Source organism: Anaerovirgula multivorans (assembly GCF_900188145.1).
In the GTDB taxonomy this organism is placed as follows: domain Bacteria; phylum Bacillota; class Clostridia; order Peptostreptococcales; family Natronincolaceae; genus Anaerovirgula; species Anaerovirgula multivorans.
Map to the genome: position 1 here is coordinate 57,672 of NZ_FZOJ01000009.1, position 57,671 is coordinate 115,342.

The window sequence follows — 57,671 nt, forward strand, 5'->3', positions numbered from 1 at the left end:
TTGTTGACATAAGACGTGTTACCAAGGTTGTAAAGGGTGGTAGAAACTTCAGATTTGCTGCTTTGGTAGTAGTTGGAGACGAAAACGGACATGTTGGAGTAGGTAGTGGTAAAGCAATGGAGATTCCAGATGCTATCAGAAAAGGCATCCAAGATGCTAAGAAAAACCTAATCAAAGTTCCGATTGTGAAGACAACAATTCCTCATGAAGTAATTGGACATTTTGGCGCTGGTAATGTATTAATTATGCCTGCAAGAGAAGGTACAGGTATTATTGCTGGCGGACCAGTTCGTGCGGTATTAGAGTTAGCAGGTGTGAAGGATGTAAGAGCGAAATCTTTAGGAACAAATAACTCTAGAAATATGGTAAATGCTACAATGGATGGCTTAAGAAATTTAAAAAGAGCAGAGGATGTAGCTAGACTAAGAGGCAAATCCATAGAAGAACTCTTAGGTTAGGAGGAAAAACACTATGGCAAACTTAAATATTAAATTAGCAAAAAGTGTAATTGGTTCTTTACCAAAACAAAGAAAAACAGTAGAAGCTTTAGGCTTAACAAAGGTTGGGCAAACTGTTGAAAAACCAGACAATGCACAAGTACGAGGTATGATTGAAAAAGTTAAACACTTAGTAGAAGTTGTAGAAGCATAATTAAGGAGGTGTAAAGATGAAGTTACATGAACTTAGACCTGCTGAAGGTGCTGTGAGAAAGACAAAGAGAAAAGGTAGAGGTACTGGTAGCGGCCTTGGCAAAACTGCAGGAAGAGGTAGTAATGGTCAAAATTCCCGTAGCGGCGGGGGTGTTAGAATAGGTTTTGAAGGGGGCCAAATGCCTCTTGTAAGACGTATTCCAAAGCGTGGATTTACAAATATCTTCAAAAAACAATTTGCAGTTGTAAACATTGAAGATTTAAATAAATTTGATAATGGAACAGAGATTACTGCACAATTTCTTAAAGAAGTAGGCATGATTAAAAAAATAGAAAAAGACGGCTTAAAGATTCTAGGCAATGGCAATTTAGAAAAAAGCTTAAATGTGAAAGCTCAAAAATTCACACAATCAGCTGTTGAAAAAATTGAAGCCGCTGGTGGAAAAGTAGAGGTGATCTAAGGTGATATCTACTCTGAAAAATGCTTGGAAAATCCCTGATTTGAGAAGTAGAATACTGTACACCTTTATGATGCTGCTTGTATTTAGACTAGGTTCTGTTATACCAGTACCAGGTATAAATATTGATTATGTTCGAAATATCGTTGAAAATGCCGGATTACTAGCAATGTTTGATATGTTTTCCGGTGGTGCTTTTGGAAATATGACAATTTTTGCATTGAGTATTACACCTTACATTACTGCTTCTATTATTATGCAGCTTTTAACAATAGCTATACCTAGCTTAGAAGAGTTAGCAAAAGAAGGAGAAGAAGGCAGAAAGAAAATTGCTCAATATACAAGATATGGAACAGTAATTCTTGCTTTAATCCAAGCAACGGGAATTAGTGTTGGTTTGTTTAGAGGAGCATTGATTTCAAGGGATGCTTTCAGTATCGTTGTTGTTGTATTAACACTAACTGCAGGTACAGCCTTTTTAATGTGGTTAGGAGAGCAAATTACAGAAAAAGGAATCGGAAACGGTATTTCCTTAATCATCTTTGCTGGTATTGTATCTAGAATCCCTGACGGTGTATATAGAACCTATGCATTAACAAGACAAGGAGAAGTTTCTATTTTTGCTATCATTGCATTTGTTGTTATTGCAATTGCAATTATTGCAGGAGTAGTAGCCATTCAAGAGGGTACAAGAAAAATACCGGTACAATACGCAAAAAGAGTTGTAGGTAGAAAAATGTATGGCGGGCAAAGCTCTCATATTCCATTAAAAGTAAATCAATCAGGAGTTATTCCTGTAATCTTTGCTATGTCACTATTGGCTTTCCCACAAACAATTGCTTATTTCTTTGGCGAAACGAGTGGCTTTGCATTATTTGTGGCTAGATGGTTATCCCCAGGTGGAAGACCAGGCATATTTATCTATAATATACTTGCTGCACTGCTAATTATTTTCTTCACATACTTCTATACAGCGGTTACTTTTAATCCTGTTGAAGTAGCTACAAATATGAAGAAAAATGGGGGCTTTATTCCAGGAATTCGTCCTGGCAAACCAACTTCTGACTATTTAACAAAGGTATTAAATAGAATAACATTAGCTGGAGCAATTTTCTTAGCATTTATTGCTGTATTACCAACAATATTTCTTAATTTATTAGGCATGCCTATTGCTTTCGGTGGTACTGCCATACTAATTGTTGTTGGGGTAGCATTAGAAACTATGAAACAAGTAGAAGCACAGATGTTAATGAGACATTATCAAGGATTTTTAAAATAGCTAGTAAATAGGTATTTGTCATGGGGATTTTTCCCCATGATATCATCAAATACTATGCCGGGAGATGGTAAAATGAGAACAATTTTACTAGGACCACCAGGTGCTGGTAAAGGCACACAGGCTGCAGTTATTATAAATGAGTTTCATGTGCCGCACATTTCAACTGGGGACATATTCAGATATAATATCAAGCAGGGCACTGAGCTAGGCAAACAAGCGAAAAGCTATATGGACCAAGGACTTTTGGTGCCGGATGAGCTAGTAGTAGCTATAGTAGAAGATCGATTAAAGCAAGAAGATTGTAAAAACGGGTTTTTATTAGATGGATTTCCTCGAACCGTTCCTCAGGCTGAAGCTTTAGACCATGTATTGGAGACTATGGGAGTTTCTTTAGATAAGGTTGTAAATATTGAAGTAGATAAAGATAAACTTGTAAAAAGAGTAGTGGGAAGACGAATCTGTAAAGAATGCGGTGCTACCTTTCATGTAGAATTTAATCCCTCCTCAAAGGGAGAGATTTGTGATCAATGTGGCGGCAAGTTATATCAAAGAGAAGATGATACTGAAGCAACCGTTTCAAAAAGAATAGAAGTATATTTAACAGAAACTCAACCATTAATTCAATACTATCAAGGAAGAGGCATATTAGTTGTGATTGATGGAGAGCAGGATATAGAGGAAGTTTCTAAAAGGATTGTAAAGGTATTAAGGAGAGAATCCTAATGATCTACATTAAATCTCGTCAAGAAATTGAAATTATGCGTAAAGCTGGAAAAATTGTAGGGGAAACTCACGAACTGTTGAGGGAAGCAGTTAAGCCAGGAATAACAACCAAGGAATTAGATGAGCTAGCAGAAGCTTATATAATAAAAAGAGGTGGTATTCCAGCGTTTAAAGGATATGGTGGTTTTCCAGCCAGCATATGTACGTCAATTAATCATGAAGTGGTTCATGGAATTCCTGGATTAAAAAGACTTGAAGATGGCGATATTATTAGTATAGATATTGGTGTTTTCTTCGAAGGATATTGCGGAGATGCTGCCAAAACCCATGGTGTAGGCAAAATTAGTGAGCAGGCTCAGAAGTTAATTGATGTTACCAAACAGAGCTTTTATGAAGGAATAAAGTATGCCTATGAAGGGTATCGACTATCTGACATTTCTCATGCTATTCAAACTTACGTAGAAAAAGAAGAGTTTTCTGTAATAAGAAACTATGTTGGTCATGGTATTGGTACAAAAATGCATGAAGAACCACAAGTGCCGAATTACGGTACCCCAGGAAAGGGACCAAGATTGCAGGCGGGTATGGTTTTAGCTATTGAACCAATGATTAACGTTGGAACCTACGAAGTGAAGGTGTTATCCGATGGTTGGACTGTGATTACACTAGATGGGAAATACTCTGCTCATTATGAACACACCGTCGCCATTACACAAGGAGAACCTGAAATATTAACAATATAGTAATCCAGGTAAATGAGGTGACATTTTGTGGAACAAAGCGATATAAGTATAGGTCAAGTAGTAAAATCTACTCAAGGTAGAGATAAGGAAAAATTCTTTATTGCAGTAGAAATTCTTGATAACGAATATGTCCTAATTGTAGACGGCGACATCAGAAAAATAGATAAACCTAAAAAAAAGAAAATGAAACATCTGGTTAAGCTCAATATTCTATCTGAAGAGGTTAGAGAACGGGTTTTAAGCAGTAAGAAAATGAACAATGCCTTTATAAGAAGAGAGCTTGAAAGGTTAGGTATAAATGCCTAGGTTCAGAATGGAGGTTTGATTGCCGCATGTCCAAACAAGATGTGATTGAAGTAGAAGGTACAGTGAAGGAAGCTTTACCAAATGCTATGTTTATCGTTCAACTTGAAAACGGTCATGAGATTTTAGCGCATATATCAGGTAAGTTAAGGATGCATTTTATTAGAATTTTACCAGGAGATACAGTTACAGTAGAATTATCACCCTATGACTTAACCCGTGGCAGAATAACATGGCGTAAAAAATAGTTTAATATATAGATAAAGTAAATTTTTAGGTGTATTGCTTAAGGAGGAATAACAATGAAGGTTAGACCATCAGTTAAACCAATTTGTGAAAAATGTAAGATTATCAAAAGAAAAGGTAAAGTAATGGTAATCTGCGAAAATCCTAAACACAAACAAAAACAAGGCTAATAATACTAGTATTTTTGCAAGATTTATAGTATAATATAACATTGTGATAATTTATTCTGTAGGGCGGCTGCATCAGTCTTAGATTGATCCCTAAAGAAGAAATTATAATATACTTTGCATACAACAAACTTGACTATAAGTAAAAAGATTGGTTAGTAATAACCATGTAACAAGAGAATTAGGAGGTGTAAATCACTATGGCCAGAATTGCTGGTGTTGACTTACCAAGAGATAAAAGAGTAGAAATTGGCTTAACTTATATATTTGGTATAGGTAGAAAAACATCCAATGACATACTAGCTACTGCTGGTGTTAACCCTGACACTAGAATTAAAGATTTAACCGAGGAAGAAATCAATTCTTTAAGAAAAGCTATTGACGAATCCTATCAGGTTGAAGGGGATTTAAGAAGAGAAATTTCTTTAAATATTAAAAGATTAAAAGAAATTAGATGCTATAGAGGTATTCGTCATATCAAAGGTTTACCTGTTAGAGGACAAAAAACAAAAACAAACGCTCGTACTCGAAAAGGTCCTAAGAAAACCGTTGGTCGTAAGAAGAAAAAAGCGTAGGTAAGGAGGGACGAAAAGAATGGCAAAAATAGCAAAAAGAAAAACTACTCGTACTAAAAGAAGAGAACGTAAAAATATAGAACGTGGTCAAGCCCACATTCAATCAACTTTTAACAACTCTATTATTACTTTAACCGATACACAAGGTAATACAATCTCATGGGCTAGTGCAGGACAGTTAGGCTTTAAAGGTTCAAGAAAATCAACACCTTTTGCTGCACAAATGGCTGCTGAAACTGCAGCAAAAACTGCTATGGAACATGGACTAAAAACAGTAGAAGTATTTGTTAAAGGACCAGGAGCAGGTAGAGAAGCTGCGATCCGTTCATTACAGGCAACAGGTCTTGAAGTTACTATGATTAAAGATGTAACTCCAGTACCTCATAATGGATGCAGACCACCAAAACGTAGAAGAGTATAATATAGAATCAAAGGATTAGGAGGTGCAAAAATGGCAAGATATACAGAGGCCGTATGTAGATTATGTCGTCGTGAAGGTATGAAACTATACCTAAAAGGCGAGAGATGCTATACAGATAAATGTGGTGTTGCAAAAAGAAACTTTGCTCCAGGACAACACGGGCAAAGTAGGAAAAAATTATCCAACTATGGAATGCAATTAAGAGAAAAACAAAAAGCAAAAAGATTTTATGGCGTATTAGAAGCTCAATTTAGAAAATATTTTGAGATAGCAGAAAAGCAATCAGGTATTACAGGCGACAATCTTTTAAGATTGTTGGAAACGAGATTAGATAATGTAATCTATAGATTAGGTTTTGCTACTTCAAGACCAGAAGCAAGACAATTAGTAGTACACGGTCACTTCACCATTAATGGTAGAAAGGTAGATGTTCCTTCTTATATTGTAAAAGTGGGAGATGTTATTGGAGTTGTGGAAACTTCTCAAAATTCTCCTAAATTTAAAGAAGTGAAAGAAACCTTCAAAGGAACTGTACCACAATGGGTAAGTGTTGATGTAGAAAAATTAGAGGGAAAAATTGTTTCACTGCCTTCAAGAGAAGATATAGACCTACCAATAGCAGAAAATCTAATAATTGAGTTATACTCTAGATAATAAATGATTAGAATCAGTTACCCTCAATATAGTAGAGAAGATATTAAAAGGAGGGTTTAATAATGATAGAAATGGAAAAACCTAAAGTAGAAGTTGTTGAATTAAGTGAAGACTTTTCCTACGGCAAGTTTGTAGTAGAACCTCTTGAGAGGGGCTATGGTACAACATTAGGCAATTCCCTAAGAAGAATTATGCTATCTTCCCTGCCAGGAGCAGCGGTAACTTCCATCAAGATTGATGGAGTATTACATGAATTTTCAACTGTTCCTGGAGTAAAGGAAGATGTAACAGAAATTATTTTGAATTTAAAAAGCTTATCTATAAGATTACACGGTGATGACCCTAAAACCATCAGAATTGAGGCGGAGGGTGAAGGGGTTGTTACTGCTGGAGATATTATAGCGGATGCAGATGTAGAAATACTTAACCCAGATCTTCACATTGCAACATTAGATACAGATGGAAAGTTTATGATGGAAATTTATGTATCTAAGGGAAGAGGGTATATTTCTTCAGAAAACAATAAGACTGCTGGAATGCCAATAGGAGTTATTCCTGTTGATTCTATCTTTACACCTGTAAAGAAAGTAAGCTATTCCGTTGGTAATACAAGAGTAGGTCAGATGACAGACTACGACAAGTTGATTATAGAAGTATTTACTGATGGCAGCATTAAGCCAGATGAAGCTATTTCATTAGCTGCTAAAATAATGAATGAACACCTTAACCTATTCATCACATTGACAGAACATGTAAATGACGTTGAAATCATGGTTCATAAAGAAGAAGATAAAAAAGAAAAAATGCTAGAAATGACAATTGAAGAATTAGATCTTTCTGTTAGATCCTATAATTGTCTAAAAAGAGCAGGAATCAATACAGTGCAGGAACTTACCATGAAATCAGAAGAAGATATGATGAAGGTTAGAAATCTAGGGAAGAAATCTCTTGAAGAAGTGCAAAAGAAGCTGGCTGAATTAGGCTTAGGCTTAAAACCTAGTGATGAGTAACTAGTAGTAAGGAGGGATAGTTATGGCTGGATATAGAAAATTAGGACGTGTAAGTGGTCATAGAGATTTGATGCTAAGAAACTTAGTAACAAGCTTAATTAAAAGTGGTCGTATTCAAACCACTGATACAAGAGCTAAAGAGACTAAACGATTAGCAGAAAAGATGATTACCCTAGCTAAAAGAGGAGACTTACACGCTAGACGTCAAGCATTGGCATTTATAACAGATGAAACAGTTGTTACAAATCTATTCACTGATATAGCTGCAAAATACCAAGACAGAGATGGTGGTTATACAAGAATTATCAGAGTGGGACCTAGAAGAGGGGACGCTGCTGAAATGGTGGTTCTTGAATTAGTGTAATATAGGGAAAGGGATTAAGTCTATAAGCTTGATCCCTGTTTTTTATAGTCTAGGAAAGCAACCTTCCCTAGACTATAAAAAACAGGGGTTATAGAGGTTGAAATCTTCTGATGAATTATAATTTTATATATAAAATCATGGCTAATAGCAGTAAAATAAGTTATAATATATTTTGTAATTTAGCAAAATAGAAATATATAGATCTATTTATTTAATATTTATTTCTAAGGGTATCTATATAGATACGTGATTCTGTACTTAAATTTTAATACACACGGGTTACGGCTTCGCCCTTGGCACAAGACTGTAGCCAAGGACTGCAAATATAGTCCTTGGTGTATTAAAATTTATAAACACATATCTATATGATCATAAATTTAATGAGATAAATAATAGTCTATCATAAGAGAATACTGTTGTAAGAAGGAGATTTCTATGAAACCAATGATAGAAGTGGAGCAAGTTGTATTTTTATATAAAAATAATGAAGAGGAAATAACTGCTTTAAATAATGTTAACATACAGGTGAAAAAAGGAGAATTTGTGGTGATTATAGGCCACAACGGTTCAGGTAAATCCACTCTTGCTAAACATATCAATGCTTTATTGCTGCCTACCGAAGGAAGGGTAAAAGTAAAGGGAATGGATACAAAGGATGAAGAACATATTTGGAGCATAAGACAAACAGCTGGTATGGTATTTCAAAACCCTGACAACCAAATAGTGGCTACGATTGTTGAAGAAGACGTAGCCTTTGGCCCCGAAAATCTGGGGGTTGAACCAAAGGAAATTCGTAACAGGGTGGGGGAAGCACTACGGATTGTCGATATGGTAGAATACAGTGAAAAAGCACCTCATTTACTTTCGGGAGGGCAAAAACAGAGAATTGCTATCGCCGGGGTGATTGCAATGCGTCCAGATTGTATTATTTTTGATGAACCGACTGCTATGTTAGATCCTTCAGGAAGAAGAGAAGTAATTAATACGATAAAAAAGCTAAATCGAGAAGAAAAAATCACAATCGTCCATATCACTCACTTTATGGAAGAAGCAGTTGAAGCAGATCGAGTTATTGTTATGGAGGATGGCAAAATTGTTTTAGAGGGTACTCCAAGAGAAGTTTTTTCTCAAGTGGAGCAACTAAAGGGGCTGGGGCTAGATGTTCCTCAAGTTACAGATTTAGCTCACGAGTTACTGAAGGATGGGGTTGAATTACCCAAAGATATACTTACTGTAGATGAGATGGTGATGGAATTATGTCGATTAAAATAGAAAATTTAACCTATATTTATAATCCTAAAAGCCCATTTGAAACCAAGGCATTAGACGATGTTAGTTTAGAGATCAAAGATGGTGAATTTATCGGACTAATAGGTCATACAGGATCGGGAAAATCAACTCTTACTCAGCATCTAAATGGACTAATTAAGCCTACTAGCGGGAAAATAGTCGTTAACAACTTTACTATTACTGATGCTTCTGTAAAACTGGTAGAAGTAAGAAAAAAGGTGGGATTGGTTTTTCAGTATCCAGAACATCAATTATTTGAGGAAACTGTATATAAGGATATAGCTTTTGGCCCCATTAATTTAGGATTGCAGGAGGCAGAAGTCCAAGCAAGAATAAAAGAGGCTATGGATTTAGTCAAGCTTCCCTATGAAACCCTAAAGGACAGGTCTCCTTTTGAGCTTAGTGGAGGTCAACGAAGAAGAGTTGCTATTGCAGGAGTTTTAGCTATGAAACCAGAAGTGTTAGTTTTAGATGAGCCAACAGCAGGATTAGATCCTAGGGCAAGAGATGAAATATTAGAACAGATTAAGTATTTGCATGAAAAATACAAAAACACAATTATACTTGTATCTCATAGCATGGAAGATATAGCAAAGCTTGTTGATAGAATTATTGTAATGCATCGCGGCAAGGTAGCTTTGACAGGTGAACCAGGAGAAATTTTCAAGCAATCAGATGTATTAGAATCTATAGGATTAGGAATTCCTCAAATTACCCACCTTATAAATAAGTTAAAGGATTTAGGGATTCACTTAAGAGAAGATATCTTTACTGTAGAAGAGGCAAAGGAAGAAATATTAAAATGGATAAGAGGTAAGGGAAATGCTTAAAGATATTACAATAGGACAACACTATCCTACAGGTTCAGTTATTCACAAACTAGACCCTAGAACAAAAATTCTAATTACATTTGCACTGATTGTAGGGTTATTTATAATTAATAGATTTGTCGGATATATATTTGTAATTGCATTCATTGCTGCTGCCATTACAATATCTAAGATTCCCTTTAAGTATATGATTAAAGGATTAAAACCCTTATATGTTTTAATTATGATAACTTTTTTAATCAATGTATTCATGACAAGCGGGGAAATTTTATTAAGTATAGGACCCGTGAATGTAACAAGAGAAGGAGTATACCAAGCAGTATTTATGGCAATGCGATTAATTCTTTTGGTCATAGGAACCTCTTTGTTAACCTTGACGACATCTCCTATCATGCTAACAGATGGTATAGAGCATTTATTGAATCCCTTTAAAAAAATTGGTCTTCCAGCCCACGAGTTAGCTATGATGATGACAATAGCTTTGCGTTTTATTCCAACTCTCTTAGAGGAAACTGACAAAATTATGAAGGCACAAATAGCTAGAGGTGCAGATTTTGAAAGTGGAAATATTATCAATCGTGCCAAAAGCTTAGTACCTTTATTGGTTCCCCTGTTTATCAGTGCTTTTAGAAGAGCAGATGAACTGGCAATGGCAATGGAGGCAAGATGCTATCGTGGAGGAGAACATCGTACAAGAATGAAGGCTTTGAAAATGGAGAAACGAGATTTTATTAGCAGTGGAATTACTATGGTATTTATAGGGATATTATTTTACACAAGAGCAATGTAATAGATAGGATTGTGATTTCTATGCGAAACATTATGATTAAAATTGAATATGATGGTACAAACTACAATGGATGGCAGATACAACCTAATGGAATTACTATTCAAGAAAAAATTATGAAAGCTATAAAAAGACTTACGGGAGAAAACATAAATCTACATGGTTCTGGAAGGACAGATGCAAAGGTTCATGCTAGAGAACAGGTGGCAAACTTTTATACAAACTCCAACATTCCAACAAAACGTTTTGCTGTTGCTATTAACCACTTTTTACCACAGGACATCGCTATTATGGAAGCCAATGAGATGCCAATGGAGTTTCATGCAAGATATTGGGCTATAGGCAAGGCCTACTCCTATCAAATTCATAATTTTCCTCAAAGAAGTGCTCTACTAAGAAATTATAGTTATCATATCCCCTATAGTTTAGATATGGAAAAGATAGAAAAGGCTGCAGCAATCTTTATTGGCACTCATGACTTTAAAGGTTTCATGAGTAGTGGCAGTAGCGTAAAGAATACGAATAGAACCATACACGATATAAAAATAGAGAAGGAAAAGGATCGTATATGGATAACCTTTGAAGGTAATGGGTTTTTATATAATATGGTAAGAATCATGGTGGGAACCTTAGTGGAGATAGGCAGCAATAAAAGGGATTTAGCTAAAGCTAGGGAGGCCTTAGAAACTGGGGGAAGAAACAAGGCAGGACATCTTGCACCAGCCCAAGGATTATTTTTAGATAAAGTATTTTACCCCTTGACACGCTAGGGCGGTTGTATTACAATATATGAGTGTGTATATAAATAAGGATCCACTAGCCCCGGGTCTTATGTATATATGAAGAAAGAGATAAATGTTACGGAGATAACAAATAGATTTTTAGCGATTTTGAAGGAGGGAAAACGATGAAATCATACATGGCGAAACCAAATGAATTAAACAACAAATGGTTTGTAGTTGATGCTGAAGGTAAAACTTTAGGTAGATTATCTACAGAAGTTGCTAAGATTTTAATGGGAAAACACAAACCAGAATATACACCTCATGTAGATACAGGAGATTTTGTAATTATCTTAAACGCTGAGAAGGTTGAATTGACAGGTAAGAAATTAGATCAAGCATTCTATACTTACCATACAGGACATCCAGGCGGATTAAAGCAAGTTAGTTTTAGAAGAATGTTAGCTGAAAAACCTGAGAAATTAGTTTATCATGCAGTAAAAGGCATGATTCCAAAAACAAGACTTGGTAGACAAATGCTTAAGAAATTAAAAGTATATGCTGGTGGAGAACACAATCACCAAGCTCAACAACCAGAAATATTAGATATTTAATTTTATCGCGTACGAAAGGAGGAGAAAATTGATGGCAAAAGTAGCGTATTATGGAACTGGTAGAAGAAAAAAGTCAATTGCTAGAGTAAGATTAGTTCCTGGCGAAGGAAATATTACTATAAATAAACGTAACATTGAAGAATATTTAAATTATGAAACTTTGAAAAGAGAAGTTAGACGGCCATTAGAGTTAACAAACACTATGAGCAAATTTGATGTTATTGCAACTGTAAAAGGCGGTGGCTCCACTGGCCAAGCTGGTGCTTTAAGACATGGTATTTCAAGAGCCTTAACAAAAGCAGATGAAGAATTAAGAGGTATCTTGAAAAAAGCTGGGTTCTTAACAAGAGATGCAAGAGCTAAAGAAAGAAAGAAATACGGTTTAAAAGCTGCAAGACGTGCTCCACAATTCTCAAAGAGATAATTATATTCTATCAAAAAGACTGTTCATTTCAAAAATGGACAGTCTTTTTTGTGAGGTAGAATAAAACAAAAACCAGCATTTTCCCGGGAAATAATAGAGAGATGCTGGTATAATCTGTCGAATATCGTGAAAATTAATGATTTAGTTTATTTTCTAATGCTTTAATACTATTCATTAAGGATTCAAAGCTGGCATTTAATTGCTGAAAGTCATCAAAGAGTCTCTTATCCTTTAACCGACTATTGTTGTCATCTACCATTAGCATTTCCACGGCAGACAAGTGTTCCTTAGACTGATCGATATTTTGTTTTAAGGCATTTAATTGTTTAGATATAATTTCCACGTCTTTATAATTTTCCATAAAATTCTCCTTTTCTATTAGTTGTTGATTTCACATTTTATTTTTTCCCTACTTTAGAAATAAAAATACAGTAAAAGAAAATAAAAATTAGCAAATTATTATTGTATATAGTAATTTTATATCATATACATTAAGTATCTACCCTATTTTTTACAGCTATGATTTAGTGAATTGATGAAGCAAGCCAAAATATTGAGTCAATTAGATGGAGAGTAGCTTCATCTAAATCTCACCTATGCGGTGTTAAGAAGCGAACATCTTATAGGCTGACCCGAAGAATAATTAGGATGAAGTAGGAGGAGTTCTTATTGAAGTTAATCATTGTTAAAAGAAAGTGGATACTTATCACACTAGCATTATTGGTTGTAATAACTATTTCTATACCTATCTACAAAAATTATCGCTATAGGGCAGTAGCAACCTTAATGCCTAGTCTAACAAAGGTAATTGTATTAGATCCAGGTCATGGAGGTGTTGATCCTGGAGCGGTGAGCAAGAACGGTGTGAAGGAAAAGGATATAAATTTGGAGATAGCAGAATATTTAAGAGAGTATTTGGAACAGAGCGGTGCTGTTGTCATAATGACTAGGACAGAAGATGTAGGATTATATTCTTCTGGGGGAAGCCTGCGACAAAAGAAAAATGAAGATTTAAGGAGGAGAAAGGAAATAGTACAAAAAAGTGGGGGCGATATTTTCATCACAATACATCTTAACAGTTTTCAGCAAACCCAATATTATGGGGCTCAAACCTTTTATCCTAAAGATAATTCTATAGGAAAACCATTGGCAGAAAAGATTCAAGCGGAATTGGTTAATACTTTAGATAAAAACAATAAGCGGGTTGCTTTAGCTAAGGAGGGTGTTTATGTAATAAAAGGATTAGATATACCCACAGTGCTGGTGGAGTGTGGGTTTTTATCTAATCCTAATGAAGAAAAGCTATTAAAAACCTCGAACTATCAAAAGAAAATAGCTTGGGCTATTTATGTAGGGATACAAAAATACTTTTCTGAAAAACCATAGAATGCTGTGGATAAAAAATGTGGATAATGTGAATAAATCTCGAAAGAGAAAAATGTCACAACTATCTGCAAACCCACAACTGTATATGGTTAGTATAGAAGTGTGGATAAATAAAAATTATAGATGTGGATACCTTTGATTTCTATATAGTTTTGCCTGGTATAATCATATCTATAATCCCGATAACAAGAGCTCCTATAATTGCTCCAAGAAATGTTACTGTCATAGCTGGAACGATAAATTGACTAATATAAATAACAATTGCTGCTACGATAAAGCCTATGATTCCTCTACCAAAAGGGGAAGCATCGATTTTAAAGACTCTCTCTATTAGATAGTTTACAATAGAGATGACTAAAGCAGCAAAAAGAACGCCCCATAAACCCTCAATTCTAAACCCTGGGGTGATAAAAGCTGCTACTGCTATGACAATAGCAGATATAATAAACCTTATAATTAGTTTCCCCCAACTAGGTGAATCCTGGGTACGGTTAGGATTTCTTTCTTCAGACATTTTAATACCTCCATTCATTAATTTTTATAGTGTAATAGGATGCTGATTTAATGGAGCAAAACTAACAAAACCTATTACTACAATGAACAAAAAGATTTTGTTCTTAATATATCTTCTGCAATAAAACTAGGTTTTATTCATATGCAATTTTTCATATAGGAGACTGTAGATTGAAGGGAGAAAAAAATGAAATATAGAAAAAAAATATTTTTTTTAATTATTCATAAGAAAGTGTTGCTATATCTGCTTATTTGCTCTTTAATAAGTGTATTATTATTTATTGGAATAAGGTTTCAAATGAAAAAAAATATTTCTGTAATTGGGGGATCCGCCACCGCTATAGACAAGTTGTTTTCAAAAGAGCCCGTGGAGGTAAAAGGAAGAATAGCCATAATTATTGACGATTTTGGCAACGCTGGCAATGGCACCAAAGAAATGACAGAAATTAATCGGCCTTTAACTTGTGCTGTAATACCATTTTTGCCTTATTCAAAACAGGATGCAGAATTAGCCCACAATGGAGGGCATGAGGTGATCATCCACATACCTATGGAGCCCCATATAGGAAACCCTAAATGGCTAGGCGAAAAAGGAATTACCACTAGGTTATCTTTAGAACAGATACAAGAAATTGTAAGGGAAGCTATTGAGGAAGTCCCCTATGCTGTTGGCGTAAATAATCATATGGGGTCAAAAGCGACTGAAGATAAAAGGATTATAGCAGCTGTGGTAACAGTCCTAAAGGAAAGGAGCATGTATATTGTGGATAGTAAAACCAGTATGTATTCAGTAATAAGAGAGGTTGCAGAAGAACATGAAGTACCAATTTTAGAAAGAGCGATTTTTTTAGATAATGAAAAGAATATCCCAGCAATAAAGAAACAGCTAAAGCTTTTGGGTGAAGTAGCACTGAAGGAAGGTTCAGCTATAGCAATAGGCCATGTAGGGCCAGAAGGAGGAAAAATTACAGTAATAGCTATAAAAGAAATGATACCAGTCCTAGAAAAGATGGGGATAAAGATTGTGCCCGTTTCACAGTTAATTAATCATAAATAACAAAAAGTCCTTCTATATCATGGCGTATCATGAAAAGAAGGATTTTTTACTGAATTAGCAGACTTAAATAATATTTTTATTGATCCAATTTTTCTTGAACTTCTGTTAGATTTTTATAATATAGATTACCATATATTACATAAAAATACAAAAACATGTAGGAATTATAGAAAATAAGCCGAATATAGTATTAAAATGATTATTTAATTAATAAAAAGAAGTGATAATGGAGGAAAATGGAATGAGCTATGAAAGCAAGACTAGGGAAGAGTTAATCGCTGAGTTAGAGGAACTGAAACAAACAGTTAAAAATCCCAAGGTTATGGATACCTATAGTAAGAAAGGAAGAATTGACGAAACTCTCCCAACGTTGTACAAACTGTTATTTGACAAACTTCCAGATGCCATTCTTCTTATTGAGGAAAAAATCATCATAGATTGTAATGATACAGCTGTCAATATGTTAGGATATCATACCAAGAAGGAATTAACTGGAATAAAAGTTGATAAGCTATTAGTTTTAAAGCAGTGGGAAAAGGGAGGTTTATTTGACAAGAAAGGAGAAACCGTTAAAGAAATATTAGAGACAGGGATTAGCAACTTTGAAGGCTTTTACTGTAGAAAAAACGGAGAAACTTTTCTTGCGGAAATAGAATTAAGATTATTACCAATTGAACACAGAAAAATTATTAGTGTTTCTTTAAGGAATATAACAGAAGAAAGAAAAAAAGAGTTAAACTTTCAGGATAACCTTCATATGTATCGCAGCTTCTTTCAAAAAAATCATGCAATTATGCTATTGATTGACCCTAGGACTGCAAATATAGTGGATGCCAATCCTGCAGCCTGTAGCTTTTATGGGTACAGTAAAGAAGAAATTACTAGAATGAAGGTAACGGATATTAGTGTTACATCTCATCAAGGGATATTAAATAGATTAAACAATACCCTACTACATAAGGGAAAGCATTATTTTTTTAAGGATCGATTATCTAACGGAGAACTTCGGGATGTCGAGGTATATAGTGGTATTATTACAATAAATAAAAAAGAGTATCTATATGAGATTATTTTTGATATTACAGAAAAAAACAAGGTAATAAGAGATTTAATAGAAAGTGAGGCAAAATTCAAGGCGGTATTTAATAATGCCAGTGATTTGATTTTCTTGAATGAGCTTACATCCGATAGAATAGCTGGACCCTATGTTGAAGTCAATGATGTCGCATGTAAGAAACTCGGATATAGTAGGGAAGAATTATTAAAAATGGATCCCAATCAAACTGATGCACCAGAAAAACGAAAAAAAATTCCACAAATAGCAAAACAAGCATTAGAAAAGGGAACAATTACCTTTGAAACAACAGCTATAAGTAAGGATAGAAAAAAAATACCATTAGAAATTAATTCTCATCATTTTAGTCTATTTAATAAAGAATATTGTTTATCAATTGCACGTGATATTTCAGAAAGAAAAATGTTAGAGAAAAAGAATCAAAAACTTTTAACCTTTTTGCCTGATGCTGTATTTATTATTCATAATAATAAAATTCAGTTTAGTAATTTAGCAGCAGTAAAACTATTAGGTGCCAATAGTAATAAAGAATTAATAGATAAAAATATTAATGATTTTTTCCATCCAGATGATTATAGGAACTTAGCAGAAGCCATTAAGAAAACCTATCATCAAAACCAAGCTATTCCTTTGACAGAAGCAAAATTTATAAGACAAGATGGAAGCATAGCTTTTGTAGAGGTAACTGGTACTAGGCTTTTATTTAATCAACAGGTCAATCCTATTATTGTGGTGAGGGACATAACTGAACGCAAGGAAGCACAACGACTATTAGATGAAACAATTGCTTATGATAAATTAAAAACCGAATTTTTTGCTAATATATCTCATGAGATTAGGACGCCTATCAACGTTATTTTTGGTACTGTACAATTATTGGAGCTTTCCTTAAACAAAGATTTATCTAAGGAATATCTAAACAATGTAAATAAACATATAAAAAGAATGAAACAAAATTGTTATAGGCTACTAAGGCTGGTAAATAATATTATTGATATAACCAAGATAGATTCTGGATTTTTACAGATACAGCTACAAAATCATGACATTGTACATATTATTAATAACATAGCAATATCTGTTGCTGAGTATGCTAAGGCAAAGAATATACAACTCACTTTTACATCAGCTATTCCCTCGAAAATAATTGCCTGTGATCCTGATAAGATAGAAAGAATTATGTTGAACCTACTTTCAAACGCAATAAAATTTATGAAACCTAATGGGGAAATCAAGGTAAGCATTTATGAAAAGGAAAATAGGGTTGTTATATCCGTAAAAGATACTGGAATAGGCATACCCAGAAACAAAATAGATACAATTTTTGATAGATTTATTCAAGTAGATAAATCGCTTACTAGAAATCATGAGGGAAGCGGAATAGGACTTTCTCTTGTAAAGTCTCTTGTAGAAATGCAAGGAGGTAACATAAGTGTAAAAAGCCAGCTAGGAAAGGGTAGTAAATTCATCGTTGAATTACCAATAAGAACATTATCCAATGAAGAAAATAAAGACATACTACCGGATTTTCATGATTTTAAAATAGATCGAATGAACATTGAATTCTCAGATATATATTCTAATAATTAGTGAAGACATGATTATAATCACAAAACTCCGTGACCTATATCACGGTAGATGAGAACCTTCTGTTATATACTAATACTTGTGAAAAACAACTTGAAGGGAGAATCATCATGTTTGGATTATTTAAAAATAATAAAGAAGAAGAAATAAAGATAGGAAAGGAAAACAATCCAATGTTTTGCTATCAATGTGAGCAAACACCAGAGGGAGGATGTACAAAGTTTGGTGTTTGTGGTAAAAATCCTGACATAGCAAGCTTACAAGATATTATTATCTTCGGTTTAAAGGGAGTTGCTGCCTATGCAACCCATGCTAGAGAGCTAGGAATGGTAGATCCCAAAGTAGATGCTATTGCTCATGAAGCTTTATATACTACATTAACTAACTCTAATTTTAATTTAAATGAACATATTAGCATGGCCATGAAGGTGGGACAAGCTACAGTAAAGGTTATGGATTTATTAGATAGAGCGCACACTTCTAGACTAGGTGTACCACAGCCTGTAAAGGTATCTCAGGATAAAGTAGAGGGGCATGCAATATTAGTAACAGGTCACAATTTATATGCATTGGAAGAATTATTAAAACAAACAGAGGGTAAAGGAATCAATGTATATACCCATTCAGAAATGCTACCAGCCCATGGTTATCCAGAGCTAAAAAAATATTCTCATCTAAAAGGGAATGTGGGTAAAGCATGGTATGACCAAAGAAAACTGTTTGAAGAATTTCCAGGTGCTATTTTAGGAACAACTAACTGTCTAATGCCAATCAAAGGAAGCTATTCCGATAGATTTTGGACCTATGGAACCTGTGGTTTAGAGGGAACAGAAAAGATTGTAAATGATGACTTTACCGCAATTATTGAAAAAGCGTTATCCTTACCAAAGGCTAATATAAAATCAGATAAAGTGTTAACAACAGGCTTCCATCACAACACAGTACTATCTATTGCACCAGAAATCATCGATGCAGTAAAATCAGGAAAAATTAAAAGATTCTTTGTGATTGCTGGTTGTGACGCACCTACTAAAGGTAGGGATTACTATAGGGAATTAGCTGATACATTACCAAAAGAGTGTATTATTTTAACTACCTCTTGTGGTAAGTTCAGATTTAATGATATAGATTTTGGAACTGTACCTGGAACGGAAATACCAAGATATATTGATCTAGGACAATGTAATAACTCCGGTTCAGCAGTAAAAATTGCTATAGCACTAGCTGAAGCTTTTGATTGCACAGTCAATGACTTGCCATTAACTATTGTATTATCATGGTTTGAACAAAAAGCTGTAGCGATCTTATTAGGATTATTTAGCTTAGGTGTAAAGAACATCTATATTGGACCAAGTGCTCCTGCCTTTGTAACACCAGGGGTATTAAAGGTACTGCAAGACACATTTAATCTACAGTTAATTAGTGGTGATGCAAAAACGGATTTACAAAAAATGCTATAATTTCTAAAAAATGTTTACTATTAAAAACGTCTATTATCTTGATTATCAAGGTAATAGACGTTTTTTCTATCTTTTTACCAAATTTGGTTATTAGCAATTAAGAATTTTGATATAATGATACAGTGTAAGTAAAACAACGAAATGTTTTTTAGTGAAGGAGGAATATATAAATGAGTGATTTTGAAGCAAAAGAAATAAAGCCCGTATCCTTTAAAGAAAGGGTTGAAGAGATAGACATTATAAGAGGATTTGCACTGTTTGGTGTACTTTTAGTAAATATGGCGATGTTTAATACAACACTTTTTTCGAAATTTGCTTCTGCTGCGCCATTATCTAATCCATTACAGCTTCAGACTTTTCCTGATAAACTGGCAGCTCTGTTTATTCAAATTCTTGGGGAAGGAAAGTTTTACACGATTTTTTCTATGTTGTTTGGCCTAGGATTCTATATTTTTATGGAAAAAGCCGAAGAAAAAGAGATTTCTCCAAATCGATTATTTATGCGAAGAAGTTTCTTTCTCCTGTTATTTGGAATTTTGCATTTCAATCTAGTTTGGTATGGAGACATATTGCATGTCTATGGCTTGATTGGTTTCCTATTAATGGCTTTTAGAAAGTGTAGTCTGAAAACCATCAGGATATGGATTGTTATTTTATTGATACTTTCCACACTACTTTATTCAGGGTTTGTCTTTCTAAATAGTCTTATAGAAGCATCTTTTACGCCAGAAACTCTAGAAGCTCAGTATAATGTTGTGAATGCTCTCATGAAGGAATCTATAGAAGTATATAAAAATGGTAGCTATATTGATATTATAAGATATAGATTTTATAACGAATTTAGTTTGGTACTTATGAACTTAGTAGTTCTGATACCTAAAATTTTAGGGATGTTTTTGATTGGTTTATATGCAGGGAAAAAAGGGATTTTTAAAGATATAGAAGGGAATCTACATATTATAGAAAAAGTGTGGAGAAGAGGGGGGATTATTGGTATTTTATCTACAATAGCTTATATACTTCTTCAATGGTATATTATTTCTATTAATCCTTTACTGCGAGAGGCTGCTGTTACGATATTTAAAGAAATCGCCACTGTGTTTTTGTCCTTATTCTATGCTACTAGTCTATTATTGCTGCTAAGAAAACCAAGCTTTAGAAATAAATTAGCACCTCTTAGATATATGGGGCAGATGGCCTTAACCAATTACTTAGTACAATGTATTTCGTGTTCTATTCTATTTTATGGCTATGGATTGGACCTGTTAAATGAAGTGGGATTGGCTACAGGTGTAATTTTTACAATCCTTATCTATGGAGCACAGTTAATTCTCAGCAAAAAGTGGTTACGAAGATTTAGGTATGGTCCCTTTGAATGGATATGGAGAAAGCTAACATACAAAGGTCTATTATAAGTAAATGAAATTCTCCTTTTTATCAAATTAGCCTAATATATTTTTTTTGAATTGGATAAAATACTGTTGATGTCATAAGTATACGAGGAGGGTAATAATGAAAAACATTGCTACTAAAGAATTGAACTATCTAAAGGATTTTCTATCATGGGAATTGCTAAGCGCAAAGAAATCCTATGAATATGCTCAACAGGAAACAGATCAGCATAGAAAACAAATATTTCTTGATACAGCGAGTATACATCAGCAGAACTATATGAACCTTTTAAACTATGCTAATCAAGTGAATACAGGACAAAGCAATATGAACTGGATGAACAATAACCAAGGGGGTCAGATGAACTAATGAATACAGAACAAACTATTACTTCAAAAGCTGGCGTTCAAAAGATTGGCAAGACTGTTTCAAATGAACTACCCCAAGTGAAGGACCCTAGTATCAACATAAGAGACAAATTAAATGATATATTACTAATGGAAAAACACAACCTTGTGAGCTATCAAATAGGAATCAATGAAATGATTAATGATGATTTAAGACAAATCGTAATCAATAATAGAGACCAGTTACAGCAAATCCATACAAGATACTTCAATGAAATGTTTAATTTAGGAGAATATCAAGCCAATGTTGCAGTGAATGCTGAGGTCGCTGATTTAGTTGAAATTTTTACAGGTTATCAAACTCAATTTCCCTTACAACAATAGACAATAAGATTACAAAAAGCATTTCCTTTAGGGGGTGCTTTTTTCTTAGAGGATTTTAAATAGATATTGAAGGACAAGAGAAATCCCTATAGAATTATATTAAGTAAAAAGACAGACTATAAATTAGTAAATATGAATAAAATTTTTAAAAAGGAATATGAGTTCAATATAAACGATAAAAAAAGGAGGAAAAGAGATGGAATATATATATATTGCTATTGCAATAGCTGCTTTATTTCTTGGAGTGAAATGGCATGCCAATGTTTCTGCCTACATATGTTGTAAATGCAATCATAAATTCACCATATCCACCTTTACAGATTTTATCAGTCCTCATAAAATTAATTCCAAGTACTTAACATGCCCTGATTGTGGGACGAAGGGATGGATGAAGGTTATTAGAAAGTAAAATAAATAAGAGCATAAAATTCTAAAAACTATTCAAGAGGGGGAAACTGTAGAGATGGAATTATCAAAGATTACAAGGTTGGTTTCACAATTTATTAATGATAGTGACTTTAATAAGGTACCTGAAATAGGAATAAATAGAATCTATGATCAGCCATTAATAGCTGTAGCGTCAGCCAATGATAAGTTATTTGCCCAACTAAAAAATCCAGATATTATAGATAAAAACCATAAAAACCCTAAAGAATGGCTTGAAGATGCAGAATCAATTATCTCATATTTTCTTCCTTTTTCTGCAGAAATACGCCAAGCCAATAAAGGAGATGGATTACCAGCTATAGAATGGCTTTATGGCCGGATTGAAGGTGAAGAATGCAACAAAAAGCTGAGAGAATTTATTGTTGAGGAGATATCTAGACAGGGTGGAAAAGCTGTGGCACCAGCATTAAGCTTAGATTTTAAAGTAAAACATAATAAAAGTAACTGGTCTGAGAGACACGTAGCGTTTATAGCTGGGTTAGGGACATTTGGGTTGAGCAAATCCTTGATTACCGAAAAAGGCTGTGCTGGTCGTTATGGTAGTGTGATAACAAATATTGAACTTCAGACTACGATTAGACAGTATGAAGACTTATATGACTATTGTATCATGTGTGGAGCATGTATTTCTCGTTGTCCCGTGAAGGCAATTCATGAAAAAGGTAAGGATGATAAAGTTTGTCAACAATTTATTGATGAAGAAATCTATACTAAATATGCGCCACGATACGGTTGTGGAAAATGTCAGACCGCTTTACCTTGCGAGGATGTTAATCCAAACAAGTAAAAGTGATTAAAAATAGGAAGGAGTTTTGTATGGAACTGAAAAAATTCATCGTTGGTATCAATGAAACCAATACTTATATTATTTATGAAACCAATACTTTAGAAGCTTTTGTTATTGACCCAGGAGATGAGGAAAAGGCATTAATGCAATATATTGATAGAAACTCATTAAATCTTAAGGCAATTATTCTAACCCATTATCATCATGATCATATAGGGGCAGCAGAAGAATTAAAGAAAAAATACAATGCTCCTATTTATGCCCACAAGAAGGAAATAGAGGGTTTAAAAGATCCCGAAATCAATCATTCGAAGCATAAAACTAGAAAAGCAATATCAATCGTTCCTGATAAGATCCTATCAGATGGGGATATTATTGCTGTGACAGATATATTCCTTGAAGTAATTCACACTCCAGGGCATACCCCTGGTGGAATGTGTCTTAAAGTAAAAGATGCCAATATCATTTTTACAGGAGACACAATTTTCAGCGATGATTTAGGTAGAACCGATCTAGTGGGAGGAAATGAAGAGATACTTAAAAAAACTATTATGAATAAGGTTTCTAAATGGTCTGATGAGACAATCATTTATCCAGGTCACGGAGAAGCTTCTGTAATGAAGGAAATGAGAAGAAAAAACATCCCATATTTAAGTCTAAAGGGATGTTAACGTCTTGTTTTAATTAGTTTTGTCTTTAACTATTTTACGATGTGTGGGCATATAGATATACTATTCCATGTTTTAATTTTAATACATATGGTCTATGGTTTTGCCTGCATTTGTAGATATGAATTTACATTTGCTTTTAAAGGGAGAAAAAATGATCAAAAAATATTCGCAAAAAGAAATAGAAGAAAAGGTTAAGAAATTTGCTAGAGAAATGTTTGGATGGGAAATGAACAAACCGGTAATTATTAGTAGTAGAATGACTAGGGCATGGGGAAAATACTACTATAGGTTCAACAAGAAAACTAACGAAATGGAATTGGTGAAATTTCAATTTGCCACTAGGTTAATTAGTGGAGGCTATCAAGAAGAAGATATAGACAACTGTATTAAGCATGAACTCCTCCATTGGTATACAGATATTACAGAAGGAAAACCATGTCACCACAATCGAAAGTGGAAGGATAATTGTAAAAGGTTTGGTATAAAAGATGAAAGATGCTGCAACTATGAAAGTGTGGATGGCATAAGAGATACACCTAATGAGTATAAGTGGCAGTATCAATGCTCAAATCATGATTGTGATAATAAATTTAAAAGGCATAGAAGAGTACCGAAGACCCATGTATGTGCAAAATGCAGAAGTAAGTTGATAGAGGAAAAATATAAATAGCATCTACCTAAAATTCAGGTGGATACTATTTTTAAAATGCAGACGCTGAAGAATAGTAAAAAATAAATAAAGTTACCTTCAAATTATTAAAGCATGTTTAAATGGGTATTATAATTATATATTAAATATAAAATGGGAGGGACCTTCTCTATGAAAACAGATTTTTATACTGCTGTAGAAAAAAGACGCTCTATATATGGAATTAGTAAAGAAGCTGCTATATCAGATGAAAAGATTCAAGAGGTGATTAACCATGCTGTAAAGCACACACCTTCATCATTCAATTCACAAAGTGGAAGAGTTGTCGTTTTATTAGGAGAGCATCATAATAAGTTATGGGATATTACTAAAGAAACGTTAAGAAAGGTTGTTGGAGACAATAATTTTGCTTCAACAGAGGAAAAAATGCATGCATTTCGTAGTGGATACGGTACAATCTTATTTTTCGAGGACAATAGCGTAGTGGAAGAACTTCAAAATAAATTTCCTTTATATAAAGATACTTTTCCAGTTTGGTCTCAGCATTCATCGGGGATGCTGCAATATGTTATATGGACTACATTGGAGGTTGAGGGTTTCGGTGCATCTTTACAACACTATAATCCATTGATTGATGATGAAGTGAAACAGGAATGGCAAATTCCAGAAAAGTGGAAACTAATTGCGCAAATGCCCTTTGGTAAACCAACTGCACAACCCGGTGATAAAGAGTTTCAACCATTACAAGAACGTATTAAAGTATTTAAATAAATAGCTACAGAAAATATAAATAGAGATTGAAGAAAAAATATTCTTCAGTCTCTATTTTTTAAATTAGTAAGCACCAACGGAAAGAATATTTCTCCTTCGGTGTATTGCTATGACTTCTATTTATTCAAGTAGAAGATCAAGCACGACATCCTCGAAATAAATCCCACTATAATCCAGAGGGAACGAAGATTTCCTCAGAATTAAGTCTCATTTTATAGAAGTCTAGCATATATATATAAGCATAGTACAAGCAATCATATGAATAGCAATAAGCTAGGATAAATAAAGTCTAAGCTGCAAACTTTGATTTTGATTAAGTACAGAGGGGGTTGTTTTGTGGAGAAGGAAGAGACAAAAAAAAATAATGATATAAAAGGGGATGCCGCTGAAAAAGATATCGCTGAAGAAAATGGCACTGAAGAAGATGCTGTTGAGGAGAATATTACTGAAGAAGATCATACTAGAGAGGATACTACTGAAGAGAAAATTGATTATAAACAAGAAGCTAGTGTGGCAGAAAGCAAAAAGCATCACTATAAAACAATACTAAGAGTTCTTCTAGCCGTCTTTTTGATTGTGGGCTTTTTAACACTTTGTACAGTAGCAGCAGCAGTAGGGTTTGTCGTTGAAGTGATCAAGGAAGCGCCGTCGATTGACCCAGCACAAATGAACACATTACTAAGTCAACATTCTATTATTTACGATGCTAAGGGTGAAGAATTTGAAGTAATACAAACCCTTGAGTTTCGTGATATAATTGAATTTCACAGGATACCTTCTCAAGTAAAAAATGCTTTTATTGCTATTGAGGATGAACGCTTCGAAACCCATAAAGGCGTAGATTTAAAGAGGATTGCCGGAGCTCTATTGATCAATTTCGAAAAAAGATCTCCATCCCAAGGCGCCAGTACTATTACACAACAATTAATTAAAAATCTTTATCTAAGTGAAGAAGTAGACAGAGAAAATCTGATAAATGATATTAGAAGAAAAATAAAAGAAGCTTATTTAGCGATAGAGGTAGAAAAGGCACTGACTAAAGATCAAATTCTACATACCTATTTAAATACCATTAACTTAGGGCAAGGGGCCTATGGTGTTCAGGAGGCGGCTAAAACTTACTTTGATAAAGAAATTGAAGAACTTACCATTGCAGAAAGTGCTTTAATTGCTGGCATTACTAAAAATCCTTCTAGAAATGCTCCTTATTTATTAAGATTAGCCGAGAATGTAGAAAAAGATGATGAAAATTTAATAGGATATATACATTTGATAGGAAACCATTATGCGGTGTTATATAACCCTAATTCAGTTACGCGACAAAGAATTGTTTTAAGAAAAATGAAGGAGTTAGGTTATATAACAGAAGAAGAGTATGAAATGGCCTTAACAGAAGATATTAAAGAAAAACTAAAACCTAGAGAAAAGGAAAATACAGAGATAGCATCCTTCTTTTCAGATTTAGCGAAAAAAGAAGCCATAGAAATTCTAATGGAACAAGGTTTTGAAAAAAAAGAGGCTGAAATAAGGTTGTATACTGGTGGATTAAGAATATATACAACTATTGACGTGGATATGCAAAAGAGAATAGAAGATGTTTATGAAAACTTCGGAAAGATTCTTGTGGGTAATTTAGAAAAAAGAACAACCCCTGTTTTAACAGAATGGAGTAGATATAATGGACATAGCGGAAATTTAGATAGGAGTAATAATTTAGTAGATAATAGTGGGAATATTTTGTACTTTAAAAAGGAAAATATACTTTCTGAAGAAAACTACCTAATCATTGACAAAGCCAATTATCTACTGAGGGACCATACAATAGAAATAAAATCTAATAAAATTAATGGGTATGGTCATTATATAGGACTTAAGAATTTTTATAGTATTGATGAAAAAAAGAATCTGGTATTTCATCATATAGGTAATTTAGAAGTTACTAATAAAGACTACTTTCTAAAAGAGGATAAAACTATCGTTTTTCATAATCAGTTTTTAAAAGAAAATACTGATTTTTACGAGATAGATGAAATAGGTAATTTACTTATATCCCCCAGGTATTTTACCTTTGATGCCAAAGGGATAGTACAGCCTCAATCAGCTGTTATTGTGCTGGATCATGCCACAGGAAAAATTAAAGCCATAGTGGGGGGAAGGGATGTTAGCGGAAGAAAAATCTTAAATCGTGCTATTGAAGGTTATCGCCAGCCAGGATCAACCATTAAACCTTTAGCTGTATATCTTCCTGCATTAGATAATGGATATACTGCAGCATCCATCATTGATGATGCTCCCCACTATGATAGTAAAGGAAATTTATGGCCACGAAATTGGTATAATGGATATCGGGGTATAACCCCTTTAAGAAAAGTTGCTGTTGATTCTATGAATGTTGCAACAGTTAAATTATTAGAAGAAATGGGCATTGAAACTTCTATGAAATACTTAGCAAAGATGGGAGTTATTGATGAAGAAAATCCTTTGCTAGATAGCTTTATTAGCCTGCAAGAAAATCTCTATGTAAATGATGAAAACTTAGCAGCTTTAGGGTTAGGGGGATTTACTAGGGGATTATCACCTCTTACTGTAACAGCGGCTTATGGTAGCATTGCCAATGATGGTATTTATATAAAACCTACAACCATCGAAAAAATAGTAGATGCTTCAGGAAATATTATTTATCAACATCGTCCTAAACAAAACTTTGTTGTTAAGCCGGAAATTGCTAATATTATGACGGATATATTAAAGGATGCTGTTCAATATGGAACTGGAACAAGGGCAAGCTTATATCCAGGGAATAAAAAAATTCCTGTAGCAGGGAAAACAGGAACAACAACTGCAAAGGCGGATGCCTGGTTTGCAGGATATACGCCTTATTATAGTGCTGCTCTTTGGATAGGAAATGATGTTCCTCAATTAAACTTGACAGATGGAAGTAGGATTGCAGCTATGTTCTGGAAAGAAGTTATGCTAGCAGTACATGAAGGTTTAGAAGATAAAGATTTTAGTATGTCAGATAAACTTGTTGAGAAAACAATAGATATTGATACTGGGCAATTAGCTACCAGATTAACAAACCTAGATCCTAGAGGAAATAGGGCAAGAATAGAAATTTTTGACCCAGATACAGTTCCTACTCAGCATTCCGCTTCTCGGATAGAATTAAGGATTTGTAAAATATCTAATAAAATAGCAGGTCCCTACTGTCCAGAAGATGATGTAGTTTCTAGGAGTTTCATCAAAACTAAGCTGTCACATGATCATTCTAATAATAGAGAAAGAAATTCAAGTGATTCTGACTATAGGGCACCTTCATCCCAATGCAATATTCACCTTGCAGGAGAGAAGGTTCCTAGAGAAGAGGGAGAAATAGTGGTAGAGGAATCAATAGATGAAAATTTACTTGATTGATTTCTCACATCAAGGAAAGTCTATCTATAACCTAGAAACAAAAAAGGCACTATTTGTTGTTGTCGTCGAAGATGATAAAAGATTAGGGATTTACGACCCTAGATTTTATCGCAATGGTGAATCCTTTTTATTTCAATACATTTAAAAAAGACTCTCAAACTATTAAACTATACTCAGGGATCGATAATTGCAAGTACAATTAATGATATGAAAAATATATAAAGAGGTGGAACAATGAAAAAAACGAACTTATATGAAGCAATCTTTAAGCGAAAGTCAATTCGCAAATATGATGTAACACCTTTAGATGAGAACACACTCACTGAGGTTTTAGAGTATATAGGTGCCATAAAACCTATGTATGATAACGTCAAAACAGAAATGAAACTTATATCACAAAATGAGGTTAAGGGTTTAATGGCGATAAAAGCACCTCATTACATAGTAGTATCTTCAGAAAAGAAAAAAGGGTATTTAACAAATGCAGGTTTTATGCTACAGCAGATGGATTTATTTCTTTCTGCCAATGGTATCGGCAGCTGCTGGCTTGGAATGGCAAAACCCACAAAAAAAGTATTCATTAATTCAGAACTTGAATTTGTAATTGTACTTGCTATAGGAAGGGCTATAGAACCACTATATAGAGAGAATATCATGGAATTTAAGAGAAAACCACTAGCACAAATCAGCAATATTACTGGCATGGATCAGTTGTTGAAGCCTGCTGGCCTCGCCCCATCTGGGACAAATAACCAACCATGGTTTTTCACTGGTAACGAAGATGCAATTCATGCATACTGTGTAAAAACCAATATTATAAAGGCTCTTATATATGAGAGGATGAACAAGATTGATATGGGTATTGCTATTTGTCACTTGTGGATAGCTGCAGAGCATTTTGGTAAAAAGGTTGATTTTATATGTGATAAAGAGATATCAAGTAATCCTCCATCTGGGCATTATTATGTTACAACATTGAAGATGACATAAAAAGATCAAAGAAAATATTAGGGAAGAGGTATTATTTAACATAGAGTATACAATTTGGTGAAAATTATTTGATACTTCATTATAACTCGAAAATATTAGCATAGATATACGCCTTTATACTGTAATTTTAATACATACAGTCTATGGTTTCGCCCTTGATGTATTAAAATTTACAAACGTATATAGAGAGAGGCTTACCCCACTAATAAAAGTATGATACAATAATGAATAACTAGTTTAGTGAGGAGACTGATGAATTTGAAAACAAAATTATTATCAATTTTGAAGGATTACTTAGTACCAGTGCTTATTGCGTTAATAATCGTAAATATTGTTGGCATAAGCTTTGTACTTGGAGAATCTATGGAACCTACCCTTGATGACAAAGATGTGTTAGTTATTAATAAAATTATTCCTAGACTTACTAATGTTAATCGGGGAGATATCGTAATTTTTAAATCAACCCTAGAAAAAAATAGATTTTCTAATAAAATATTAGTTAAAAGAGTGATCGGTGTTCCTGGAGACAAGGTTGAAATCATGAATGGGGATGTTTATATTAACAATGTAATACTTGAAGAAGAGTATACCAATTATAGCTACACGGATGGAGATTTAAGCTTAGTTGTGCCAAGTAATAAAATATTTGTTTTAGGAGATAACCGTAATCGTAGTGAAGATAGCCGTAGCAGCAGGATTGGACTGGTTGATAAGAAAGATATTATAGGTAAAGCTGTAGTAAGAATATTTCCATTTGACAACCTAGAATTATTAGATAACATATTTGGACTAGAATAATATTGTATCAAGAACCAGCAGACTTCTAGATTAGAGTTTGACCATGGAGAATAATAAAATTTATAAAATGATAGAAAGTAGGCTGAACTATGATATGCAGCCTATTTTTTTTGCCAATATATATAAGAACTTCTATGATAAAACAGCTGTAAAATCATCATTATATTGTGATTTTACAGCATCTAGTTCCTTCAGAAATAAAGGAATAGAAGCATTGGGGTTAGTTTTTTTCCAAGCAACCACTAATTCATCCTCGGCTTTTTCTCCTTCAATATCAATAAAACGAAGACTAGGGCTTGAATGGAGCTTCAGGCTTTTCGGCAAAATAGCAATTCCCATCCCAGCATCTACTAATAGCAATACTGTATGGAGAAGCTTAGGTTCACTAACGATGTTTGGTGAAAAACCACTATTAGCACACATTAGTAGCGTTTTATTAAAGCCTTGAGGAGATTCCTGTCTATTCACTGTTATGAAACGTTCTTCAGATAAGTCAGCAATGGCGATACTACTTCTATCTGCAAAGGGATGCTCACAATGCATTACTACTGAAATTGCCTCCGTGAATATACTTTTCTTTTTAAGTCCCCCAGTATGATCAAGACCAAATGCAAGGGTGAATACGATATCTAATTCTCCAGTTTTAAGTGATTCAATCAACATTCCGTGATTAAACTGATTTAAATGTAAATCTATTTTGGGATAATTACGACGAAACTGTCTAATTAAATAGGGTAAAAAAATCTTTTCTGTATAACCTAGAAAACCTATATTCAAGCCTCCGATTATACCTAATTCAGCATGACGAGCTTTTTCTATTGCTTCTTCAGATTTATTCACAAGAGAAATAGCTTCCTTAAGAAGTACAGCACCTGCCTTTGTCAATTTCACTGAACGCTTGTTTCTAATAAATAATTGCACACCTATTTTTTTTTCTAGATCTGCAATCTGTTGACTAACAGCGGATTGTGCTACAAATAGATGTTTAGCTGCCTCTGTGAAGTTTAATTGCTCTGCAACAGCGATGAAATAACGCAATTGACGTATATCCATTCTTATCCCTCCAATTCCAAGGTACAGATTTATTATTAATTAAATAATAACATTTACCTCAGTTTCCATCAACAGAAATCACTTTTACTTATTACAGATATATCATTCCGATATTTCACAATGGGCGTAATATTCTGTATTCTAATATTAGGAATAAATTTTATTGCTTCAAATTTTATTTGAATTCTAATTTTATTTGAAATTAGGAACGTTTTACTTATTAATTTTATATTTAATCAACGCTGTAATCTAGCTTCATTATATATAATATTTCCCGAAAAACCAATGTTATGAAGCTATTAGAAGAAAAAGGAGGTATTAAGCATGTCACTTACTAAAAATAGGATTTTGGCAATTAATCCAGGTGCAACCTCTACGAAAATAGCAGTATATGAGGAAGAGACACTACTTTTTAAAAAGACTGTAGAGCATTCAGTGAAGGACTTGGAAAAATATACGAAGATATTTGATCAGTATGAATATCGTTTAGAACTAGTTCTACAAGCTCTTAAGGAAGAAAATACAGAGCTAGAAAACTTAGCAGCCATAGTGGGACGGGGTGGGCTCTTGAAGCCTTTAGCTGGCGGAACCTATCAAGTAACCGAAAAGATGGTTGAGGATTTAAAAAAGGCAGAGCAAGGGGAGCATGCTTCTAATTTAGGTGCGGTGATGGCTTTAAATTTAGCAAATCAGTTAAACATTTCAGCTTTTATTGTGGATCCTGTTTCTGTTGATGAAATAGAACCAGTAGCTAGAGTTTCTGGATTAGCTGATTTAAAAAGAATAAGTTTATCCCATGCATTAAATATGAAGGCGGTAGCTCGGAAGGTTGCTAAAGAAATGGGCAAAAAATATGAAGAAGTCAATTTTGTAGTTGTACATCTAGGTACAGGAGTTTCTGTAACTCCTCATAAAAAGGGAAAGATGATTGACGTAAATAATGCCAAGGCAGAGGGACCCTTTTCTCCTGATCGATGTGGTGGATTGCCAGTAGATCAACTGGTGAAGCTATGCTTTTCTGGGAAATACTCCTATGATGAGCTAAAAGAGAAGCTAGGTAGTAAAGGTGGCCTTTACTCCTATTTTGGGACGATGGATGTCCGTGAGGTAGAAGGGATGGCTAATAACGGCAATCAACAGGCAGATATTGTATTAGATGCTTTAGCATATCAAGTTGCTAAGGAAATTGGTGCTATGTCTGCAGTATTAATGGGTGAAGTTGATAGGATCATTTTGACAGGTGGAATTGCTTATTCAAAAAGAATTGTTGATGATATTATAAAACGCGTTAAATTCATTGCACCTGTTGAAGTTGTTCCAGGTGAGGAGGAGCTTGAATCATTAGTCTTCGGTGCGTTAAGGGTTATACGAGGTGAAGAAAAGGCAGCAACATATAGTTAATTGGTAAACAAGTAAAGGAGGGACTGTTATGGCAAAGGTAGATGTGTTAGAGAAGTACTGTAAGAGTTGTGGTCTTTGTATCGATGTTTGTCCTAAAAAGATCCTAGCTATTGGAGATAAAACAAACCAAAAAGGATATTTTACTGTGGCTTGTAAGGATCAAGAAAAATGTATAGGATGCGCTTTATGTGCAACCGTTTGTCCTGATGTAGCGATAGAGGTTTATAAATAAGAATTTAGGAAAGGAGCTGAAATACTCGATGGAAAAAGTACTATTAAAAGGAAATGAGATTATTGGTGAAGCTGCCATTCGTTCAGGCTGTAAATTATTTTTCGGATATCCCATTACTCCGTCAACGGAGGTAGTAGAATATTTATCTAAGCATTTACCACCAAAGGGTGGCACAGTACTACAGGCAGAGGATGAAATTGGAGCCATTAATATGTGCTACGGTGCTGCCTGTACAGGTTCTAGAGTTATGACGGCATCATCAAGTCCTGGAATCAGTTTGAAGCAGGAGGGGATTTCCTACAGTGCAGCAGCAGAACTTCCTATGGTGATTGTAAATGTTAACCGTTGTGGTCCAGGACTAGGTGGGTTAGGACCAGCTCAATCCGATTATTTCCAATCAGTAAAGGGTGGAGGACATGGTGACTATCGCTTAATTGTTTTAGCACCTTCCAAAGCTCAGGAGCTCTATGACTTTACTATGGAAGCATTTGATATGGCTGATAAATATCGTAATCCAGTTTTAATTTTATCTGACGGATTTTTAGGTCAAACGATGGAGCCCGTAGTTTTAAAGGATAGACCTGAACCACCGAAGGTTGACAGAAACTGGGTGGTTAATGGAGCTAAGGGAAGAAAGAAACGTATATTGGCTAGTTATTCTTTAACTAATGAAATCGGTGAAGCCAACAACCAACGTTGGGAAGCTAAATATAAGGAGATTCAAGAGAAGGAGCAACGCTGGGAAGAATTCTATACAGAGGATGCGGAATACTTGCTAGTGAGCTATGGAACAACTGGGAGAATTTGTAAGAGTACTGTACTGAATGCTCGTAAGAAAGGAATTAAGCTAGGTCTAATTCGGCCTATTACCCTATGGCCATATCCTGAAAAAGCTTTCATTCCTTATAAGGAGAAAGTGAAAGGTATGGTAACCATTGAATTAAATACAGGACAAATGATAGAAGATGTTAAGCTTGCAGTAGAGTGTAAGATGCCAGTTCATCTTTATCGAAGACAGGGTGGTATGCTACCAACGGAACATGAAATACTAGACTATGTTGAAGATATATTTAGTTTAACAGCAGTGGAGGAGGTGTAGGTGATGGAAAAAGTATTTGCTAGAACAAAAGGATTAACAGATATTCCTTTTTCATTCTGCCCAGGATGTACCCATGGAACAATCATGAGGTTAGTTGCTGAGGTACTTGAAGAATTAAATATTATTGAAGATACAATCGGAATTTCCCCTGTAGGATGTGCAGGTTTCTGTCAGGACTTTTTCAGCTGTGACTTTGTAGGGGCTCCCCATGGTAGAGCTCAAGCGGTGGGAATAGGTGTAAAAAGAGCACTTCCTGATAGAATGGTCTTCACCTATCAAGGAGATGGCGATATTGCTGCTATAGGGACACAACATGCTATTCATGCTGCAGCAAGAGGTGAAAAAATCACTTCTATTATGGTGAATAATGCTATCTACGGAATGACTGGAGGACAGATGGCACCCACTACACTTGAAGGAATGAAGACATCTACTAGTCCTTATGGAAGAAATCCTCTTGTTGATGGTTTGCCGATGGACTTTCCAAAAATCATTGCTAATCTTGAGGGTGCTGTATATGTAGCTTCTGTTTCAGTAGATACACCAAAAAACATTCAACAGGCGAAAAAAGCTATTAAAAAAGCATTTAAGGTTCAACAGGCTGGATTAGGCTTTGCGTTAGTAAGTGTTTTATCGACCTGCCCTACCAACTGGGGTATGACACCTGTAGATAGCTTGAAATGGTTACGAGAAAATATGATGCCTGTTTATGCGATGGGTGAACTAAAGGTGACAGAGGAGGTAAAGAGCTTATGATGGATAAAGTAATACTTGCAGGCTTTGGTGGCCAGGGGGTCATGTTTTTAGGTAAAGTTTTAGCTTATGCAGGAATGGGTTCTGATTTAGACCTTTGCTGGATTCCCTCCTATGGCCCTGAAATGCGGGGAGGTACTGCCAACTGTTCTGTAATACTTTCAGATGAAGAAATACACTCCCCTGTTATTGATTTCGCTGATGCTGCTCTTGTACTAAACAAACCAGCCTATGATAAATTTGCACTTCGTATCAAACCAGGTGGCGTATTGGTTGTAAACTCCTCTCTTGCTAAATTGGAGGATGCAAGGGATGATATAAAAATCATTGAAATCCCTGCTACGGATATTGCCAATGAAATAGGCAATACAGGTATTGCCAATATGGTGTGTCTAGGTGCATTACTACCAAATTTGACTCTAATTGATTTAGATAAAATTAAGAAGGCTATGGATAAACTAACCAGTAAGAAACCAGAATTACTGGAAATCAACTTAACTGCTATTCATAAAGGAATAGAATATATTAACGGATAAATAAGGGTATATAGACATACGCTTTTAAAGCTAAATTTTAATATACACGGTCTACGGTTTTGCCCAAAACTGTGGGCTGCAAATGTAGCCCTTAGTATATTAAAATTTAGGGGCGTATGTCTATACCAATAGAGAGATCCTCTAATAAGATTGCTTTATCTTGTTAGGAGGGCCTCTTTTAATCATGGGAGGGGAAAACAAAAGGCTCCTTCTTTGGGAAATAAAAGACTGTTTTCATGAAAAAATATAGTTGATAACAATGAATAGCTAACTAAGACGCTTGTGATAGAAGAATTTCCATCATTTTTTCTATATGTAAAATAGAACCTATTCCCCCTACTAGAATATATTATAGTAGAGTATATTCCAATTATATATTCTAAATAATATATAAAGGAGGAAATCGAGTTATGTACCATATGTATTACCATCAAATGCCATGCCCCCATGGAACAATACCATACATTATTCAGGCAGGCGACACTTATTATAGATTAGCAGTTCGATTCAATGTTACGGTTCAAGCAATTATGGCAGCAAATCCAACTGTTAATCCTAATATGTTAATGATTGGTCAACAAATTTGTATCCCTGTTGTTGTACCTCCTACTACTTGCCCAAGAGGAACCATGCCGCATGTCATTAGAGCTGGAGATACTTTTTATGCACTAGCTAGAGCCCATAATATATCTTTAGATGCTTTGATAGCAGCTAACCCTGGGGTCAATCCAGATAGGCTATTTATAGGACAAATAATTTGTATACCAACACATACACCACCGCCACCACCACCGCCACCACCTGTATGTCCTACTTTAAGACGTACTAGTAGAGGGGAGTCAGTACGGAGACTTCAAGGGTTGTTAAGGGATGCTGGATTTGATCCAGGACCTATTGATGGTATTTTTGGCGCAAGAACTGAAGCGGCAGTAAGAGCTTTCCAAACGAGCAGGGGACTCACTGTTGATGGCATAGTAGGCGTACGGACATGGACTGCCCTAGGTGTAGATTGTGGTGTTACACCACCACCACCACCTTGTCCAACAGGAACAACTCCTTATACCATAAGATCAGGAGATACCTTCTTTAATCTTGCCGCAAGATATAATACAACTGTAGAAGCAATAAGAAGAGCAAATCCAACTGTAAATCCTGATGCTTTACAAATCGGTCAACTAATCTGTATACCAACAACCTAAATTGGATAAAGCGTAGTAGATGCAAAGGAAAAGAGAATAACTTCATAATAAACCTCAATATAAGAAGGGCTCTAATAAAAAGGAGCTCTTCTTTAGTTATGTCAGATATAATAGATGTATAAAAGAATAAAGAAATCCTGCTGGATAAATAATATATATTGACATAAAGTAAAATCCATGATATTCTGTTGTTAGAACATTTCGAAATACGAAGTATTCTAAGGGGGTAATAATTTTGGATGTCAACAGCCTATATGATTTATTTTTTGAAAATATAAAGAAACTATTTTATCCTGAAGAATGGATTAAACTTGATTTGTCCTTTTCTAAATCTGAAATCTTTACCATGTTACTGGTTGATAAGCATGGAGAAATTATTATGAGTCAAATCGCTGAAGATATTCATATTCCTATGAGTACTGCTACAGGAATGGTGGAGAGATTGGTAAAACTGGACTATTTAAGTCGTGAAAGAAGTGAACTAGATAGACGGATTGTTGTAATCAAATTAACAGATAAAGGAAAAGCCTTAATTAATCAGTTAAAAGAAATGGTATCCCACTATATCCATAGAATTAGTGAATCCCTTACAAAAGAAGAAATAGACTTATTAAGTAAGATTTTTATGAAGGTAATTCATATCATCAATGATGTAGGAGAAGAACAAAAACATGCAGAAAATCAAGAGAAAAAAGACAAAATCAAAAAAATAGAAATTGAATAACTTTTAGCAATCTAGAATAAATAAAGGTTTTAGCCCATTTACAGAAGTGGGCTTTAAACAAAACACATATTTCGAAATACGAAATATTCATAATGTGAAATTTGAGGAGGAATTATTATGAGAATTATATTATACACGGGAAAAGGTGGCGTAGGGAAAACAAGTATTGCAGCTGCAACTGCCTTAAAAAGTGCAAAAAAAGGACTGAAAACATTGGTGGTAAGTACTGATGCAGCCCATAGTCTAGGGGATTCTCTAGATGTGCAGTTATCTCCTGAAGCTGTAGAGATTCAAAAAAACCTTTGGGCCCAGGAAATAGATACTATTCATGAAACGGAAAAGGGCTGGAAAAAGGTACAGGAGTATTTAACGGCTTTATTTACATCCAAGACTGTTAAAGATATTACTACTGAGGAACTAACTATTTTCCCAGGGATAGAAGATTTATTAAGTCTACTGACAATATTGAGTTATTACAAAGAAAAGAAATACGATGTGATTGTCATAGATTGCGCGCCAACTGGGGAAACGCTTGCGCTACTTAGTTTTCCTGACATGTTTAGATGGTGGATGGATAAACTATTTCCAATTAAAAGAAAAGCGATTAAAATAACAAAGCCTATAATTGAACCGATTCTTGGCGTTCCTATGCCCTCTGATGGAGTGATGGGAGAAATAGAAAAAATATACAACCAAATGGACGAAATGAGGGAAATTTTATCAGATAGAAAGATAACTAGTGTTAGAATTGTTGTAAATCCCGAGAAAATGGTGGTAAAGGAAGCACAAAGAAGTTTCACTTATCTAAACCTATATAATTTCAATGTGGATGCAATTGTTGTAAATAGAATGATGCCAGATAGTGTTTTAGATGATTATTTTAAAGCATGGAAGGAAATACACAAAAAATATAAAGAAATGATTATAGAAAGCTTTCACCCAGTACCTATCTATTATGTACCACTTTTCGAAAATGAAGTTGTAGGTGTGAAAATGTTATCTAGAATGGGTGATAAGCTGTTTGAAAACAATGATCCTACTAAAATTTATTACGATACAAAAACGCAGGAAATCATAAAGGAGGAGAAAGGCTATACTTTGTCCTTATATATGCCTTTTGTTGAAAAAGAAAATTTATTACTAAATCAGAAGGGTGATGAGCTTATCATTAAAGCAGGTAGTTATAAGAGAAATATTATATTACCTAGGACTTTGCTGAACTATTCAATTAAGGGAGCAAAATTTGATAAGGAAACTCTAAAAGTAAAATTTGGCGGTGAAGATCATGATCAATGATAATCTTCTTAAAAGCCTCTTTAAAATGAAATTTGAAGTCATGACTGCTATGACAAATATGCTTCCTGATCATATACAAGAGCCTGTACAAAAGCTTCAAAATAAGGTCATCCATACAATCCATGAAGTAACAGAAGAGTATATAGAGAAGGGTGATATGACAAAGGAGAAAAAAAGCCTGAAATCTATAGAAATAGAATAGATTGAAGGAGTAAAAATTTTCTCTGAGTTGCGGCTGAATTTTATCCCTAAAATTACCTGGTATGTTACAATACCTTACGCAAAACAATAAAAAAGAGGTGATTTTAGTGGAAAAGAAACAGAAGCAGACTAAAAAAGGTATTGATAAGAACTTTTTTAATGAGATGAACTATGAACTCGCTGGTGATATTGGAGCTATTGATAATGAAGAAATGATGAATAATGAAAAGCTCATCACAGGAAAAAATCGTGTTAATGGAAGCGTATTCAAGATTAAAAAGAAATAATAAATGTCAAAGGATTCCTAATTATCTAGGAATCCTTATTTTTTTTAGGTAAAAACAGCAAAAAATTATCGTTGAGTTTAATCTATTGCAATCAAGTTAGGTAAATAGTTTTTATAATTGATAGAGCACATTATGCTATAATTAAACAAAAGAACATAAATATATGTTGATTATTTGAAGATATCAAGTGAATCTGGCTTTGTAGGAGTAAGACTGATCCACAAAATTATAAAAAATTATCTATGATAGTAAATATCGATCATTATTTAGACAATTATAAAATTTAAAAATATTTATAAAAGAGGAGAGATGATGATGGCGGTTAGGAAAGTACTACTGTTGGGAAATGAAAGCTTATATAAAATTTCTCAGCAAATAACGAAGGATCAATTAAAAAAAGCAAGGGAAGTTGTTAGAGATTTACATGATACAATGATGGAATTTAGAAAAAAATATGGTTTTGGCAGGGCGATTGCTTCCCCTCAAATCAATGAACCCTATAGAATTATTTACATGAATTTTGATGATAACTCTATAGCCTTTATCAACCCTAAACTTGAATTTGTTGGAGACAAAATATTTGAAATATGGGATGACTGCATGAGTTTTCCAGGGCTAGAGGTAAAGTTAAAGAGATATGAAAAGGTAAAGGTCTATTATAAGGATTTAGATTGGAACGATTGTGTGATCGAATTTGAAGGAGATTTAGCAGAGTTAATCCAGCATGAATATGATCATTTAGATGGAATATTAGCTGTGCAAAGAGGAATCGACAATAAATCCTTTAGAGTCAATAAAGACAAATCAGGATGCTTTTAGCAAGGATAACAATCTGCTTATTATATTTTTGAAAGAAATTTTCTTGATTGACTTCAATTCCATTTTATATAAAAACTCTTCTCTAGAGATAGTAATTAACTTATGAAGAACTATTAACTACGCTAAGGAAGAGTTTTTTAAAAAACTTAAATTATAGCTAAGATTAAGAAGCATTGCCATTTTGATGGTAATTGTTTTTAAAATTTGCAATTTTTTATAAAGGAGTAAGAGGAAAATATATAGAAATATAAAAAAAGCTGACAGAAGATGATGCAGAGCTTTTATTGAAGTATTGGTCTGATAATGAAGTTACCAGGTATATGAATATAAATGCTTTTTCTGACATAGATCAAGCAAAAGAGATGATTGATCTATTGAATCACTTATTTAAAGAAAAACAAGCTATACGCTGGGGCATATATAACAAAGAATTTGATTGGCTAATAGGTACTTGTGGATACAATTCCGGATTAAAGGAAGAAACATATATAGGGGAAATTGGGTATGAATTAGGAAGCCAGTACTGGAGACAAGGGTTTATGGTAGAAGCGTTAACCTGCATAATTAATTATGGTTTTAACACTTTAAATTTAAACCGTATAGAAGCGTATGTGATGCTGGAAAACCAAAAATCACTAAAACTTCTTGAAAAGTTAGGTTTTCAAAAAGAAGGGATTTTAAGAGAGCGCGGATACTATAAAAATCAGTTTTGGGATGAATATATTTTTTCATTGTTAAAGAGAGATAGGGAACGAAGTTAGTAGACACTTTCTTGTGAATCGCAACAGATGGAAAATACGAAGTGAATATTCTAGATGATATATCACATTCGTAGAATATTACGTTTTATATGTAGTGTATGAATACCTACTTTATCTGAATAAAAACTTCCTTGAAATATAATGTTTAATCAGAATATTTCAAGGGAGTTTTTTACTTAGTTAATATATTACTTTATTAAGTTTACACCTAGTCCAAATGCTTTTTGGCAATCTATAGGAAATTGAGCTTTTCTATGTGCTGCTTTTTCTTCTTCAGAGAAGATTTCCATTTTATATTTTGAATAATCATCAAATTGATAAGTATTATTTGAATACATAACCAATGGTTTTGTAAATATTTGTTCAATATAAGCTCCAATGTGATTGAATGTTTTTAAATAACCAACTTCATTCATTATTTCTTCTGGAACATTCATTGTATAAATAAATGCTGTTGACATCTTCTTTGGTGCAATTGAAGAATGGTTCTTATCATACACTAAATATTGAAATATCAGTCTTTCTAAAAATGACTGTAATTGACCTGTTATATTACCCAAATATATTGGAGAGCCAAAGATAATACCATCAGCCTCAGATAACTTTTCTAAAACTTCTTTAATATCGTCTTTTACTGTACATTTTCCATAACTTTTACCGCCAAGTCTTTTGCAGGCAAAGCAGCTTATACATCCAGTATAGTTTAAATCATATAAATTAATTATTTCTGTTTCAATTTCCTTATCTTTTGCAGATTCTTTTACTCCATCTAAAGCTTTTTGAAGTAATGTAGCTGTATTTTTATTTTTTCTTGGACTTCCGTTAATAGCATAAACTTTCATAGTAACACTCCTTTTTTCATTTTTCTTTACTTACTTCTATAATTATAACTTTATGTTATAATTATATATCATAAGGTAATAAATATAGAAGTACGCACTTTTTTCTGTGTTAGTATAAAAATCATACCATTAAATTTAAAGGAGTTGTAATTATGAATAATGATATGGATTGTAATGTAGGATTCCCAAATGATAATATATATGAGACACAATGTCCTCTTCTATACGCATTAGAGGTTATTGGAAAAAAATAGAAGTTACCTATTATGTGGTACTTATTTGAAAATGAATTCACTAGATATAATGAATTAAAACGAAAAGTTAAAGGCATTACTAATATGATGCTTACAAAATCTTTAAAAGAATTAGAAGAAAATAATCTTATTGTTAGAATCCAATACGAAACGATTCCTCCTAAAGTTGAATATGCTCTAACAGAAAGAGGTAAAGCACTACTTCCTGCATTGAATGAATTGTCAAAATGGGGTGAAGAACAACTTAAACTTGATAAGTCGAAATCAGATTTTTAAACTCTTCTCATTTACTTTAACATGCATTCTTCTTATTTTGCGCCACTTTTTATAAATTATAAGGAGTTTGAAGTTATGCTTTTAGGATATGCAAGGGTAAGTACCCAAGATCAAAATTTGGATAGACAGATAGATCAGCTAAAAGAAGCTGGCTGCGAGAAGATATTTCGTGAGAAGATCACTGCTACTAAAAAAGATAGGCCAGAACTTGATAGATTGCTTGATCAAATAAGACCAGGAGATACTATCATAATAAGTGAGCTTACTCGTTTGAGCCGATCCACTAAAGACTTATTTCAAATTGTAGAGCCGATCGAGAAAAAAGGTGCAAATATAAAGAGTCTGAAGGAAGTATGGGTAGATACTACCACTCCTCAAGGGAAGCTGATGTTTACCATATTTGCTGGTATTAGCCAATTTGAAAGAGATTTAATTAGCCAGAGAACCAGAGAAGGGCTTGCCAGTGCTAGATCTCTGCCCCGCATCTATTGCTTTCTCTCCAGTATCAAGTTATACCATATTATGTTTTACAGGCAATGAACTGCAGCTATCTAAGTGAAAAACATTAGAGTTTTTATTGCTTATACACTGTCCTGTTAAAGTTGATTCCACTATATTTTCTGCTTTAGCTTCAGTAGCGGAATTATCAACAGGAATACGAGAAGGTTATTAATCAATTTCCAGTTTAGTAAGGTAGTTATGAGCTAGAAGAGAATAAGAAAGAATGTCCTGAAGCAGATTCCTTCAAAATACTTTATTGATAACTTTTTCTTTCCCTCGAAATTGTTAAAAATAGAGGTAAAGAGCAAGTGATCACTAAAATCAATTTTCATGCTTACTAACTCCCTTGTAGCTTCTTTCGAATCATCTATAAGTTTCATAATAACAGCATCTTTAACATATTTTTATTACCCTCAATATGAGATTCCAATTCTTCTAATACAACTTATTGATTAGGATAAAGCCTTCTTACCTCCTGCCATTTCATAAGAAACACCTCTTTGTTTTTAAGTATATATTCTCTATAGCATGTTTATAGCGTGGATTTAAACAAAAAGGATAAGAACATGTAGAAATTAATGCAGGGATAGGGAGTCGAAAGTGGAAATAAATAATAAGGGTAAGATGAATTCCCTATTTGATAAAAAAACCGAAGCTAAGATTATTTATATATAGGAGGAATAAACAATGATCGAAAAATGGAGCGATATACTTATTGCTTTAGTCATTTTTGTATTTGTAATAACAATTGGAGGTTTGTATATAACACAATCGCAATATGGCTACACTGAATCGGCAATTTTGTATTTGGCTGGAGTTTTAGCAGCAGGATTATTTTGGATTGGAAGAAAATAGCCCGCAAATAATTGAATATCACTAGGGAATATAAGGATACTATTCAGTTCAATTGCTACTACATATTCTCTTTTAAAAACGTGCTTGAAAGAAAATGAGGAACTCAGAATACCTTGTGTTGCTCTTAACTTTTTTTTAAACCTTTTATGGAGAGGAGAGATAGACTTTGATAAGTATAAAAAACAAGACCACTATTTTAGTAATAAGCTTAGTCATAAACTTGATATTACTGGTATTTTTAGCAGGATTTAATGTAGAAGTAGCAGACCACAACAATAGAGAATCAATCCGTACTTTAAAAAGCAAGGTGTTGGTTTTAACCGGCTCAACTTCCGAATACAAACCTATTCAAAAGGCGTAATTGGTTTAGTAAGCGGAGGTCAAAAACGATGAAAGATATAGGATTTTTTGAAATTGTTATATTAACAACCTTAGTTGTTTTAGTATATTTTGTCTTTAAAGAGTTGAACAGGAAGAAATATTTAGGTGAATTTATTTTACAAGCACCTAGAGATTTCGATATCAAAGCTTCGATGGGGTTTTGGGTTATTCTTGGTTGCTTTTGGATAATTTTTTTGATAGAAAGAGGGGTAAATATAAATCAATATGATTATAGGCACCCTATAGGTACTTTAGGCCCTCCTATTTTGTGGATATTTATTTGCTCTCTTAATATATTAAAATGTATATATGATAAAGAGATGAGAGAAGATGGAATAAGTAGCAAAGAGGGTTTTGTCTATTGGAGAGATATCATAAGCTATAGATGGACTGTAGATGAAGAATTAGAAATTACCTTTCAACCACGAACCCTCTTTACTTCAAAAAGAAAAATAACTAGAGTATGGACTATTTATAGAGAAGATCAGGAGAAGGTTGATGAAATATTTAGCTATCATATCAATACAAATCAAGAGAGAAAATAAATTTATATGTAAAGGAGTTTATTTTCTCTTTACAAAAATACGCCATGTTTACTTGTATGCACAAGTAAACATGGCGTATAATATTAATAGGCAATACTTATATTAGGTATTATTAATTAAAAGAACTACAGATTTACTAATAAATTATCTAGGAGGAAAAAAGGATGAAGAGCCTCAATAAGGAGAAGGGAATACCCTATTATTTGCAAATTAAAGAGATTTTAGAAGAAAGAATATTTAATAATATCTATCCGGTTAATTCATTAATGCCTTCAGAAACTGTCCTAGCAGAAGAATTTGGTGTTACAAGAGCTACTATCAGAAATGCTCTAAAAGAACTAAAAAATGCAGGACTTATTTATACAGAAAAAGGGAAAGGCACGATCATTAAGTCCCCTAAAATTGAACAGAGCTTATTAAAATTTTATAGTTTTGGAAGGGAATTTAAAAACTCACCTTATGATATAGGCTCTAAAGTAATTAGCAAAGAAAAAATAACACCTACGCTGGATTTAACTGAAAAACTACAAGTTGATGAAAAAAGTTTTCTTTTTAAGGTTGAAAGGCTACGATTGTTTAATAGCATTCCTATGATACTTGAAACATCTTATATTCCCGAGTATATAGCTGGAAATATAATCAACGAAGATTTAGAGAATAAATCGATATATGATCTCTTGGAAGAAAAATATGGTGTCAAAATTATTAAAGCTAAAGAATATATTGAGCCCAAAATATCTGATGAAATTGAGGCAAACTTGCTTGAAATCCCACGGCAGTCTCCTGTCTTTTATACAGAGAGGATTACTTTGGCACCAGGAAATAAGCCTGTTGAGCTAAGACGAAGTATTATTAGGGGAGATAAATTTAAGTTTTATACAGAACTTTATTAAATGAGGTGTAGAAAGTTGAAACGACGTATCTTAAAGTTATTTATAATTTTTTTAAAAATAGGTGCTTTTACCTTTGGTGGGGGCTATGCAATGATTCCTCTGATCGAAAAAGAAGTTGTTGAAAAAAATAATTGGATTGAGAAGGAAGAATTTTTAGATTCTTTGGCTGCTTGTCAATCTGTACCGGGAGCTTTAGCTGTTAATAACGCTGTTTATATCGGCTATAAATTGGAGGGACTGCTAGGAGCACTTGCAGCAGCATTAGGAGTAATACTACCATCATTTTTTATCATTCTAATTATTGCGGCCATTTTTACTACCATTAAGAGCTACTCCATTGTCAATGCAATTTTTATTGGGATTAGAGCTTGTGTAGTTGCTTTAATAGCCACAGCAGGGCTTCGTCTACTGAAAGATATGAAGAAAAAAAACATGTTCATGGTTAGTATGATAGTTATTAGTTTTATCAGTATTGCCGTTTTCAACATCAATCCATTCATTATCGTAGTAGTATCCTCTGTAGCTGGTATTGTGAAAAATCGTCTAATAAAGAATAAAAGAAAGAGGGCAAATCATGATATATTTTAAATTATTTCTAGCATTCTTTAAAATCGGCATTTTTAGCTTTGGCGGAGGCTATGCGATGCTTCCACTGATAGAAAAACAAGTTATTTATCAAAATAATTGGATTGATTACGAAGGTTTTATTGATATTATAGCTACCTCCCAAATGACACCAGGACCCATTGCTATTAACAGTGCCACTTTTATAGGCTATAAAATCGGAGGAGTGTTAGGGTCTATAGTTAGTACAATGGGAGTTGTTCTTGCACCGACGATTATGATTTTGATTTTATCAAAATATCTTCTTCAATTTAATAAATCTAAAACAGTGCAATCTATTTTTGAAGGTTTGCGTCCTGCATTAATAGGATTGATTTTAGCGTCAGCCTATTCTGTTGGAAAAACAAGTATTTTTGATTATACTACATTTTTAATTGTCACTTTAATGTTGATTATTATTAATAAAACTAAAATACATCCCATTGCTACAATTTTCGTTTCAGCATGTTTAGGTGTATTTTTCTATATATAAGAGGAAATTTATGAATGAAATTACACTTAAGATTTTGGAGCTACAAGTAAGATGGTAAGGAATAATCATTTCCTTAGCTATTTTATTGGGAACAGTTCTAACTTTAGGGGAAGAAAAGGAGTTTAGAATTTGAAGGGGGGAGATGATGTCAAAAAGAACAGTTAAGGAGGTTTACTTACTAAGAAGTATAGCTTGTGTATGTGTTGTTTTACTACATTCTATTACTAGAGTTGTAGAACTTTATGATTCGCAATTACCAAGCTATCAAGAAACTTCCTTAATGACTTTAAGATTATTGTTAACTTTTGGGACACCAATTTTCATTTTTTTATCAGAGTTTTTGCTATCTTACTCTTATACTGAGGAAATACCTAAAAATTTCATGAAAAAGAGAATCCAGCTTATTATATCACCCTATATCTCTATGAGCTTTATTTATGCAGTACTGATGACGCATGAGGCAAACAATTTTGTAGAAGGGACGATAATAAGAACCTTTGGCATGTATGTAATGAGGAACTTACTCTTTGGATTTTATAGACATGGATATTTTATCATTGTTGTTTTTCAATTCTATTTCTTACATTTGCTTTTGCATAGACATCTAAGTAGCGCTTCACCTAAAAAGGTATTAAGTATTTCTCTTATGATTAACTTAATATACTTAGGATTCTTTAATTTTGTAGAACCTTTTAATATTCCCTATGGGCAATATATATGGCATGGTCTTTCCTGGGGTAGCTTTCTATCTTGGATATTCTACTTTGCATTGGGTTATTATTGTGGTAAGTATTATGATGATTTTATTAAAATATTAAGATACCATAGAAGAAAAGTGATTTTCTTGCCTTTTGTTGCAGCAACAGTAGTAGGATATTTATATCTCAGTGAAGTTTTAACCATGAATGACTCAAAGAGAATCGATATGATATTTTTTGCCACAAGTATGATTTTTTTCATTTATTACATTGCAGTTAAAATAACGGATATACCCAGCATATTTATAATTATTAGTCGTTTTTCATTTAGTATTTATCTTTTACACATGGTGTTTCTATATCTAGGGGTACAACTTGTTCAAAACACCTCTTATATAAATCTACACCCCCTCTCTGTGTTGAGCCTGTTATTCATAGGAAGCATAGCAGCCTCTATTATAAGTACTCTTGTAATAAGTAAATTCAGCATAGGAAAATATATTGTAGGACGTATTAATAGACCTAAGGAAACAGATATAAAACCCGTATCCAAGAAAACTGCATGGATTTCCAAGGAATTCATTGAAAATAACATTAAGTAGATTTAATAAACATAATAGGGCAGCTGAATGAAATTTGAAATTTTTCTATGGTATGTTAACATAGGCACTGTATCAAAATATAATTTTAAAGATGGAAGGAGTTTTGTATGTTTTCAAAAATAAATTTGTTTTTTATCGTTGTAGGGTTAGTAGGAATCCTTGTGATGGGGTGTACTTCTGGAGACGGTGGTTTAATCAATAATCTAGGTGAACTAGGTGATAAAGTAGCTACTGTTAATGGGGTAGATATTGGTATAGAGGTGTTTCAAGATAGTGTTGAAAGAATGCTTTTAAATTATGAACAACAAGGATTTGATTTAGAAGAAGAAGGAGAAGCATTCTTAGAACAAATACAACAGCAAGCTATCAATAGCTTAGTTCAAGAAGAAGTACTGCTACAGTCAGCGGGGCAAAAGGGGTATGAAGCTCCAGAGGAAATGGTAGAAGAAGAGTTTGCACAAGTAAAAGGGCAGTTTCAGACGGAAGAAGAGTTTCAAGCAGCCCTAGAAGCCAGCGGATTTACAGAGAATGAATTCAAAACAGCACTGGCTAATGACATAAAAATTACACAGTTTATAGATGGTGAAATAGAAGAAGTACTTGTAGAAGAAGATGAAGTGAAGGAAATGTATGAACAATATAAGGAGTCATTAGAGACACAGTTGGAGGAGACAGAAGAAGCTCAAGAAATCCCAACCTTTGAGGAAGTAAAAAATCAGTTAGAAGCGGAAATTAAACAAGGGAAAGAGCAAGAGCAAGTAGGACAGATAGTAGAAAGATTAATGGAAAACAGTGAAATTGAAATATTTATATAAAAAATAGGGGTTGTAGGGGATGAAATCCCCTGCCCGCCTTCAGGAAGGTGCTCAGACAGCTTTGCTGTCGTCGAAAGAAACCTAGCGTTTCCTAGCGAAAGCATCGAAGATGTTTTTTTTAGATGAGCCAATTGAATGGGATAACTTTAACACAGGAATAGATTCAATATCCTGAGTCGTTTATTACATGTAGGTTTTGAACTATGCCCAGCTGATGTCCCATGGGAAAAAATCTCTGTATTTTTTAAGTATAGAAGCAATACGCTATTGTAAAGGGGTATTCCTTTGGGGAACGTTGCAAACACGAGACCGTTCTACGAAATGGGAAGTAAAGGCCGCGTGTCCATGCGCGGATTAAAGCAAGGAGGTGCTTATAGATAAATTACCAATTAAAAAGGATAGTTTTATTATTCGCAAAATGAATAGAGAAGACCTCGACTTTCGTGCGGACTGGCCTAGTTACCCTCCACCGTATGAAATGTTTGATGCATCGTTTAAAAATGGTATTTAATGAAACCGCACATTTAGTAGAGCTGACCCAGAGATAGCAATATCCACGATCTGCTAACAATATGTTTGGCGAGGGTGCTTTGAGGGCATGTATCAAGAGTTTTTTATAATTTATGGGAAAAAACAAGAAGAAACAAGAAGAAACAAGAAGAAACAAATAGGGTTTAATTAACTATTTACTTGGCATCATCTGCAAGTAATGAAAAGGGAGACATTATAAATGAAGAAAAATAAAATAATTGCAAGTATTGTAATGTTGTTAGCTATATTTATAGCATACCAATTATATCATGCTGAATATAACATAAGAGATAATGATGTTGACATAGAAAAAGCTATTATGGAGTTCACTACCCCTTTTGGAAGCAATCGTGGTGTTAAAAATCCAGTTATCATAGGCAGAACAAAGGTGGATAATAAGCTTTTAGTTTTTTATGGTGACAGAGATGTAGAAGGTCTTTTTGGTTTCACTCCATTGCATAGAGGTATAAATGGCAAATACCAGATAAGAAGTACTAATTATGGGGGTGGCAATTTTTATATTGTCGGTTATGGTTTTACAACTTCAAAAGGTAATTATATAGCCGTTGGAGGCAGCGGTTATAGCGATAAAATAGTATCGTATAAGGCTTATCCAATATTTACAATAGATGATACATTAGAATTGCTTAATGACAATGTTGAAGGTAATGCTTTTTTAAATATATATGAAGTGGATAATGAACAGCACTTTCCAACTGTAAAAATATTTGATGCTAATGGAATAGATATATCTAGAGAACTATGGAATGATTTTAGTGATGTTCCTAGTGGCGGGGTTGGAAAAGCAGAATTATTTATGCTTAATGTACTTATATTTATTATTCTAGCTATAGGGTTCACCATTTCAAAGTATTTTTGGACATTTGAACAATCAAAAGAAGACATATAGATTTTATAAAGATATTATATAATAAATTAGGGGTGATAAAAATGGAGTTAAAATCAAAAAAATTGGTAGTATTTATTGTAATTGTAAGTATGTTCACAATGCTCTCTGGTTCATATGCAGAAGAGAACAATGCTGAAGTAGAAATTGATAAGGCATTGTGGTATGAAGCCATTACCAATGTTGAAGCAGCTGAAAAAGAAAAAGCACTTGTTGAGTGGGAGCTTTTATCGCAGGAAGAAAAATATAATAAATTGTATAAGGATTATATTGAGATATTGATGATTTATTATAAAGAAGCTATAATCTTAAAAAATAGTCTTTCAGATTCTTCTGGCGAAAGTATTACAGGTAAATGTTACAGTCTTATGACTAAAATTAGTTCAATGTCAGCTGAGGCATCTAATCTTGCAACGGAAAGTAAATATGCATATAGTAAGGAGCACTTGGTAACCAGCTTTGTAAGCCTAAAGAAATTTGTGAATTACCTTGACACCTATGATTTATATATCGCTACTAATGATACAAAATCTGCTAATGATGTAGTAAAGCATATTGAAGAAGAATCAAAAATATTTATTGAAGCCTTTAGTAAAGCATATAATTACTATGTAATAACTCAAACTGGGGAAGTTATTACTAATTCACTTAATCAAACAGAAGATACTTTCTACAAGAAATTAAAAGCAAATTTGGATCTTATTAAAGCCTCGTACGATATGCTAGAGGAAGCTCATGAACTTATTAAGGATAAGAAAAATGGAGCTGAGTTAATTAAAAAAGTTGAAAAAAATAATTCTAGTGTAAGTTTTTCTAATGTAAAAACCTTAGAAAATAAACAGACAATAGTAAAAGTTAATAATATAGTTGAACTGCTAAAAAAAGCTACAAAAGAATTAGAATATTATTCATTTGATGTTATGACTGAAGGAAAAGGTAATGATAGCAAATATATCTCAATATTAAAGGAATTAAAGACTGAACTAGATGATATAAACAATGATTTTAAAGCTATTGAAGCTAAGGTAAATAGCATAGCTGGTAATGTCTCAGAAAAAGTAGCGGAGATAGAAAATGAGGATTTAAAAAAAGCTCAGGAAAATGGTTATTCTTCAGTTGAAGAATATAATGCTGCTTTAAGGAAACAAGAAGAACTTGAACATTTAGATAAAATTCTAAAAGAGTACGAAAAATTATGTGAAGAAAAGGAACAACTTCAAAGAGAATATCAAGAAATGCTAAGGGCTATTCATGAACAATGGCTTAATGAGAGGATTGATTTCAGTAAAGGACAAAATGGTCAAAATCATGATAAAAATTTCTACATGGGAAAAGTAAAAGAAGGTCTAGCTGATGTATATTGGCTTGATGATTACTTGGCTTCACTTATGTACAAATATCAGTCTGAAGCATATGATGAAATGTGGAAAATAGCAAATAAATCAGGAGTAAATTTGAAACTACTACAGGAATTATATGATGAATACCCAAATGATTTTATGACTATAGTATTACTATATGAAGTGCAAAGTTCATTTAAATAGTAAAAGAACCCTCAATATAGGAGGACGCTGAAAAGGTGCCCTCCTATCATTAGAAAAAGGTCGTAGGTATAACAAAATAACCTGCGACCTTTTTAACGTTAAAATGCTAAAAACGCTGATTTTACAAGCGTAATTCAAAGCTTCAAATAGAAAGAAGCAAATTTCGATCTCTGATCATATACTTTGCACACAAGATAAATCCAGTGATTCACCATGAATGAATTCCTTGCACAATAATGCCCTTATATACCCTCTGTCAGAAGTGGTTGAATGAATATAAAAGCCCAGATTATTATAAAAGTGAATAAGGGCTGTCACCTTTGATGCAGTATGGAGGGTTACGGCTTTAATATTTGCTTTTATAAGAGCATCCTCCACTCCTAGAAAAAGGGCTTTGCCTATACCATTGTTTTGAATGGTTGGATTAACACCAAAACGACTAATATATGCAATGTTTCCTGGCATTATTTCGTAACGTATGGAACCAATGGCTTCGTTGTTTAAACATGCAATCAGTATGTTTTTATTGGCAAGCTCATCCTTTATTATTTCTTCCGTCTCTTTAAGGGCAGAGACCCTCTGGGGAAGACCAAGGTTTAGGGCATACTTATTAAAGGCCTTTCTTGTTATATTATATATATCTTTGATATCTGAAATATCAGCTTTTCTAATTATCATATCCATATATTGTTACTCCAAATTATTATTTTTTCCATACATATACGCCAGCTAAAGGTCTTTTCTGCCTGTATTATCATATGGGTGGCTCCATTATCATAATCGAAGGAAACCAGTGTAGGAACACTAAATGCCACCTTACATTTTATAATTATACATTAATAGGTATTAATATGCAATATTTTATTTATAAATTTCATCTATAAATATCATTTAAAATTCCACCATAAACGAAGAGGCGGAAAATCAATGAAAGTAAAATAAGATAGCTCAATTTTGATAAAAATAACCTAAAGTAGTAAACAGCAGGGAGAATTCTTATGAATACAAAAAACAACAAAAACGATAACAAAGTACTAATAAGTCTACAAATTTAAAGAAAAAAATGAAAAGGCTACTAATATTGATACCACTAAAGAGGCTTTTCTTACTCGTCAATTAGGCAGTCTCATCACTTAATAACAAAACAAGGTGATTCATGCTATCTTTATTATGACCTAATAGACGGGAGTGATTTAACTTATAGAGGTAGAAGTTATACACAATATACTCGTGCTCAATATAGAAGAGATGAAGGTTATGCATTTGAGCTTGATTACAGATCAGGAACACTGTTTATCAGATTAGAGGAACTATCCAAAATGCTACTTATTATGGTGATGGTAATGTTATACTTAGGAATTGATATTGGGAAGTCACTCTTGTAGCTTCTTTAATTGATGAAAAAGGTAAAATTGAATTTAGTTGCAACTCTCTTAAATATCTTACTAACTTATAATATAAGTCGTACCCTTGACTCCAACCCTTTGATTCCTATAACTATATCAAATCATAACATAATTGTAAAAAACATACAATTGAACTGTAATGAAATGGGATTAAGATGTAATGAAAAAGTTTTATATCCCATTTCATTACATTTCACTCCCATTTCGTTACAATTATATTGAATAATGGAAATTTTATGATATGGTAAGGGTGTCTTTAATTACAAGATATGTTTACTAATCGAAAAGACAAAGTTTAAAAATATATTCGAGAGGGGTGAGATTTTATGGACAAGGTTTCTAGAGATTCTCCAAAAAAGTGACTGAAAAGATATCTGCAATAGCCCTTGTGAAGCATATACAGATAATTATCTAGCAGTCACTATAGTATTATTTTAGCATTAAAATTATTACAAAGAAACATATGTGAAGAATTTGAGGATAGACTTGACTTTCAAGTGTAAAAATATTACCAGTAAATAGGAGGAAAACCCAATGAAAAAAGTTTTATGTTTTATAATATTTGCTTTATTGATAATGCCAACATCTGTAGCTTTTGCAGAAGCTTCACCAGAAGCTATTATTGAAATTGATCAAATTGAAATGCTGTTTGATGCTATGATTAATGAAGCAAATAATGCGAACATTGAGCTATGTTCCGATCAATACATTGAAATTCCAGTTAGTATAGGAGACTTAAGTGGAGTTGTTATTATTGAAGATAAAGCTATAGAAGATGAATTTACATTAAGTGGAACTGATTATCATGATATTGTAGATGGAGATAGAGTGAATACTACAACATTAAAAGCTGATAAACTATTAGGAGGAGAAATGATTTTGAGAGTCTACTACACTGCATCTAATGAAGTTACTCACTTAAATGCTACCAGCACATCAGAAGATTTTTCTCCACCTGTAGGGTATACCAACGACGGCACCTCGAGTTGGGTGCATAAAAATCAAGAAACAATTATTGGAGGAACCGGCTCTTACACTATGAAGGCACTTGGAGCCTATCCACTGACAATAAAGGTTAAAACTGAAATATCACTAACAAGCACTCCAGGTACGATACAAGTTAATTATTGGAAAGAGGTCTAAAATGATAGATTTTTTACCTTCTGCTTATTTATTCTTAGGATTATTAATAATAGTAGGGATTATGCTTATTTTCTTGAAAATAAATAATTCAGTAAATAAATTGACTACAACATTAGAAAAACTACTAGTGTTTTTGGAGAAAAATAGGAGTTAAGTTTATTAATACAATATTAAAGAAGTAAATTTTTTGTACTATAAAGTGTGAGGGGCTGTCTAAAATGATTTAGTTGAAATGACAGCTCCTTTTTATCTTTCTGAAAAACTGAGCAAAACAAATATCGTTGAAGAAGGCAGCTCCTTTTTCATGAGAACAGAGATGTATCAAGGCAGACTGTGTGTAAAGTCTCCATTAAATCACCTTGAAAATCAGTGCGAAAAATATTTACCTTTCTGTACTGGGGAGCAATAAAGAAAAATTGCATTACATTACTATTTATGCTAAAATATGTATAGAATAAAAGTACAGCCAGTACAGGAGGATTATACTATGAAAAAGTATGTTTCAAATGTGCCGGCAGATGGTCGTGGCCTGAGCTCCAGCAATGATTGATGCTTATATAATCGGTGAGCGTTGTCCGGAGCTAAAGCCAGTAGTAGCCGATGCCGAAATTAAAAGTAAAAGGATTTCAGCCTTGTTTGTACAAACATATAAACATTGCTTTTTTCTGTTGGGAAAATATTATCCCCAATGGTCTTTTTGAGTACTTTTTATTCCGCGTCGTACTGGCAGTTAAATATATCATATTGATGTATTTGACGTTTTTGATGCTGATATTTATGCTATCCTCTTTTGGGGTATGTATGGTATTTGTTGTAAATTAAGCTGTGGACAATGTCACTGTCCGCGGCTTTTTGTACTATTTGCGCATTTGGAAAATCATCTCCCTATGCACTAATTAGGGCCGCGGTATGCTACGGTCTTTTAATTTAGTAAATTACTGAGTATAAGGGAGGAAATGAAAATGAGTTTATTAGTACTTGAGAATATAGATAAAGAATATAGAAATCAAAGTGTTTTAAATGGTGTAAGTTTAAGAGTGGAAAGAGGAGAGCGAGTGGCGCTAATAGGTCCTAACGGCGCTGGAAAAACCACACTGCTTAAAATTGCTATGGGACTTGAGGATAGTGATGGAGGAAGTGTAATTACAGCAAGGAATATTAAAGTGGGTTATCTCAGTCAGGATTTGAAGGAAGTTGAATCCTATGAAAAAAGCGGCGAAAGAGTCATTCATTATGAAAAGGTCTACAGGCTTGAAAGAAAGTTAAGAGAACTTAAAAAACAAAAGGCTGAGGGAAGCTATGATTCAGACGCTGCTAAATATAAGAATCTAATGGATGAGTATTCAAGACTTCTTATAAGATACGAGACTATGGATGGATATACAATTGAAACAAAAATAAAAAAAATTCTTCTTGGTCTAGGCTTACGCCAGGAATCCTTAAGTACTCCCCTTAGTAAGCTAAGTGGGGGAGAAAAAATGCGTGTTTCAGTTGCAAGGATTCTTTTAGAGGAACCAGATTTGCTTATACTTGATGAACCTACAAATCATCTTGATATACATGCAACTGAATGGTTTGAAAGCTTTCTAAAAAAAATTTGAAGGGGGAATACTCTTTGTATCCCATGATAGATATTTTCTTGATAGAGTAGCAACAAGAATTGCAGAGCTTGAAAAGGGCAGTATTTGTATAAGAAGCGGCAATTATTCAAACTATATTGAGCATAAAAAGCAGCTTGGCCAGTTTGTATTAAATGAACAAAAACGCTTAAGATGGACTATAAGAAATGCAAAAAAATAACATTAGGTAGATTTAATAAACATAATAGGGCAGCTGAATGAAATTTGAAATTTTTCTATGGTATGTTAACATAGGCACTGTATCAAAATATAATTTTAAAGATGGAAGGAGTTTTGTATGTTTTCAAAAATAAATTTGTTTTTTATCGTTGTAGGGTTAGTAGGAATCCTTGTGATGGGGTGTACTTCTGGAGACGGTGGTTTAACCAATAATCTAGGTGAACTAGGTGATAAAGTAGCTACTGTTAATGGGGTAGATATTGGTATAGAGGTGTTTCAAGATAGTGTTGAAAGAATGCTTTTAAATTATGAACAACAAGGATTTGATTTAGAAGAAGAAGGAGAAGCATTCTTAGAACAAATACAACAGCAAGCTATCAATAGCTTAGTTCAAGAAGAAGTACTGCTACAGTCAGCGGGGCAAAAGGGGTATGAAGCTCCAGAGGAAATGGTAGAAGAAGAGTTTGCACAAGTAAAAGGGCAGTTTCAGACGGAAGAAGAGTTTCAAGCAGCCCTAGAAGCCAGCGGATTTACAGAGAATGAATTCAAAACAGCACTGGCTAATGACATAAAAATTACACAGTTTATAGATGGTGAAATAGAAGAAGTACTTGTAGAAGAAGATGAAGTGAAGGAAATGTATGAACAATATAAGGAGTCATTAGAGACACAGTTGGAGGAGACAGAAGAAGCTCAAGAAATCCCAACCTTTGAGGAAGTAAAAAATCAGTTAGAAGCGGAAATTAAACAAGGGAAAGAGCAAGAGCAAGTAGGACAGATAGTAGAAAGATTAATGGAAAACAGTGAAATTGAAATATTTATATAAAAAATAGGGGTTGTAGGGGATGAAATCCCCTGCCCGCCTTCAGGAAGGTGCTCAGACAGCTTTGCTGTCGTCGAAAGAAACCTAGCGTTTCCTAGCGAAAGCATCGAAGATGTTTTTTTTAGATGAGCCAATTGAATGGGATAACTTTAACACAGGAATAGATTCAATATCCTGAGTCGTTTATTACATGTAGGTTTTGAACTATGCCCAGCTGATGTCCCATGGGAAAAAATCTCTGTATTTTTTAAGTATAGAAGCAATACGCTATTGTAAATAGTACAACGATAATGATAATATTCCTATACAAGTAAAGAATATCCCTGCAATAATAGAGTTTCCTTTTTAAAAGGCTACTTTCTGTACGGAATCCATTAATGAGTAATATGATTGCAAATAAAATCAAAGTATTGAGCCATACGAAATGCAACTATTCTTTTTCTATTTTATCTTGTTTAAAAATCCTCTTATACTATCGTTATAATCTATTCTTATTCTTCTTAAATCATACATGCCTTGTGACTTATTGGCTTTGCCATGAGTTGTTCTTACTGCTGTTTTATAACCTAAATCTTTCAATGTTTGTTTTGCGTAAGGGGTAACACCTCCTATTGGATAACAAAAATGGCTTATTTCTGAACCTATTACTTTTTCTAGATATTCTTTTGACTCCTTATATTCTTTAGCTATTCTTGCATTGTTACTATATCTTGCATCAATATGGGTAACTGTATGACTACCTATTTCCATTCCTTCTTCATACATTTCCTTTAATCTATTTGAAGTTCTTATATGATCTACATCAACCATAGAACTTATAATATAAAATGTTCCGGTCATACCCCTTTTATTTAATTCTACTGACGAAAAATTATAATGAGATATATAACCATCATCAAATGTCAATACTATTGGTTTTGGTGGTATTGGCACATTATTTTCCCAATGATTATATAACTGATCCATTGTTATTGTATTATATCCTTCTTCTTTTAATGCATCTAACTGCTTTATAAAATTATCTTGACTTACATATAAACCTGTTGGACCATCTGTTGGTAATGTGTTTATTTCATGATACATTAATACTGGAATATGATTTCTTGCTATATATTCAGGTCTTTCTGGAATAATAGGGTTAGATAATTTGTATATTATTTCCGTTGCTTCTTTTCTTGTTAATTCTTTGTTCGGAAATAGATTACCATTAGAATCTGAGTGCAGTATCCCCTCACTATACATCTTTAATATGTTTAAATTTGCTGTGTCATTAATTTCATATCTATAGTATAGATAGCTGTCATATGTTAATTCTACTTCTTCTACTAAAATATCAGCCAACGCTTTTGTGGTTATTACTTTAGAACTGGGGGAATATTTTCCTAATAGTGTATAAATAAAGTTTTCTGTC

At 33.5% G+C, this 57,671-nt stretch carries 69 protein-coding genes (2 of these 69 cut by a window edge); 63 read left to right on the forward strand and 6 right to left on the reverse strand.

Annotation, left to right across the window (positions count from 1 at the left end; translation table 11 throughout):
* The 20 genes from rpsE to rpsI all read left to right on the forward strand — a co-directional run.
* Positions 1-458 carry the 3' portion of a 30S ribosomal protein S5 gene (gene rpsE, locus CHB72_RS11045; protein ID WP_089282931.1) on the forward strand. Its footprint begins 49 nt before the window's first position, so the window shows 458 of its 507 coding nt (coding positions 50-507); its start codon lies beyond the left edge, outside the window; it ends in the stop codon at positions 456-458.
* Positions 459-471: 13 nt separating this feature from the next.
* Positions 472-651, forward strand: a complete 180-nt coding sequence (rpmD, locus tag CHB72_RS11050) for a 50S ribosomal protein L30 (RefSeq protein WP_089282932.1) — start codon at positions 472-474, stop codon at positions 649-651.
* Positions 652-667: 16 nt separating this feature from the next.
* Entirely contained in the window at positions 668-1,111 is a 444-nt protein-coding gene (gene rplO / locus CHB72_RS11055; protein ID WP_089282933.1) for a 50S ribosomal protein L15, read from the forward strand.
* 1 nt (position 1,112) lies between these two features.
* Positions 1,113-2,387 (forward strand): preprotein translocase subunit SecY, encoded by a 1,275-nt coding sequence (gene secY, locus CHB72_RS11060; protein WP_089282934.1) that lies wholly within the window; start codon positions 1,113-1,115, stop codon positions 2,385-2,387.
* A gap of 72 nt (positions 2,388-2,459) precedes the next feature.
* A complete protein-coding gene (locus CHB72_RS11065; RefSeq protein WP_089282935.1) occupies positions 2,460-3,110 on the forward strand; it encodes an adenylate kinase in 651 nt (216 codons plus the stop codon).
* Positions 3,110-3,853, forward strand: a complete 744-nt coding sequence (map, locus tag CHB72_RS11070) for a type I methionyl aminopeptidase (protein ID WP_089282936.1) — start codon at positions 3,110-3,112, stop codon at positions 3,851-3,853. The genes CHB72_RS11065 and map overlap by 1 nt, the downstream gene beginning before the upstream one ends.
* Before the next feature lie 27 nt (positions 3,854-3,880).
* Positions 3,881-4,159 carry a KOW domain-containing RNA-binding protein gene (locus CHB72_RS11075; RefSeq protein WP_089282937.1) on the forward strand — a complete coding sequence of 93 codons (279 nt, stop codon included), beginning with the start codon at positions 3,881-3,883 and terminating at the stop codon, positions 4,157-4,159.
* 26 nt (positions 4,160-4,185) lie between these two features.
* The gene (gene infA, locus CHB72_RS11080) at positions 4,186-4,404 is read left to right on the forward strand and encodes a translation initiation factor IF-1 (RefSeq protein ID WP_089282938.1); all 219 of its coding nucleotides are present in this window, start codon (positions 4,186-4,188) and stop codon (positions 4,402-4,404) included.
* Between the two features lie 54 nt (positions 4,405-4,458).
* Entirely contained in the window at positions 4,459-4,572 is a 114-nt protein-coding gene (gene rpmJ / locus CHB72_RS11085) for a 50S ribosomal protein L36 (protein WP_008516283.1), read from the forward strand.
* Between the two features lie 197 nt (positions 4,573-4,769).
* On the forward strand, positions 4,770-5,144 hold the full coding sequence (gene rpsM, locus CHB72_RS11090) for a 30S ribosomal protein S13 (RefSeq protein WP_089282939.1): 375 nt from the start codon (positions 4,770-4,772) through the stop codon (positions 5,142-5,144).
* A gap of 19 nt (positions 5,145-5,163) precedes the next feature.
* Positions 5,164-5,565, forward strand: a complete 402-nt coding sequence (gene rpsK, locus CHB72_RS11095) for a 30S ribosomal protein S11 (RefSeq protein ID WP_089282940.1) — start codon at positions 5,164-5,166, stop codon at positions 5,563-5,565.
* Between the two features lie 30 nt (positions 5,566-5,595).
* Positions 5,596-6,219 (forward strand): 30S ribosomal protein S4, encoded by a 624-nt coding sequence (gene rpsD, locus CHB72_RS11100; protein ID WP_089282941.1) that lies wholly within the window; start codon positions 5,596-5,598, stop codon positions 6,217-6,219.
* 62 nt (positions 6,220-6,281) lie between these two features.
* Positions 6,282-7,229, forward strand: a complete 948-nt coding sequence (locus CHB72_RS11105) for a DNA-directed RNA polymerase subunit alpha (protein WP_089282942.1) — start codon at positions 6,282-6,284, stop codon at positions 7,227-7,229.
* 22 nt (positions 7,230-7,251) lie between these two features.
* Positions 7,252-7,593, forward strand: a complete 342-nt coding sequence (gene rplQ / locus CHB72_RS11110) for a 50S ribosomal protein L17 (RefSeq protein WP_089282943.1) — start codon at positions 7,252-7,254, stop codon at positions 7,591-7,593.
* A 435-nt stretch (positions 7,594-8,028) separates the two neighbouring features.
* Positions 8,029-8,865 (forward strand): energy-coupling factor transporter ATPase, encoded by an 837-nt coding sequence (locus tag CHB72_RS11115; RefSeq protein ID WP_089282944.1) that lies wholly within the window; start codon positions 8,029-8,031, stop codon positions 8,863-8,865.
* Positions 8,850-9,713, forward strand: a complete 864-nt coding sequence (locus tag CHB72_RS11120) for an energy-coupling factor transporter ATPase (RefSeq protein WP_089282945.1) — start codon at positions 8,850-8,852, stop codon at positions 9,711-9,713. Before CHB72_RS11115 ends, CHB72_RS11120 begins: the two co-directional genes overlap by 16 nt.
* On the forward strand, positions 9,706-10,503 hold the full coding sequence (locus CHB72_RS11125; protein ID WP_089282946.1) for an energy-coupling factor transporter transmembrane component T family protein: 798 nt from the start codon (positions 9,706-9,708) through the stop codon (positions 10,501-10,503). The genes CHB72_RS11120 and CHB72_RS11125 overlap by 8 nt, the downstream gene beginning before the upstream one ends.
* 20 nt (positions 10,504-10,523) lie before the next feature.
* Positions 10,524-11,270, forward strand: a complete 747-nt coding sequence (gene truA / locus CHB72_RS11130; RefSeq protein WP_089282947.1) for a tRNA pseudouridine(38-40) synthase TruA — start codon at positions 10,524-10,526, stop codon at positions 11,268-11,270.
* A gap of 137 nt (positions 11,271-11,407) precedes the next feature.
* Positions 11,408-11,836, forward strand: a complete 429-nt coding sequence (rplM, locus tag CHB72_RS11135; RefSeq protein ID WP_089282948.1) for a 50S ribosomal protein L13 — start codon at positions 11,408-11,410, stop codon at positions 11,834-11,836.
* 31 nt (positions 11,837-11,867) lie between these two features.
* Positions 11,868-12,260: a 30S ribosomal protein S9 gene (rpsI, locus tag CHB72_RS11140; protein WP_089282949.1), complete on the forward strand. Its 393-nt coding sequence runs from the start codon at positions 11,868-11,870 to the stop codon at positions 12,258-12,260.
* 133 nt (positions 12,261-12,393) lie between these two features.
* On the opposite strand, the gene CHB72_RS11145 is transcribed toward rpsI, so the two are convergent.
* Positions 12,394-12,621 carry a hypothetical protein gene (locus tag CHB72_RS11145; protein ID WP_089282950.1) on the reverse strand — a complete coding sequence of 76 codons (228 nt, stop codon included), beginning with the start codon at positions 12,619-12,621 and terminating at the stop codon, positions 12,394-12,396.
* Positions 12,622-12,929: 308 nt separating this feature from the next.
* Between CHB72_RS11145 and cwlD the strand changes: the two genes are divergently transcribed.
* Positions 12,930-13,646 (forward strand): N-acetylmuramoyl-L-alanine amidase CwlD, encoded by a 717-nt coding sequence (cwlD, locus tag CHB72_RS11150; protein WP_089282951.1) that lies wholly within the window; start codon positions 12,930-12,932, stop codon positions 13,644-13,646.
* A gap of 142 nt (positions 13,647-13,788) precedes the next feature.
* Here cwlD and CHB72_RS11155 read toward each other — a convergent pair whose 3' ends face one another.
* Positions 13,789-14,160: a phage holin family protein gene (locus CHB72_RS11155; protein ID WP_089282952.1), complete on the reverse strand. Its 372-nt coding sequence runs from the start codon at positions 14,158-14,160 to the stop codon at positions 13,789-13,791.
* A gap of 297 nt (positions 14,161-14,457) precedes the next feature.
* On the opposite strand from CHB72_RS11155, the gene CHB72_RS11160 reads away from it, so the two are divergent.
* The 15 genes from CHB72_RS11160 (at position 14,458) to lepB (ending at position 29,988) form a co-directional block, all read left to right on the forward strand.
* The gene (locus CHB72_RS11160) at positions 14,458-15,216 is read left to right on the forward strand and encodes a divergent polysaccharide deacetylase family protein (protein WP_242975102.1); all 759 of its coding nucleotides are present in this window, start codon (positions 14,458-14,460) and stop codon (positions 15,214-15,216) included.
* A gap of 241 nt (positions 15,217-15,457) precedes the next feature.
* Positions 15,458-17,881 carry a PAS domain-containing sensor histidine kinase gene (locus CHB72_RS11165; RefSeq protein WP_176431321.1) on the forward strand — a complete coding sequence of 808 codons (2,424 nt, stop codon included), beginning with the start codon at positions 15,458-15,460 and terminating at the stop codon, positions 17,879-17,881.
* A 107-nt stretch (positions 17,882-17,988) separates the two neighbouring features.
* Entirely contained in the window at positions 17,989-19,338 is a 1,350-nt protein-coding gene (gene hcp / locus CHB72_RS11170; protein ID WP_089282955.1) for a hydroxylamine reductase, read from the forward strand.
* A gap of 170 nt (positions 19,339-19,508) precedes the next feature.
* Positions 19,509-20,753, forward strand: coding sequence for a DUF418 domain-containing protein (locus CHB72_RS11175; protein WP_089282956.1), 1,245 nt, complete (start codon positions 19,509-19,511; stop codon positions 20,751-20,753).
* A gap of 97 nt (positions 20,754-20,850) precedes the next feature.
* Positions 20,851-21,099: a hypothetical protein gene (locus tag CHB72_RS11180; protein ID WP_176431322.1), complete on the forward strand. Its 249-nt coding sequence runs from the start codon at positions 20,851-20,853 to the stop codon at positions 21,097-21,099.
* Positions 21,099-21,461, forward strand: coding sequence for a spore coat protein (locus CHB72_RS11185; RefSeq protein ID WP_089282957.1), 363 nt, complete (start codon positions 21,099-21,101; stop codon positions 21,459-21,461). The genes CHB72_RS11180 and CHB72_RS11185 overlap by 1 nt, the downstream gene beginning before the upstream one ends.
* A 196-nt stretch (positions 21,462-21,657) precedes the next feature.
* Positions 21,658-21,870, forward strand: coding sequence for a hypothetical protein (locus CHB72_RS11190; protein ID WP_089282958.1), 213 nt, complete (start codon positions 21,658-21,660; stop codon positions 21,868-21,870).
* Between the two features lie 54 nt (positions 21,871-21,924).
* Positions 21,925-22,695, forward strand: coding sequence for a 4Fe-4S binding protein (locus CHB72_RS11195; RefSeq protein WP_089282959.1), 771 nt, complete (start codon positions 21,925-21,927; stop codon positions 22,693-22,695).
* A 29-nt stretch (positions 22,696-22,724) separates the two neighbouring features.
* Positions 22,725-23,366 (forward strand): MBL fold metallo-hydrolase, encoded by a 642-nt coding sequence (locus CHB72_RS11200; protein WP_089282960.1) that lies wholly within the window; start codon positions 22,725-22,727, stop codon positions 23,364-23,366.
* Positions 23,367-23,517: 151 nt separating this feature from the next.
* Positions 23,518-24,036 (forward strand): SprT-like domain-containing protein, encoded by a 519-nt coding sequence (locus tag CHB72_RS11205; protein ID WP_207652540.1) that lies wholly within the window; start codon positions 23,518-23,520, stop codon positions 24,034-24,036.
* Between the two features lie 150 nt (positions 24,037-24,186).
* Positions 24,187-24,786 carry a nitroreductase family protein gene (locus CHB72_RS11210; protein WP_089282962.1) on the forward strand — a complete coding sequence of 200 codons (600 nt, stop codon included), beginning with the start codon at positions 24,187-24,189 and terminating at the stop codon, positions 24,784-24,786.
* Between the two features lie 336 nt (positions 24,787-25,122).
* On the forward strand, positions 25,123-28,200 hold the full coding sequence (locus CHB72_RS11215; RefSeq protein WP_089282963.1) for a penicillin-binding protein 1A: 3,078 nt from the start codon (positions 25,123-25,125) through the stop codon (positions 28,198-28,200).
* Entirely contained in the window at positions 28,181-28,345 is a 165-nt protein-coding gene (locus CHB72_RS27025) for a hypothetical protein (RefSeq protein WP_207652541.1), read from the forward strand. Before CHB72_RS11215 ends, CHB72_RS27025 begins: the two co-directional genes overlap by 20 nt.
* A gap of 89 nt (positions 28,346-28,434) precedes the next feature.
* The gene (locus tag CHB72_RS11220) at positions 28,435-29,190 is read left to right on the forward strand and encodes a nitroreductase family protein (RefSeq protein ID WP_089282964.1); all 756 of its coding nucleotides are present in this window, start codon (positions 28,435-28,437) and stop codon (positions 29,188-29,190) included.
* 258 nt (positions 29,191-29,448) lie between these two features.
* The gene (gene lepB, locus CHB72_RS11225) at positions 29,449-29,988 is read left to right on the forward strand and encodes a signal peptidase I (RefSeq protein WP_176431324.1); all 540 of its coding nucleotides are present in this window, start codon (positions 29,449-29,451) and stop codon (positions 29,986-29,988) included.
* 132 nt (positions 29,989-30,120) lie between these two features.
* Here lepB and CHB72_RS11230 read toward each other — a convergent pair whose 3' ends face one another.
* Positions 30,121-31,041 (reverse strand): LysR family transcriptional regulator, encoded by a 921-nt coding sequence (locus CHB72_RS11230; RefSeq protein WP_089282966.1) that lies wholly within the window; start codon positions 31,039-31,041, stop codon positions 30,121-30,123.
* Positions 31,042-31,365: 324 nt separating this feature from the next.
* Between CHB72_RS11230 and buk the strand changes: the two genes are divergently transcribed.
* The 12 genes from buk to CHB72_RS11295 all read left to right on the forward strand — a co-directional run bounded on the left by buk (position 31,366) and on the right by CHB72_RS11295 (position 40,349).
* Positions 31,366-32,442 carry a butyrate kinase gene (gene buk, locus CHB72_RS11235; RefSeq protein ID WP_089282967.1) on the forward strand — a complete coding sequence of 359 codons (1,077 nt, stop codon included), beginning with the start codon at positions 31,366-31,368 and terminating at the stop codon, positions 32,440-32,442.
* Positions 32,443-32,470: 28 nt separating this feature from the next.
* A complete protein-coding gene (locus CHB72_RS11240; RefSeq protein WP_089282968.1) occupies positions 32,471-32,674 on the forward strand; it encodes an indolepyruvate ferredoxin oxidoreductase subunit alpha in 204 nt (67 codons plus the stop codon).
* A gap of 28 nt (positions 32,675-32,702) precedes the next feature.
* A complete protein-coding gene (vorB, locus tag CHB72_RS11245) occupies positions 32,703-33,773 on the forward strand; it encodes a 3-methyl-2-oxobutanoate dehydrogenase subunit VorB (protein ID WP_089282969.1) in 1,071 nt (356 codons plus the stop codon).
* 3 nt (positions 33,774-33,776) lie between these two features.
* Positions 33,777-34,529: a thiamine pyrophosphate-dependent enzyme gene (locus tag CHB72_RS11250; protein ID WP_089282970.1), complete on the forward strand. Its 753-nt coding sequence runs from the start codon at positions 33,777-33,779 to the stop codon at positions 34,527-34,529.
* Positions 34,526-35,062 (forward strand): 2-oxoacid:acceptor oxidoreductase family protein, encoded by a 537-nt coding sequence (locus CHB72_RS11255; protein ID WP_089282971.1) that lies wholly within the window; start codon positions 34,526-34,528, stop codon positions 35,060-35,062. The genes CHB72_RS11250 and CHB72_RS11255 overlap by 4 nt, the downstream gene beginning before the upstream one ends.
* A 410-nt stretch (positions 35,063-35,472) precedes the next feature.
* Positions 35,473-36,261 (forward strand): LysM peptidoglycan-binding domain-containing protein, encoded by a 789-nt coding sequence (locus CHB72_RS11265; RefSeq protein WP_242975103.1) that lies wholly within the window; start codon positions 35,473-35,475, stop codon positions 36,259-36,261.
* 235 nt (positions 36,262-36,496) lie between these two features.
* Positions 36,497-36,985: a MarR family winged helix-turn-helix transcriptional regulator gene (locus CHB72_RS11270; protein ID WP_089282974.1), complete on the forward strand. Its 489-nt coding sequence runs from the start codon at positions 36,497-36,499 to the stop codon at positions 36,983-36,985.
* Between the two features lie 117 nt (positions 36,986-37,102).
* A complete protein-coding gene (locus CHB72_RS11275; RefSeq protein WP_089282975.1) occupies positions 37,103-38,281 on the forward strand; it encodes an ArsA family ATPase in 1,179 nt (392 codons plus the stop codon).
* Complete coding sequence (locus CHB72_RS26525; protein WP_089282976.1) at positions 38,271-38,483, forward strand: hypothetical protein; 213 nt, start codon at positions 38,271-38,273, stop codon at positions 38,481-38,483. Before CHB72_RS11275 ends, CHB72_RS26525 begins: the two co-directional genes overlap by 11 nt.
* 106 nt (positions 38,484-38,589) lie before the next feature.
* Positions 38,590-38,769, forward strand: coding sequence for a hypothetical protein (locus tag CHB72_RS11285; protein ID WP_089282977.1), 180 nt, complete (start codon positions 38,590-38,592; stop codon positions 38,767-38,769).
* Between the two features lie 315 nt (positions 38,770-39,084).
* Complete coding sequence (locus CHB72_RS11290) at positions 39,085-39,588, forward strand: peptide deformylase (protein WP_089282978.1); 504 nt, start codon at positions 39,085-39,087, stop codon at positions 39,586-39,588.
* A 257-nt stretch (positions 39,589-39,845) separates the two neighbouring features.
* Positions 39,846-40,349 (forward strand): GNAT family N-acetyltransferase, encoded by a 504-nt coding sequence (locus tag CHB72_RS11295; protein WP_089282979.1) that lies wholly within the window; start codon positions 39,846-39,848, stop codon positions 40,347-40,349.
* A gap of 188 nt (positions 40,350-40,537) precedes the next feature.
* Here CHB72_RS11295 and CHB72_RS11300 read toward each other — a convergent pair whose 3' ends face one another.
* A complete protein-coding gene (locus CHB72_RS11300) occupies positions 40,538-41,191 on the reverse strand; it encodes a flavodoxin family protein (protein WP_089282980.1) in 654 nt (217 codons plus the stop codon).
* A 266-nt stretch (positions 41,192-41,457) separates the two neighbouring features.
* Here CHB72_RS11300 and CHB72_RS11305 point away from each other — a divergent pair, with 266 nt between their 5' ends.
* The 12 genes from CHB72_RS11305 (at position 41,458) to CHB72_RS11355 (ending at position 51,089) form a co-directional block, all read left to right on the forward strand.
* Complete coding sequence (locus CHB72_RS11305; RefSeq protein ID WP_330397037.1) at positions 41,458-41,721, forward strand: winged helix-turn-helix transcriptional regulator; 264 nt, start codon at positions 41,458-41,460, stop codon at positions 41,719-41,721.
* A 75-nt stretch (positions 41,722-41,796) separates the two neighbouring features.
* Positions 41,797-42,261, forward strand: a complete 465-nt coding sequence (locus CHB72_RS11310; protein WP_089282981.1) for a recombinase family protein — start codon at positions 41,797-41,799, stop codon at positions 42,259-42,261.
* Positions 42,262-42,909: 648 nt separating this feature from the next.
* On the forward strand, positions 42,910-43,077 hold the full coding sequence (locus tag CHB72_RS26530) for a hypothetical protein (protein ID WP_176431325.1): 168 nt from the start codon (positions 42,910-42,912) through the stop codon (positions 43,075-43,077).
* 166 nt (positions 43,078-43,243) lie between these two features.
* Entirely contained in the window at positions 43,244-43,438 is a 195-nt protein-coding gene (locus tag CHB72_RS11315) for a hypothetical protein (protein WP_089282982.1), read from the forward strand.
* A gap of 28 nt (positions 43,439-43,466) precedes the next feature.
* Entirely contained in the window at positions 43,467-44,003 is a 537-nt protein-coding gene (locus CHB72_RS11320) for a DUF5673 domain-containing protein (protein ID WP_089282983.1), read from the forward strand.
* Between the two features lie 203 nt (positions 44,004-44,206).
* Positions 44,207-44,896, forward strand: a complete 690-nt coding sequence (locus CHB72_RS11325) for a GntR family transcriptional regulator (RefSeq protein WP_176431326.1) — start codon at positions 44,207-44,209, stop codon at positions 44,894-44,896.
* Positions 44,897-44,911: 15 nt separating this feature from the next.
* Positions 44,912-45,484: a chromate transporter gene (locus CHB72_RS11330; RefSeq protein ID WP_242975104.1), complete on the forward strand. Its 573-nt coding sequence runs from the start codon at positions 44,912-44,914 to the stop codon at positions 45,482-45,484.
* Positions 45,471-45,992 (forward strand): chromate transporter, encoded by a 522-nt coding sequence (locus tag CHB72_RS11335; RefSeq protein ID WP_089282986.1) that lies wholly within the window; start codon positions 45,471-45,473, stop codon positions 45,990-45,992. Before CHB72_RS11330 ends, CHB72_RS11335 begins: the two co-directional genes overlap by 14 nt.
* A gap of 145 nt (positions 45,993-46,137) precedes the next feature.
* Positions 46,138-47,292, forward strand: a complete 1,155-nt coding sequence (locus CHB72_RS11340) for an acyltransferase family protein (protein ID WP_176431327.1) — start codon at positions 46,138-46,140, stop codon at positions 47,290-47,292.
* 107 nt (positions 47,293-47,399) lie between these two features.
* Positions 47,400-48,107, forward strand: coding sequence for a SurA N-terminal domain-containing protein (locus CHB72_RS11345; RefSeq protein ID WP_089282988.1), 708 nt, complete (start codon positions 47,400-47,402; stop codon positions 48,105-48,107).
* A gap of 730 nt (positions 48,108-48,837) precedes the next feature.
* Positions 48,838-49,548: a hypothetical protein gene (locus tag CHB72_RS11350; protein ID WP_089282989.1), complete on the forward strand. Its 711-nt coding sequence runs from the start codon at positions 48,838-48,840 to the stop codon at positions 49,546-49,548.
* A gap of 41 nt (positions 49,549-49,589) precedes the next feature.
* The gene (locus CHB72_RS11355; protein ID WP_089282990.1) at positions 49,590-51,089 is read left to right on the forward strand and encodes a hypothetical protein; all 1,500 of its coding nucleotides are present in this window, start codon (positions 49,590-49,592) and stop codon (positions 51,087-51,089) included.
* Positions 51,090-51,263: 174 nt separating this feature from the next.
* On the opposite strand, the gene CHB72_RS11360 is transcribed toward CHB72_RS11355, so the two are convergent.
* Positions 51,264-51,773: a GNAT family N-acetyltransferase gene (locus CHB72_RS11360; protein ID WP_089282991.1), complete on the reverse strand. Its 510-nt coding sequence runs from the start codon at positions 51,771-51,773 to the stop codon at positions 51,264-51,266.
* A gap of 1,256 nt (positions 51,774-53,029) precedes the next feature.
* On the opposite strand from CHB72_RS11360, the gene CHB72_RS11365 reads away from it, so the two are divergent.
* From CHB72_RS11365 to CHB72_RS11375, 3 genes are all read left to right on the forward strand, one after another.
* A complete protein-coding gene (locus CHB72_RS11365; protein ID WP_089282992.1) occupies positions 53,030-53,638 on the forward strand; it encodes a DUF2059 domain-containing protein in 609 nt (202 codons plus the stop codon).
* A 962-nt stretch (positions 53,639-54,600) separates the two neighbouring features.
* On the forward strand, positions 54,601-55,239 hold the full coding sequence (locus tag CHB72_RS11370; RefSeq protein ID WP_176431328.1) for an ATP-binding cassette domain-containing protein: 639 nt from the start codon (positions 54,601-54,603) through the stop codon (positions 55,237-55,239).
* Positions 55,240-55,555: 316 nt separating this feature from the next.
* Complete coding sequence (locus tag CHB72_RS11375) at positions 55,556-56,263, forward strand: SurA N-terminal domain-containing protein (protein ID WP_089282994.1); 708 nt, start codon at positions 55,556-55,558, stop codon at positions 56,261-56,263.
* A gap of 438 nt (positions 56,264-56,701) precedes the next feature.
* Here the strand turns inward: CHB72_RS11375 and CHB72_RS11380 are convergent, their stop codons facing one another.
* Positions 56,702-57,671: the 3' portion of a polysaccharide deacetylase family protein gene (locus CHB72_RS11380; RefSeq protein WP_207652543.1), read on the reverse strand. The gene runs 632 nt beyond the window's last position; only the last 970 of its 1,602 coding nucleotides appear in the window; its start codon lies off the right edge, out of view; the stop codon is at positions 56,702-56,704.

Excerpts from the sequence above, each read along its gene's own strand:
- CHB72_RS11185 (WP_089282957.1), top strand. The coding sequence starts at position 21,099 with ATGAATACAGAACAAACTATTACTTCAAAAGCTGGCGTTCAAAAGATT.
- CHB72_RS11335 (WP_089282986.1), top strand. The coding sequence starts at position 45,471 with ATGATATATTTTAAATTATTTCTAGCATTCTTTAAAATCGGCATTTTT.
- rpsK (WP_089282940.1), top strand. The coding sequence starts at position 5,164 with ATGGCAAAAATAGCAAAAAGAAAAACTACTCGTACTAAAAGAAGAGAA.
- hcp (WP_089282955.1), top strand. The coding sequence starts at position 17,989 with ATGTTTGGATTATTTAAAAATAATAAAGAAGAAGAAATAAAGATAGGA.
- CHB72_RS26530 (WP_176431325.1), top strand. The coding sequence starts at position 42,910 with ATGATCGAAAAATGGAGCGATATACTTATTGCTTTAGTCATTTTTGTA.
- rplM (WP_089282948.1), top strand. The coding sequence starts at position 11,408 with ATGAAATCATACATGGCGAAACCAAATGAATTAAACAACAAATGGTTT.
- CHB72_RS11320 (WP_089282983.1), top strand. The coding sequence starts at position 43,467 with ATGAAAGATATAGGATTTTTTGAAATTGTTATATTAACAACCTTAGTT.
- CHB72_RS11180 (WP_176431322.1), top strand. The coding sequence starts at position 20,851 with ATGAAAAACATTGCTACTAAAGAATTGAACTATCTAAAGGATTTTCTA.
- CHB72_RS11375 (WP_089282994.1), top strand. The coding sequence starts at position 55,556 with ATGTTTTCAAAAATAAATTTGTTTTTTATCGTTGTAGGGTTAGTAGGA.
- CHB72_RS11275 (WP_089282975.1), top strand. The coding sequence starts at position 37,103 with ATGAGAATTATATTATACACGGGAAAAGGTGGCGTAGGGAAAACAAGT.
- CHB72_RS11145 (WP_089282950.1), bottom strand. The coding sequence starts at position 12,621 with ATGGAAAATTATAAAGACGTGGAAATTATATCTAAACAATTAAATGCC.
- CHB72_RS11205 (WP_207652540.1), top strand. The coding sequence starts at position 23,518 with ATGATCAAAAAATATTCGCAAAAAGAAATAGAAGAAAAGGTTAAGAAA.
- rpmD (WP_089282932.1), top strand. The coding sequence starts at position 472 with ATGGCAAACTTAAATATTAAATTAGCAAAAAGTGTAATTGGTTCTTTA.
- CHB72_RS11345 (WP_089282988.1), top strand. The coding sequence starts at position 47,400 with ATGTTTTCAAAAATAAATTTGTTTTTTATCGTTGTAGGGTTAGTAGGA.
- CHB72_RS11220 (WP_089282964.1), top strand. The coding sequence starts at position 28,435 with ATGAAAAAAACGAACTTATATGAAGCAATCTTTAAGCGAAAGTCAATT.
- CHB72_RS11310 (WP_089282981.1), top strand. The coding sequence starts at position 41,797 with ATGCTTTTAGGATATGCAAGGGTAAGTACCCAAGATCAAAATTTGGAT.
- CHB72_RS11165 (WP_176431321.1), top strand. The coding sequence starts at position 15,458 with ATGAGCTATGAAAGCAAGACTAGGGAAGAGTTAATCGCTGAGTTAGAG.
- CHB72_RS11195 (WP_089282959.1), top strand. The coding sequence starts at position 21,925 with ATGGAATTATCAAAGATTACAAGGTTGGTTTCACAATTTATTAATGAT.
- infA (WP_089282938.1), top strand. The coding sequence starts at position 4,186 with ATGTCCAAACAAGATGTGATTGAAGTAGAAGGTACAGTGAAGGAAGCT.
- CHB72_RS11355 (WP_089282990.1), top strand. The coding sequence starts at position 49,590 with ATGGAGTTAAAATCAAAAAAATTGGTAGTATTTATTGTAATTGTAAGT.
- CHB72_RS11305 (WP_330397037.1), top strand. The coding sequence starts at position 41,458 with ATGTGGTACTTATTTGAAAATGAATTCACTAGATATAATGAATTAAAA.
- map (WP_089282936.1), top strand. The coding sequence starts at position 3,110 with ATGATCTACATTAAATCTCGTCAAGAAATTGAAATTATGCGTAAAGCT.
- CHB72_RS11350 (WP_089282989.1), top strand. The coding sequence starts at position 48,838 with ATGAAGAAAAATAAAATAATTGCAAGTATTGTAATGTTGTTAGCTATA.
- CHB72_RS26525 (WP_089282976.1), top strand. The coding sequence starts at position 38,271 with ATGATCAATGATAATCTTCTTAAAAGCCTCTTTAAAATGAAATTTGAA.
- CHB72_RS11160 (WP_242975102.1), top strand. The coding sequence starts at position 14,458 with ATGAAAAAAAATATTTCTGTAATTGGGGGATCCGCCACCGCTATAGAC.
- rplQ (WP_089282943.1), top strand. The coding sequence starts at position 7,252 with ATGGCTGGATATAGAAAATTAGGACGTGTAAGTGGTCATAGAGATTTG.
- buk (WP_089282967.1), top strand. The coding sequence starts at position 31,366 with ATGTCACTTACTAAAAATAGGATTTTGGCAATTAATCCAGGTGCAACC.
- CHB72_RS11365 (WP_089282992.1), top strand. The coding sequence starts at position 53,030 with ATGAAAAAAGTTTTATGTTTTATAATATTTGCTTTATTGATAATGCCA.
- CHB72_RS11120 (WP_089282945.1), top strand. The coding sequence starts at position 8,850 with ATGTCGATTAAAATAGAAAATTTAACCTATATTTATAATCCTAAAAGC.
- truA (WP_089282947.1), top strand. The coding sequence starts at position 10,524 with ATGCGAAACATTATGATTAAAATTGAATATGATGGTACAAACTACAAT.
- CHB72_RS11230 (WP_089282966.1), bottom strand. The coding sequence starts at position 31,041 with ATGGATATACGTCAATTGCGTTATTTCATCGCTGTTGCAGAGCAATTA.
- vorB (WP_089282969.1), top strand. The coding sequence starts at position 32,703 with ATGGAAAAAGTACTATTAAAAGGAAATGAGATTATTGGTGAAGCTGCC.
- rpsI (WP_089282949.1), top strand. The coding sequence starts at position 11,868 with ATGGCAAAAGTAGCGTATTATGGAACTGGTAGAAGAAAAAAGTCAATT.
- CHB72_RS11065 (WP_089282935.1), top strand. The coding sequence starts at position 2,460 with ATGAGAACAATTTTACTAGGACCACCAGGTGCTGGTAAAGGCACACAG.
- CHB72_RS11265 (WP_242975103.1), top strand. The coding sequence starts at position 35,473 with ATGTACCATATGTATTACCATCAAATGCCATGCCCCCATGGAACAATA.
- CHB72_RS11240 (WP_089282968.1), top strand. The coding sequence starts at position 32,471 with ATGGCAAAGGTAGATGTGTTAGAGAAGTACTGTAAGAGTTGTGGTCTT.
- rpsM (WP_089282939.1), top strand. The coding sequence starts at position 4,770 with ATGGCCAGAATTGCTGGTGTTGACTTACCAAGAGATAAAAGAGTAGAA.
- CHB72_RS11155 (WP_089282952.1), bottom strand. The coding sequence starts at position 14,160 with ATGTCTGAAGAAAGAAATCCTAACCGTACCCAGGATTCACCTAGTTGG.
- CHB72_RS11290 (WP_089282978.1), top strand. The coding sequence starts at position 39,085 with ATGGCGGTTAGGAAAGTACTACTGTTGGGAAATGAAAGCTTATATAAA.
- CHB72_RS27025 (WP_207652541.1), top strand. The coding sequence starts at position 28,181 with ATGAAAATTTACTTGATTGATTTCTCACATCAAGGAAAGTCTATCTAT.
- CHB72_RS11175 (WP_089282956.1), top strand. The coding sequence starts at position 19,509 with ATGAGTGATTTTGAAGCAAAAGAAATAAAGCCCGTATCCTTTAAAGAA.
- CHB72_RS11370 (WP_176431328.1), top strand. The coding sequence starts at position 54,601 with ATGAGTTTATTAGTACTTGAGAATATAGATAAAGAATATAGAAATCAA.
- rpmJ (WP_008516283.1), top strand. The coding sequence starts at position 4,459 with ATGAAGGTTAGACCATCAGTTAAACCAATTTGTGAAAAATGTAAGATT.
- CHB72_RS11115 (WP_089282944.1), top strand. The coding sequence starts at position 8,029 with ATGAAACCAATGATAGAAGTGGAGCAAGTTGTATTTTTATATAAAAAT.
- CHB72_RS11300 (WP_089282980.1), bottom strand. The coding sequence starts at position 41,191 with ATGAAAGTTTATGCTATTAACGGAAGTCCAAGAAAAAATAAAAATACA.
- CHB72_RS11340 (WP_176431327.1), top strand. The coding sequence starts at position 46,138 with ATGTCAAAAAGAACAGTTAAGGAGGTTTACTTACTAAGAAGTATAGCT.
- rpsD (WP_089282941.1), top strand. The coding sequence starts at position 5,596 with ATGGCAAGATATACAGAGGCCGTATGTAGATTATGTCGTCGTGAAGGT.
- CHB72_RS11360 (WP_089282991.1), bottom strand. The coding sequence starts at position 51,773 with ATGGATATGATAATTAGAAAAGCTGATATTTCAGATATCAAAGATATA.
- CHB72_RS11250 (WP_089282970.1), top strand. The coding sequence starts at position 33,777 with ATGGAAAAAGTATTTGCTAGAACAAAAGGATTAACAGATATTCCTTTT.
- CHB72_RS11255 (WP_089282971.1), top strand. The coding sequence starts at position 34,526 with ATGATGGATAAAGTAATACTTGCAGGCTTTGGTGGCCAGGGGGTCATG.
- CHB72_RS11125 (WP_089282946.1), top strand. The coding sequence starts at position 9,706 with ATGCTTAAAGATATTACAATAGGACAACACTATCCTACAGGTTCAGTT.
- CHB72_RS11190 (WP_089282958.1), top strand. The coding sequence starts at position 21,658 with ATGGAATATATATATATTGCTATTGCAATAGCTGCTTTATTTCTTGGA.
- rplO (WP_089282933.1), top strand. The coding sequence starts at position 668 with ATGAAGTTACATGAACTTAGACCTGCTGAAGGTGCTGTGAGAAAGACA.
- CHB72_RS11105 (WP_089282942.1), top strand. The coding sequence starts at position 6,282 with ATGATAGAAATGGAAAAACCTAAAGTAGAAGTTGTTGAATTAAGTGAA.
- CHB72_RS11210 (WP_089282962.1), top strand. The coding sequence starts at position 24,187 with ATGAAAACAGATTTTTATACTGCTGTAGAAAAAAGACGCTCTATATAT.
- CHB72_RS11200 (WP_089282960.1), top strand. The coding sequence starts at position 22,725 with ATGGAACTGAAAAAATTCATCGTTGGTATCAATGAAACCAATACTTAT.